At 42.4% G+C, this 57,671-nt stretch carries 49 protein-coding genes, 3 tRNA genes and 1 pseudogene (1 of these 53 running past the window's edge); 21 read left to right on the forward strand and 32 right to left on the reverse strand.

Features of this window, described 5'->3' with window-relative positions; all coding sequences use genetic code 11:
- Window positions 1-198: 198 nt before the first annotated feature.
- Window positions 199-1,089, forward strand: coding sequence for a TIGR01777 family oxidoreductase (locus tag IEY48_RS08130; RefSeq protein ID WP_188919132.1), 891 nt, complete (start codon window positions 199-201; stop codon window positions 1,087-1,089).
- A gap of 309 nt (window positions 1,090-1,398) precedes the next feature.
- On the opposite strand, the gene IEY48_RS08135 is transcribed toward IEY48_RS08130, so the two are convergent.
- The 3 genes from IEY48_RS08135 to IEY48_RS08145 form a co-directional block, all read right to left on the reverse strand.
- A complete protein-coding gene (locus IEY48_RS08135) occupies window positions 1,399-2,922 on the reverse strand; it encodes a hypothetical protein (RefSeq protein ID WP_188919134.1) in 1,524 nt (507 codons plus the stop codon).
- Between the two features lie 689 nt (window positions 2,923-3,611).
- Window positions 3,612-4,826, reverse strand: a complete 1,215-nt coding sequence (locus tag IEY48_RS08140; RefSeq protein WP_188919136.1) for a 4Fe-4S binding protein — start codon at window positions 4,824-4,826, stop codon at window positions 3,612-3,614.
- A gap of 164 nt (window positions 4,827-4,990) precedes the next feature.
- Window positions 4,991-5,662, reverse strand: a complete 672-nt coding sequence (locus IEY48_RS08145; RefSeq protein ID WP_188919138.1) for a Crp/Fnr family transcriptional regulator — start codon at window positions 5,660-5,662, stop codon at window positions 4,991-4,993.
- Window positions 5,663-6,467: 805 nt separating this feature from the next.
- On the opposite strand from IEY48_RS08145, the pseudogene IEY48_RS20660 reads away from it, so the two are divergent.
- Window positions 6,468-6,640: pseudogene (locus tag IEY48_RS20660) on the forward strand (IS91 family transposase); the annotation flags it as partial.
- A 270-nt stretch (window positions 6,641-6,910) separates the two neighbouring features.
- Here IEY48_RS20660 and IEY48_RS08150 read toward each other — a convergent pair.
- From IEY48_RS08150 to IEY48_RS08165, 4 genes are all read right to left on the reverse strand, one after another.
- Entirely contained in the window at window positions 6,911-7,348 is a 438-nt protein-coding gene (locus tag IEY48_RS08150) for a hypothetical protein (protein ID WP_188919140.1), read from the reverse strand.
- A 105-nt stretch (window positions 7,349-7,453) separates the two neighbouring features.
- On the reverse strand, window positions 7,454-7,786 hold the full coding sequence (locus tag IEY48_RS08155) for an immunity protein Imm33 domain-containing protein (protein WP_188919141.1): 333 nt from the start codon (window positions 7,784-7,786) through the stop codon (window positions 7,454-7,456).
- Window positions 7,787-8,386: 600 nt separating this feature from the next.
- Complete coding sequence (locus IEY48_RS08160) at window positions 8,387-9,283, reverse strand: LysR family transcriptional regulator (protein ID WP_188919143.1); 897 nt, start codon at window positions 9,281-9,283, stop codon at window positions 8,387-8,389.
- Between the two features lie 156 nt (window positions 9,284-9,439).
- Complete coding sequence (locus IEY48_RS08165) at window positions 9,440-10,159, reverse strand: pseudouridine synthase (protein WP_188919145.1); 720 nt, start codon at window positions 10,157-10,159, stop codon at window positions 9,440-9,442.
- Window positions 10,160-10,279: 120 nt separating this feature from the next.
- On the opposite strand from IEY48_RS08165, the gene IEY48_RS08170 reads away from it, so the two are divergent.
- A complete protein-coding gene (locus tag IEY48_RS08170; RefSeq protein WP_188919147.1) occupies window positions 10,280-10,534 on the forward strand; it encodes a TIGR03643 family protein in 255 nt (84 codons plus the stop codon).
- 91 nt (window positions 10,535-10,625) lie between these two features.
- On the opposite strand, the gene IEY48_RS08175 is transcribed toward IEY48_RS08170, so the two are convergent.
- Together IEY48_RS08175 and IEY48_RS08180 are read right to left on the reverse strand one after the other, a co-directional pair.
- The gene (locus tag IEY48_RS08175; protein ID WP_188919149.1) at window positions 10,626-13,109 is read right to left on the reverse strand and encodes an ABC transporter permease; all 2,484 of its coding nucleotides are present in this window, start codon (window positions 13,107-13,109) and stop codon (window positions 10,626-10,628) included.
- Entirely contained in the window at window positions 13,109-13,858 is a 750-nt protein-coding gene (locus tag IEY48_RS08180) for an ABC transporter ATP-binding protein (RefSeq protein ID WP_188919151.1), read from the reverse strand. Before IEY48_RS08180 ends, IEY48_RS08175 begins: the two co-directional genes overlap by 1 nt.
- 61 nt (window positions 13,859-13,919) lie before the next feature.
- Here IEY48_RS08180 and IEY48_RS08185 point away from each other — a divergent pair, with 61 nt between their 5' ends.
- A complete protein-coding gene (locus IEY48_RS08185; RefSeq protein WP_188919264.1) occupies window positions 13,920-14,477 on the forward strand; it encodes an arylesterase in 558 nt (185 codons plus the stop codon).
- 158 nt (window positions 14,478-14,635) lie between these two features.
- Window positions 14,636-15,706: a DUF3083 family protein gene (locus tag IEY48_RS08190; protein ID WP_188919153.1), complete on the forward strand. Its 1,071-nt coding sequence runs from the start codon at window positions 14,636-14,638 to the stop codon at window positions 15,704-15,706.
- A gap of 72 nt (window positions 15,707-15,778) precedes the next feature.
- On the opposite strand, the gene sohB is transcribed toward IEY48_RS08190, so the two are convergent.
- Window positions 15,779-16,789: a protease SohB gene (sohB, locus tag IEY48_RS08195; RefSeq protein WP_188919155.1), complete on the reverse strand. Its 1,011-nt coding sequence runs from the start codon at window positions 16,787-16,789 to the stop codon at window positions 15,779-15,781.
- A 121-nt stretch (window positions 16,790-16,910) separates the two neighbouring features.
- The gene (locus IEY48_RS08200) at window positions 16,911-19,400 is read right to left on the reverse strand and encodes a VolA/Pla-1 family phospholipase (protein ID WP_188919157.1); all 2,490 of its coding nucleotides are present in this window, start codon (window positions 19,398-19,400) and stop codon (window positions 16,911-16,913) included.
- 259 nt (window positions 19,401-19,659) lie between these two features.
- On the opposite strand from IEY48_RS08200, the gene IEY48_RS08205 reads away from it, so the two are divergent.
- The gene (locus IEY48_RS08205) at window positions 19,660-20,397 is read left to right on the forward strand and encodes a YciK family oxidoreductase (protein WP_188919159.1); all 738 of its coding nucleotides are present in this window, start codon (window positions 19,660-19,662) and stop codon (window positions 20,395-20,397) included.
- A 61-nt stretch (window positions 20,398-20,458) separates the two neighbouring features.
- Here the strand turns inward: IEY48_RS08205 and IEY48_RS08210 are convergent, their stop codons facing one another.
- From IEY48_RS08210 to pspA, 6 genes are all read right to left on the reverse strand, one after another.
- Window positions 20,459-20,803, reverse strand: coding sequence for a ComEA family DNA-binding protein (locus IEY48_RS08210; protein ID WP_188919161.1), 345 nt, complete (start codon window positions 20,801-20,803; stop codon window positions 20,459-20,461).
- A gap of 160 nt (window positions 20,804-20,963) precedes the next feature.
- Window positions 20,964-22,049 (reverse strand): TIGR01620 family protein, encoded by a 1,086-nt coding sequence (locus IEY48_RS08215; protein ID WP_188919163.1) that lies wholly within the window; start codon window positions 22,047-22,049, stop codon window positions 20,964-20,966.
- A gap of 23 nt (window positions 22,050-22,072) precedes the next feature.
- Window positions 22,073-23,515, reverse strand: coding sequence for a YcjX family GTP-binding protein (locus IEY48_RS08220; protein ID WP_188919165.1), 1,443 nt, complete (start codon window positions 23,513-23,515; stop codon window positions 22,073-22,075).
- A 68-nt stretch (window positions 23,516-23,583) separates the two neighbouring features.
- Window positions 23,584-23,979, reverse strand: coding sequence for an envelope stress response membrane protein PspC (gene pspC / locus IEY48_RS08225; RefSeq protein WP_188919167.1), 396 nt, complete (start codon window positions 23,977-23,979; stop codon window positions 23,584-23,586).
- On the reverse strand, window positions 23,966-24,205 hold the full coding sequence (pspB, locus tag IEY48_RS08230; RefSeq protein ID WP_188919169.1) for an envelope stress response membrane protein PspB: 240 nt from the start codon (window positions 24,203-24,205) through the stop codon (window positions 23,966-23,968). Before pspB ends, pspC begins: the two co-directional genes overlap by 14 nt.
- 20 nt (window positions 24,206-24,225) lie before the next feature.
- The gene (gene pspA / locus IEY48_RS08235; protein ID WP_188919171.1) at window positions 24,226-24,909 is read right to left on the reverse strand and encodes a phage shock protein PspA; all 684 of its coding nucleotides are present in this window, start codon (window positions 24,907-24,909) and stop codon (window positions 24,226-24,228) included.
- 192 nt (window positions 24,910-25,101) lie between these two features.
- On the opposite strand from pspA, the gene pspF reads away from it, so the two are divergent.
- From pspF to fabV, 7 genes are all read left to right on the forward strand, one after another.
- Window positions 25,102-26,172, forward strand: a complete 1,071-nt coding sequence (gene pspF, locus IEY48_RS08240; RefSeq protein WP_188919173.1) for a phage shock protein operon transcriptional activator — start codon at window positions 25,102-25,104, stop codon at window positions 26,170-26,172.
- Between the two features lie 83 nt (window positions 26,173-26,255).
- Window positions 26,256-27,881, forward strand: a complete 1,626-nt coding sequence (locus IEY48_RS08245) for an ABC transporter substrate-binding protein (protein WP_188919175.1) — start codon at window positions 26,256-26,258, stop codon at window positions 27,879-27,881.
- On the forward strand, window positions 27,882-28,913 hold the full coding sequence (locus IEY48_RS08250; protein WP_188919177.1) for an ABC transporter permease: 1,032 nt from the start codon (window positions 27,882-27,884) through the stop codon (window positions 28,911-28,913).
- Window positions 28,900-29,790 carry an ABC transporter permease subunit gene (locus IEY48_RS08255; RefSeq protein WP_188919179.1) on the forward strand — a complete coding sequence of 297 codons (891 nt, stop codon included), beginning with the start codon at window positions 28,900-28,902 and terminating at the stop codon, window positions 29,788-29,790. The genes IEY48_RS08250 and IEY48_RS08255 overlap by 14 nt, the downstream gene beginning before the upstream one ends.
- A gap of 2 nt (window positions 29,791-29,792) precedes the next feature.
- Window positions 29,793-30,800, forward strand: coding sequence for an oligopeptide/dipeptide ABC transporter ATP-binding protein (locus IEY48_RS08260; protein ID WP_188919181.1), 1,008 nt, complete (start codon window positions 29,793-29,795; stop codon window positions 30,798-30,800).
- A complete protein-coding gene (locus IEY48_RS08265) occupies window positions 30,781-31,566 on the forward strand; it encodes a peptide ABC transporter ATP-binding protein (protein ID WP_188919183.1) in 786 nt (261 codons plus the stop codon). Before IEY48_RS08260 ends, IEY48_RS08265 begins: the two co-directional genes overlap by 20 nt.
- Before the next feature lie 105 nt (window positions 31,567-31,671).
- Entirely contained in the window at window positions 31,672-32,874 is a 1,203-nt protein-coding gene (fabV, locus tag IEY48_RS08270) for an enoyl-ACP reductase FabV (RefSeq protein WP_188919185.1), read from the forward strand.
- Between the two features lie 256 nt (window positions 32,875-33,130).
- Here the strand turns inward: fabV and IEY48_RS08275 are convergent, their stop codons facing one another.
- Window positions 33,131-34,891, reverse strand: a complete 1,761-nt coding sequence (locus IEY48_RS08275) for a flavocytochrome c (protein ID WP_188919187.1) — start codon at window positions 34,889-34,891, stop codon at window positions 33,131-33,133.
- 309 nt (window positions 34,892-35,200) lie between these two features.
- On the opposite strand from IEY48_RS08275, the gene IEY48_RS08280 reads away from it, so the two are divergent.
- The 4 genes from IEY48_RS08280 (at window position 35,201) to IEY48_RS08290 (ending at window position 38,542) form a co-directional block, all read left to right on the forward strand.
- On the forward strand, window positions 35,201-35,923 hold the full coding sequence (locus tag IEY48_RS08280; RefSeq protein ID WP_308424893.1) for a porin: 723 nt from the start codon (window positions 35,201-35,203) through the stop codon (window positions 35,921-35,923).
- Window positions 35,920-36,216, forward strand: coding sequence for a porin family protein (locus IEY48_RS20580; protein WP_308424894.1), 297 nt, complete (start codon window positions 35,920-35,922; stop codon window positions 36,214-36,216). Before IEY48_RS08280 ends, IEY48_RS20580 begins: the two co-directional genes overlap by 4 nt.
- Before the next feature lie 273 nt (window positions 36,217-36,489).
- Window positions 36,490-37,284, forward strand: a complete 795-nt coding sequence (locus IEY48_RS08285) for a LysR substrate-binding domain-containing protein (protein ID WP_229786370.1) — start codon at window positions 36,490-36,492, stop codon at window positions 37,282-37,284.
- Window positions 37,285-37,297: 13 nt separating this feature from the next.
- Entirely contained in the window at window positions 37,298-38,542 is a 1,245-nt protein-coding gene (locus IEY48_RS08290; protein ID WP_188919189.1) for a DUF819 family protein, read from the forward strand.
- 58 nt (window positions 38,543-38,600) lie between these two features.
- Here the strand turns inward: IEY48_RS08290 and IEY48_RS08295 are convergent, their stop codons facing one another.
- From IEY48_RS08295 to IEY48_RS08340, 10 genes are all read right to left on the reverse strand, one after another.
- Window positions 38,601-39,506: an AraC family transcriptional regulator gene (locus tag IEY48_RS08295; protein ID WP_188919191.1), complete on the reverse strand. Its 906-nt coding sequence runs from the start codon at window positions 39,504-39,506 to the stop codon at window positions 38,601-38,603.
- A 125-nt stretch (window positions 39,507-39,631) separates the two neighbouring features.
- The gene (locus IEY48_RS08300; RefSeq protein WP_188919193.1) at window positions 39,632-41,509 is read right to left on the reverse strand and encodes a SurA N-terminal domain-containing protein; all 1,878 of its coding nucleotides are present in this window, start codon (window positions 41,507-41,509) and stop codon (window positions 39,632-39,634) included.
- A gap of 219 nt (window positions 41,510-41,728) precedes the next feature.
- A complete protein-coding gene (gene hupB, locus IEY48_RS08305) occupies window positions 41,729-42,001 on the reverse strand; it encodes a nucleoid-associated protein HU-beta (protein WP_160053351.1) in 273 nt (90 codons plus the stop codon).
- A 263-nt stretch (window positions 42,002-42,264) separates the two neighbouring features.
- Window positions 42,265-44,616 carry an endopeptidase La gene (lon, locus tag IEY48_RS08310; protein ID WP_188919195.1) on the reverse strand — a complete coding sequence of 784 codons (2,352 nt, stop codon included), beginning with the start codon at window positions 44,614-44,616 and terminating at the stop codon, window positions 42,265-42,267.
- A 130-nt stretch (window positions 44,617-44,746) separates the two neighbouring features.
- The gene (clpX, locus tag IEY48_RS08315; protein WP_188919198.1) at window positions 44,747-46,027 is read right to left on the reverse strand and encodes an ATP-dependent protease ATP-binding subunit ClpX; all 1,281 of its coding nucleotides are present in this window, start codon (window positions 46,025-46,027) and stop codon (window positions 44,747-44,749) included.
- Between the two features lie 132 nt (window positions 46,028-46,159).
- Window positions 46,160-46,771 (reverse strand): ATP-dependent Clp endopeptidase proteolytic subunit ClpP, encoded by a 612-nt coding sequence (gene clpP / locus IEY48_RS08320; protein ID WP_188919200.1) that lies wholly within the window; start codon window positions 46,769-46,771, stop codon window positions 46,160-46,162.
- 91 nt (window positions 46,772-46,862) lie between these two features.
- Complete coding sequence (gene tig / locus IEY48_RS08325) at window positions 46,863-48,167, reverse strand: trigger factor (RefSeq protein ID WP_188919202.1); 1,305 nt, start codon at window positions 48,165-48,167, stop codon at window positions 46,863-46,865.
- A 384-nt stretch (window positions 48,168-48,551) separates the two neighbouring features.
- Window positions 48,552-48,627: transfer RNA gene (locus IEY48_RS08330), tRNA-His, on the reverse strand.
- Between the two features lie 8 nt (window positions 48,628-48,635).
- A tRNA-Arg gene (locus IEY48_RS08335) sits at window positions 48,636-48,712 on the reverse strand.
- 94 nt (window positions 48,713-48,806) lie between these two features.
- Window positions 48,807-48,883: transfer RNA gene (locus tag IEY48_RS08340), tRNA-Pro, on the reverse strand.
- 282 nt (window positions 48,884-49,165) lie between these two features.
- On the opposite strand from IEY48_RS08340, the gene folD reads away from it, so the two are divergent.
- The gene (folD, locus tag IEY48_RS08345; protein WP_188919204.1) at window positions 49,166-50,020 is read left to right on the forward strand and encodes a bifunctional methylenetetrahydrofolate dehydrogenase/methenyltetrahydrofolate cyclohydrolase FolD; all 855 of its coding nucleotides are present in this window, start codon (window positions 49,166-49,168) and stop codon (window positions 50,018-50,020) included.
- Between the two features lie 83 nt (window positions 50,021-50,103).
- Here folD and cysS read toward each other — a convergent pair whose 3' ends face one another.
- Window positions 50,104-51,483, reverse strand: coding sequence for a cysteine--tRNA ligase (cysS, locus tag IEY48_RS08350; RefSeq protein ID WP_188919206.1), 1,380 nt, complete (start codon window positions 51,481-51,483; stop codon window positions 50,104-50,106).
- 143 nt (window positions 51,484-51,626) lie between these two features.
- On the opposite strand from cysS, the gene IEY48_RS08355 reads away from it, so the two are divergent.
- Together IEY48_RS08355 and IEY48_RS08360 are read left to right on the forward strand one after the other, a co-directional pair.
- The gene (locus IEY48_RS08355; RefSeq protein WP_188919208.1) at window positions 51,627-52,121 is read left to right on the forward strand and encodes a peptidylprolyl isomerase; all 495 of its coding nucleotides are present in this window, start codon (window positions 51,627-51,629) and stop codon (window positions 52,119-52,121) included.
- Window positions 52,122-52,123: 2 nt separating this feature from the next.
- Complete coding sequence (locus IEY48_RS08360) at window positions 52,124-52,849, forward strand: UDP-2,3-diacylglucosamine diphosphatase (RefSeq protein ID WP_188919210.1); 726 nt, start codon at window positions 52,124-52,126, stop codon at window positions 52,847-52,849.
- 33 nt (window positions 52,850-52,882) lie between these two features.
- On the opposite strand, the gene miaE is transcribed toward IEY48_RS08360, so the two are convergent.
- Entirely contained in the window at window positions 52,883-53,647 is a 765-nt protein-coding gene (miaE, locus tag IEY48_RS08365) for a tRNA isopentenyl-2-thiomethyl-A-37 hydroxylase MiaE (protein ID WP_188919212.1), read from the reverse strand.
- Window positions 53,648-54,034: 387 nt separating this feature from the next.
- Here miaE and IEY48_RS08370 point away from each other — a divergent pair, with 387 nt between their 5' ends.
- Window positions 54,035-54,631 carry a Yip1 family protein gene (locus IEY48_RS08370; RefSeq protein ID WP_188919214.1) on the forward strand — a complete coding sequence of 199 codons (597 nt, stop codon included), beginning with the start codon at window positions 54,035-54,037 and terminating at the stop codon, window positions 54,629-54,631.
- Between the two features lie 66 nt (window positions 54,632-54,697).
- On the opposite strand, the gene glnS is transcribed toward IEY48_RS08370, so the two are convergent.
- Together glnS and feoB are read right to left on the reverse strand one after the other, a co-directional pair.
- Window positions 54,698-56,368 (reverse strand): glutamine--tRNA ligase, encoded by a 1,671-nt coding sequence (gene glnS / locus IEY48_RS08375; RefSeq protein ID WP_188919216.1) that lies wholly within the window; start codon window positions 56,366-56,368, stop codon window positions 54,698-54,700.
- A gap of 217 nt (window positions 56,369-56,585) precedes the next feature.
- Window positions 56,586-57,671, reverse strand: the final stretch of a protein-coding gene (feoB, locus tag IEY48_RS08380) for a Fe(2+) transporter permease subunit FeoB (protein ID WP_188919217.1). Its footprint extends 1,227 nt past the window's final position; only the last 1,086 of its 2,313 coding nucleotides appear in the window; the start codon falls outside the window, past its right edge — the gene reads right to left on this strand; its stop codon occupies window positions 56,586-56,588.

A 57,671-nucleotide genomic window follows, 5' to 3' on the forward strand; every position in this document is an offset into this window, starting at 1 on the left:
TATAACGATATCGTGGAGCAGTGTTGTAAAGCCTGGAATATATTTATTCAGTGCAAGGATAGGGTAAAAAGTTTGTGTACACGAGACTGGGCTAATATGGGCAAAGTCTAATGCGGATTGGTATAAGCTAGCGGATGATCATTTTGATGTTGATGGCCGTATAATTGAGTTCTATCGGCATACTATATTGGGGGTGATATGAAAATATTAATCACTGGCGCCACCGGCTTTGTAGGCCAACAGTTAGTGGGCTCGCTCACACAGCATCAATTGGTGATATTAAGCCGCAATATTAGTGCCGCCAAAGCCAAATTGGGCGAGCAACATCAATACTGGTCAAGCCTGGCTGACAAAACCGACCTCAACGACATTGATGCGGTGATCAATTTAGCTGGCGAACCCATAGTTGCAAAACGTTGGTCTACTAAACAAAAGCAGCTTATTTGCAATAGCCGCTGGGATATTACCGCCGCCATTAGCCAGCTTATTCGCAACAGCAGTAACCCGCCTCATACCTTTATTAGCGGCTCAGCAATAGGTTATTACGGTGCTCAAAGTGCAACGCCTGTTGATGAAAAAAGCGGATTCCACGCCGAATTTGGCCACGATATTTGCCAAAAATGGGAAGACCTCGCCCTGCAAGCACAATCGCAACAAACCCGCGTGTGCATTACTCGCATAGGGATTGTATTGGGTAAAAATGGCGGCGCGTTAGCCAAAATGTTACCACCGTTTAAGCTCGGCGTTGGTGGTCCCATCGGTAAAGGCGATCAAGGCATGAGCTGGATCCACATCAGCGACTTGGTGGGCTTAATTAACTATTTACTCGAGCACCCACCCTTGCAAGGCGTGTTCAATGCCACGGCACCAAATCCGGTAAGTAATAAAGTATTTTCACAAACATTAGGCAAAGTGCTTAACCGCCCAGCGATTATCACCACGCCACCGTTAGCACTGAGACTGGCTATGGGTGAAATGTCACAGTTACTTATTGAAGGCCAATTTGTACTGCCCACCAATGCGATCAAAGCCGGTTATGAGTTCAACTATACCAATATTGAAGCGGCACTTACTGATGTGGTGAGTTAAAAGCGTGGTGAGTTGAATGCGTGGCGAATTAAATGGGATTGGTTTTTGGGTTGAGTTTTGCAGTGAGAGTGCAGTGAGTAAATAAATGCTGGACGGTGGTACAGCGGTAATTTAAGTTGTCACTTTTGTGCTTTGTCGTTATGGCTTAGGTCACTAATGCTTAACATCTCAAGGTTTCCCAGCGGGCATAACAAAACAATGTCCCATCTTTACAGCCATTCATCATATAGCCATGTCAATGATTGATAATTTTCAATAATAAAAACACTGACTGTTGCCACAATCAGTGTTTTTATATCTTTCAACTTATTAATTAGTGATAGAATTTTTTACCGTTAGTGTTGTGCTTTCAATCATTGCGATTTCAAGGTCGTTCCACTCATCACCATTAGCCACAAACCCATTAGCATCATTAAAATCATTGATGGTATCAGGGGTGTCACCTAGAGTAACTTTGTCTATATTTTGTCCCATTAAATATTGGACTGCATCATCAGAATCGGCACTTGAACTGATTAAGTTTATTTCTATTTTATCCACCGTACCTAATGTGAGCACATATTGAGAGTTATCGAGAAGTATGGGTGAAGTACTTACCGGCGCATAAATTGACTGATAAATAATATTGTTTGAATTATCAATCATGCGTACTTGGGTTCGTTGCAACTTATAACCTTCAGTATCGTAACTCTCATCGGTATCAACACGATAATAGGGCGTTGTACTGCCCTCTCTATAATAGCTCTCAAGCGTTGCTGAACTCATCTCACTTAATGAGGGTAATGTTAGATTTACATCTATATCAGAGTCGATTGACACAAATCCTTCGAAGTCCCAACCGGATTCATTTCCGCTAAAGTAGCCAGCCCAACGGTCATCTACAGTTTCAGTATCTGGCACTGTTAATACATTACTCGCGTATAGAGACTGCCAAAAATAAATCACATCGTTATGTTCTACAACAACGCTACTTTCATTAGGAGTAACTGAAGTTCCAGCATAGTTTTCAATACTCCAGTTCAAATAAACTAAATCATCATTAATTAAATCACCCGATGTCTCGTAATCATCGATATTATTTTCAACGTCGTATTCATAAATAAAACTAGAATCGAGAAAATTGTAATAACTTAATAGGTTCTTTTCCCCTGTCGCATCATCATAATCATCAAAAGCTGTCACTAATAAATCGCGAGTTGTGGAAAGAGGAGAAATGACAGGTATTCGTGAAGAAAAATCTTGCCCTGTCACAGAATCTATATCGTAACTCGTCTGATAATAGTTAACAGTACTGCTAGGTTGGTTTATGCTAATAGTTGCATAATCATTGGCAGCATCGTCTCTATAATCATCATTACCATCTACGCTATAGCAGCTATTACTTGTACTTTGTGTTTGACGAACATTAACAACTAAATCTGAAAGCAATGATTTACCCACACTAAACATATAAACATCAGCATAAGTACTTAATGAACCATCTACTTCCTCAAGAGAGACAAAACCATCATCAGGTACATCATTTGCGTTAATAACGACTTCACCATCACTAAACTCTGCGGACGAAAAGCTCTCAAAAATACTGCCGTCTGAGTTATGATAAAGAATATTATAGTCATCAGTGGCGACTACTGCAGTAATCACTTCATCATCATTAACAGTCGAATTAGCATAAATAGCGCAACCATCATCTACTGCTGTTTCTTCATCTATTGAAACGAGTTGTACAATTTGCCACGTATAATTTACCGGCGTACTTGAGCTGCTACTTGATGAGCCGCACCCTGAAAGTAAAACTGGAATGATCAGTGAAGCAACAATGGTTTTATTCATATCTGGAACCCTTAAATAATTAAATTATTGTTTAGTACAACATCCATATACAATCTAAAGCGGTATTTATTAGGTTATTATGTAAAATTTATGTTCAAAAAATTAACAAATAAACCATGAACACACTGTCAAAAAACTTATTATCTACATGAATATTCGAATAAATATCGAGCAAAAAAAACAGACTTATCATACTAGACTGCCATTTTTATGACATTTGTACTCAAATCATAGAAATGAAATGTATTTCAAACGTCTATAACACAAAACTTGAAGTGTTAATGACTAACAAAGCATTTTGTATGCCACATTTATTATCTGAATTCGGAGCTTAACAATTGTTAAAATATAAATAACATGCGATTTATAAGCCGCAGAGCAAAGATATATCAGGGCGAAATAACAAATATTTTTATAACTGCATTTGTTCAGTAACTTGTGGAAACGGCCAAAGTTAATGGACTAACAGTGAAGAGTAGACTTAATGAAACTGCGAGATAGGTTGCAACTCACCAAGACCGATACTATTCGATGTGCCGATAGCGCAGTCTTCTTCGCAGTATTAAATCCAATGAAAATAAAAAGAAGAAATGATGTTTAACAAAGCCCCTTAACGATTAAATAAGCCAGTTTGAGATTTCAACTGGTTTAATCAAACCGTTAAGGGATGGATAAAGTAGAAGTTAAAACTAATGACCGATACGATCCAGCTTTTGTATCAGCTCCATCTTTATATCTTGAGGAGTTTGGCTGTGCCAGTAACCACTTACATAGGCAAATAATGGCACCATAAACATCAGCGTAAACAGTAAGATCATCAATCCTCTTGCAGAAAGTTTAATGCCATTACGGGTGCTAAATTGCAGTGCCTCTTTTTTAGGGCAAGCTGACATACAACGCATACAGGCTTGGCATTCGTCTGAGTGGATATTTTTTTGAGTATGAACCGATATATTAGCAGGGCAAGCTCGGGTACATTTATCACAACTCATGCCTTTAGTTTCAATTAAGCAATGTTGTGTACTCCGGCGAATTTTAAACGGGCTAGCAAAGCTCACTATCCCTAACATCGCGCCGTAAGGGCAAATGTAGCGACAGAACCCTTGACGACGCCATGCTGCTAACGCAAATATGAAGCTGAAACCAATCAAGGCACCTATTGATGGCATCATAAAAAACACAGCCATTTTTAAGTCAGCGACTTTGTGGTAATTGCCTGTCAAGTAGTGAGGAAGCGTTGCGGTTGGCATTGAAATAACCAAATACATGAGTGCGGCTAATAATAAGTATTTAAGCATTCTCAGTGGCCAGTCTAACCATGCAGGAGGCAGAAGTTCAGCAGAGATAAAACGTTTTCTGAGTTTATAAAGGTATTCACCTGCTAAGCCTAATGGACAAGCCCAGCCACAAAAAGCGCGTTTGCAAATAAGCCCTGTTAATAACACCACACACAACATTACAACGGCCGCTGGATGATTTTGATCCCACAAACCTAACGTTAAAATGGCTTTAAGTTCAATACCGCCAGCAATGGGTAAAAAGGCATCACCTACATCTGGTCGCATTAACCAAGGTGTTTTTCCGGCATACAGCATTGCTGCATTAATGGCGTATTGCACGCCAACCAATAACATGGAAAGGGCAAAAAAATGTTGGCAAATCTCGCGTATTTTATTCGGCCTACCTTCAGCATTAGCAAAGGCAGGTTGGTATTGACCCAATGTGATAACAACGACGACGGCGCCAAACAAAATAAGTAATAACGGCCAGAAAAAACTGGCGATAGTCGCGCCGAGCAATAATGTCCCGCTGACCAATGCGCCCCATTTTTTCCCACCCCAGTACAATAAGCTGGTGCTATATACTAGGGCTAGCATTAAGGTGATTGATTCAATTGTACTCATAGAGGATCCCTATATTATTTTGTTTGCTGCCAATAATGGATAAAGGTTCTGCCTAAAGGCAATTGCAACCACAACACTCTGTTACAGTTGCCATTTTGTATCTTGTTGCCATGAGCCTGCAGTCAAGTCGATGATGATAAGAAATACGTTGCAGTTTACTTAGTTCAGTTAGTGTTATTATTCAACAACCCCTTAAGGTCATCTAATCTGTTGATAATAAAGTATTTCCTTCCGTCTCGACTTAAGTAGCCATTACGAATGAGGTTATTCATCAATGACGACGTGGTTTGGCGTGTCGTCCCAATCAGTAGTGAAATATCTTCCATGCTTAAATCGCATTCAAATCGGAGTCCTTCTGCCGTTTGTTCACCCGATGTTTGTCCCCATGACAGTACAAACTCGATTAATCGATACCTCGCATCATGAAATATTAGCCCCTCGATAAGATCTAACGTACTGCCTAATGCTTCACCTAAAATGCCTGTCATCACGATTGATAATTCAGGAAATTTAGCGATTTTATCGCGAAAAATATCAGCCCCAACAAGCATCAAGGTTGAATCCTTGCATGTCTCCAAAAATGCTCGAGTATGTGTGCTGAATATGTCGCCAGGCTCAAGAAAACAGAGGGTAAACTCACGCCCTTCATAAGAAAGATAAACGCGTACCCGGCCTGAATGCACAATAAACACTTCATTGTTTCCCATACTCGGGATGCTAAATAGTTGTCCTTTAGGAAAGCTTTTGCATCTGAATTCATCCAGAAACCCTTCGTATTGAGGTTCTCTAAGTTTCTCAATGATATTTATTCGTGACATTCTCATTTTCGATTGCATGTCGCGCTCTCCATAATATTTACGATAGAAATTGTTGTTAACGGTCTAATTAACGATTTTATGTTATTTATCAATAACTATTAAGCTGTTGATTCACAGGGCTAAACACCTTAAGTAACGCGAGCCTCATCGTGAATATTAACTTGATACCGACTCAGCGTTAAGCGCTTATTTTGAAATATTCATACCTGATATCAATAAGTTAGCGATTAAACATACAATTCTATTTTTTGTACAAAAATACATTGAACAATGCTATTAGCAATCAAAGATACACTTGACACCTTGCCCTTCATCATCACGAGTTATGCAATCCTAATTTTGATAATTTGGTACATACCATTTCATGCGTTCAGGTTAACCATCTCTATCGGCAATCATTTTAAGATAATCGTTTTTAAAACATTGAACATTCTTTAATGTCCAGATCTCGCCAAGTAGTGACAACAACACCTCAACCGACATTAAAATCGAATAATTAAGCATGTCATTAGCCGTTGTAATTGCTCGAGAGTGAATATGATTCGGGCCAAATTTAATTCAGATGGGAGGTTCGATCTGTCGCCTTGCTGACAGTAGAGCATCATTAAATTTCGTTGCATCGCTTTGCATTAACGATTCTCGCGATAAAAGAAGCCATTTCACACCGCTTTACTGTCAGCAAATTTTTTTGAGGTACAATTAACCAATTGAAAATAAAAGGTAAGATGATTTTGTCCTTGTTTTTTAAAAGAAGACCGTGTGTATATACGCAGTTTTAAAGTAATAAATATGAATTCGTATTTTTATGACGTAACGCACAGTTGCTAAAAAGCTCAGGTTACAAATACAACTTATGCAGGCTGTGGCAGGGGCATATTTCCAATCATTTCCGAGATACAGCGCAGATTAGTAACGAGCAGTTGCCCATGTTGTCAGCAACCAATGTGCTTTATGGGCGTAGGGGCACGACCGACGAACGTAATGACCTCAACCTAATGTTGAAAATGATAATAAGGATAATGGCTTAACGGAATACCGTGGAGGATTAATTTAACGCACTGAAATGAGTAGAGTTAAACAACTAGCAAAGGGGCTAAGGTCGCTTGCTGACTACAGAAAAGTTGCCAGATAACCATCACATCAAACAGCGCGTTTTCTCGAGCTGATATTTACATAATAAAGAGTCACTCTCAGCTGTTCGGGCTATTCTCCTACCAAAGTACACTTGGTATAAGGACGCGGCTTCGCGCGGCCTATCCTTATTAGTTATATGCTCTTAACACCAATAACCTCGCCCGACATTAAAACAGCAACGAAATTTTTTGAACCATACATTTTGTTGCCGTCTAGAAGAGGATCGTACTCAACAACGTAATACCAATACTCTTCTTTAGAAAAGCCAACGAGACAATGATACTTAACTAATTCTACACTTCTAATTTCGATGCCATCGAACTTAGGCAAATTATTTACAGCCCAATCTTGGACTATAGAATATGCTTTGTAGGTAGCTAAAGGTGGTGAAACCATTTCTTTAGGTGACCACGAACCAGCTTTTTTAACTTTGCTTCCAGGAACAATAAGACCATACTTTTCACCGCCATTAGTTGCAGTAGTTCTGGGAGTATGATCCTCACAAAATTCAGTATTCGCTTGCGCAAATAAAGGTAGTAAAATTAATAGAGAAACTATAAATTTAATCACAATTCTTCCTTGAGCATATAACGCCTGCATTTGCGGCGGTTTTGTAGCGAGGCACGAGCGGAAAAACCGTCCAAGCCACGCAGTGGCTGATGCAACATGCACTTGTTACATGTTGATGAGCGATGAGTCTTGCCATACATCCTCATAATCATCAGCGATTAAAAATCTATACCCTGTGGGCAATGCTAAATACTGCTCTATTTCAGGTAAGTATTCTTTTATATGGCTAACGTGTAACGGTTTAAAAAAATCGGGGTCTTGACTCAGTTCTTCACCGCACCAAATATACCAGCCACATGTTCCATTTTCTGCTTTATGACGCAGACCATTTATTGGAAGTTTACCTAGCGTCTCTACAGCAAGGCCAAGCTTCTCTATTTCAGAGCAAGGTATGAAGTCGGCCTTAAATTTTTCGCACACTTCCTTTTGACTAGACACGATATTCCTTAAGACATGTAACAGCTTATTGAAGGGCTTGCGCTGTAAAGCCAGTCCCTTAACTTATTGATTAATATCATCCTACATTTGCTATCTTATTGAAGTAAAGCAATTAATTGCCTCTAACAGACAAAAGCAAACCGTGCTTGCAGATAAAGTAGGCTTCGGTGTCACGGTAGCAAAAATTAAAGATAACAATATCAGATAATTACGATTTTTTATTTCTCAACAGTTACAACTAACGCACGATTTTCAATCATTTTTTATCATAAACTGATGGAAAATCATTATAACTGTACATAAAACCAGCACGTCCCATATAAAAATACTCAAGCTGATTGTATCGTTAACGCTTTTGATTTTTTCACATGTGCAACTGGTGGCTTGGGTTCAAATAAAGCTTGTTTGCAACGCTAAAGTACATTGTGTTTATGAGGGGCATTCGGGTCATGCTGCAACAACGGCCAAAGCTAATTACACCACGATGTTAGTGGTCGTAGGCAATAGACTAAATACCCAATAAGACAAAAATGAGCCAGCAATGCCCCCTCCAAACCCAATAGCCCTAAAAACACCTAAATAATAAAATCATAAACAGACTCAAACCAAATTATGAATAATATCGATGATGGGTTGGTAGCGTTTTGCCAACGGGCGGTGCTTCTTGTTGATTAAAAATAATGGCTCACTGACGCCCTGCTTTGGATCCTCTATACCATCGAGCTTGGCAATGCATATTTGGGCTTGCTGGGCAAAACTGTCTACGGCAAATTGTGGCAACACGGCAAAGGCTAAGCCTTTTGCTACTGGTACCAGTATCTGATTCAGCTGGTTAACATAACTTCTTATTGGCACTTGTTGTGCCATGGCTTGCTTGTCATTAAAGTAATGATTCACAATTTGTTGCCAATAATGCATACCATCGGGATGCGCTACCATGCCAAGTGCCATTAATTGTTCAAAGTTTAAGGTGGTTTCTTGATACTTTTTCGGCATCACAATACATAAAGCTTGCTGCCCAAGAGGTGTGAGTTCGAGCTCATCCATATGCACAGCTTGGGTGATAATGCCAAGCTCAACCTGGTTGGCTAACACATTGTCAATGATGCGCTTATTAGGCGCAGCTTCGAGTGAGATTTGTAATTGCTGGTGCGGCTGTTGGTAATCAATTAAATGCGGATAAAGTAATAACGCCAGCGAGCCAGAACATGCCACTCGGCACTCGCCAACATAAACATCATCAACAGCCAGTTGTGATAACAGTTGTTGCTGCTGTTGCTGCCAAAGTAAGGCTTGTTGATGTAGTTGAATGCCCGCTTCAGTCAGCTCAAAACGTTTTCCAACACGATATAACAATGCCACCCCCACTTGCTCTTCCAACTTTTTAATGTGTTGGCTCACCCCGGGTTGGGTCATAAACAGTTGTTCTGCGGTGTGGGTAAAGTGCCCGACTTCAACTAACTTAATAAAGGTGGTTAACCATTGCTGATTTAACATGCCAAACTCCAACGCTAAATGATGTCGATAGCATAACAGCTTTGATAATTTTAGATTATCGATAAGTCTATTTTTGATAAGTCTTTTATTGATACGTCTTTTATTGATAATTCTTGTATTGATAAGAAATGTTGAAAAACGAGTTTTATGTTGATGTTAGCTAAGAGCCGCTCCATCTTCGCTATTTACCGTGTAAAAAGAGCTGATCTCCTCTGCGGTTAAATAGCGCCACTGACCTTCAGGCACATCGAGTTCTACTGCACCAATACGTTGCCGATGCAGCGCTACCACTTTATTGCCCACGGCGGCAAACATGCGTTTAACCTGATGAAACTTACCTTCAGTGAGTGTAAGCAACACCTGTTGTGCTGAGATAATCTCTAACCTTGCAGGTAATGTTAAGCCCTTTTCGCCCTGTAATGCGATCCCATTGGCAAAGCGCTCGGCGACATCCTCTTTAATCGGTTTTGCCAAATTAACCCGATAAGTTTTATAACACGCGTATTTGGGCGAGGTGATATTAAATGTCCAACGGCCATCGTCGGTTATTAACACCAATCCTGTAGTATCAGCATCTAAGCGCCCGGCAATATGAAGCTCTGACGGCCGCTCAATATCCAGTAACGAGAATACCGATGGATGAACTCCATCGACGTTTGAACACAAGGTTTGCTGCGGCTTATGTAATAACAGATAACGAAAAGGACGCGGTACTAAGGTTTGCCCATTGAATTGCACCAGATTATTTTCATGCACTTGAGTGGCTTCATCGGTAACGGCAACGCCATTCACCGACACATTGGCTTGAGCGATACAGTCACTCACTTGCTGTTGCGTTAATTCGGTACTTTTACTGACAAAACGGTCAAGACGCATGTGATAGTGATACCCAGGATAATGATTTAAACCATCGTTAAACTATTTATAAACACGCTATAAACTAAGTCAGGCTGTTTAACGTATGTATTGGCAAACCCAATAACGACATCATACGCAATGCTTTCAGCGCAAGATACCTCAAGAATTATTGAAATGGCCTGGGAAGATCGTACGCCATTTGAAGCCATTGAACACTTATATAGCTTAAACGAATCTGCCGTCATCAAATTGATGCGCAGTACCATGAAACCAGGTAGCTTTAAACTGTGGCGAGCACGCGTTACAGGCCGAAAAACCAAACACCTTAAGTTACGACCTGAGGGAGTTGATCGTGGTTACTGCCCTACTCAATATAAGCCGCGATCTAAATAGCCTGAGTTCGGGATCTATGAAGTAAAAAACAAAAGGGAGATGACAATGCATCTCCCTTCGCTCATTTAGCGGTTATTGAGGTCAGTGTGTGCTAACCCGCTTTTAACATATCACTGCACGACTTATTCAATAATTGTCTGCAACGCCACACGCCGAGTATTGAAACAATGGCGGCGCCAGCCACAGGTGCGATTCCCCACCATGGCCAATGCATATACACAACCAACTCAAACACCTGAGTTTTAAGCATGTACAAGGCAAACTCAGCCACGATGACCGCTAACAAGCCAGCAATGGCACCCAGTAGGGCAAACTCAAAGCCGGTTGATGCCCGCAATAACCAACCCGATGCGCCAAAGGTGCGTAATACCGCTAACTCACGTTGACGAGTGGCCATACCGGCCTCCGTTTGGGCAATCAGCACTAGCGCACTGGCCAACAACACCAATGCTAAGACTAACGACAAAGACAAAGACACTTGCTCAATAATTTGCCTTAACTGCCCTACCATGGCGCCAACATCAATAATCGACACCGTCGGGAATTGCCTAATTAATTGCAACACCACCTGGTCTGCCGTTAATAGGCTGCCGTCTGCGGCCAATAGTTGATCATTAAGATGAAAACTGGCCATAGAGGTATACGCAAAAGGCTCAAGTGCTTTAGGGGTAAAAATCATATAAAAGTTTGGCTGTAAGGTTTCCCACTGTACCTGTCTAATACTGGCAACAGTGACCGACAAATCCTGGTTATCGATTCGATAAGTCAGTTTATCACCCAGTTTAAGTTCCAAACGCTCAGCCACACCAGATTCAACAGACACCTCATCGTCGGTTTGATTAAACTGACCCTCAAGCAATTTGTTATTGGGCGGCAAGGTATCACGATAAGTTAAGTTTAACTCACGAGAGATCCCCACTCGACCTTCTTCGCCATCTTCTGATTGGCGACGAGAAATTAACTCTTCATCATTAATGTGGGTTAAACGTCCACGCACAACCGGATATATATCGGTAGCTTTAATATGATTGAGGGTTAAAAAGTCATCGAGCGGTTTGCTGTCTTCAGGGGCAATGTTCACCAAAAAGTAATTAGGCGCATTTTCTGGTAACTGCTTTTGCCACTCGTTAAGCAAATCTTGTCTTAGTGCCAAGATAGTCAGCAACAACACCAAAGCACTGCTAAAACCGACTAATTGCACCGCATTTTGACGAGCGCGACGACGCAGCCCAGCCAAAGCAAGTTGCAATGGGTTGGTGGTTCTCATGCCAATGCCGTGACCGAGGCGGATCATCACAAACCCTAATAGGCTCAGTAACACGCCAAGTAACATGACCGCTAACACTACCGTCATGGTGAGTGCGAGGCTTTTAGAATACAAATAACCTAAAAGCGCCATCGCCGCTAAGCTGAGGAGCAAATGCAACCACATGCCGAGTTGTAAACCCTCAAGCTGACGTTGCAGCACCCGCAGTGGCGGGATCGCCAATAAACGCATTAACGGATAAGCCGAAAACATAAACGCACTGATTAACCCGGTACTGACACCGAGTAATACAGGGCGTAAGTAAGGCGGCGAATACGCAGCGATTTCGGGCGGTAAAAACGCCGTGATACCAAGATCGAGTAACAAGCCACCGATTAAACCAAGCGCAATACCCAATATGGTCACTAATGAAAGATGCAAACCAAATAACACGCGGATTTGTTTACCCGACGCGCCAAAGGTTTTTAGCATCGCGACCACATCATAATGGCGTTGACAATAACGCTGCGCCGCAATACCGATAGCCGCACACGCCAATGCAATACCCAATAAACTGGCCAGTAATAAAAAGCGCTCTGCACGCTGTACCGCTGAGGCAATAGGTGAATCGCCCGACTGCACATCAACCCAACGTTGGCTGTTATTGAGTAACGGTTTAGCTTGTTGCTCAAATGCGCTTAATTGCTCAGCATTACCGGTAAACTGGTACAGGTAAGTTACGCGGCTGCCCGGCTGAATAATCCCTGTTGCAGCAACATCATTTAGGTGAATAAGCAACACTGGTGATGAGGCAAACGGATTAAAACCGGCGTCGGGTAAGCGACTGATTTCTTCGGTTAGTGATAACTCACTGTTACCTAATTCAATGCTTTTAGGGTAATTAAGCAAGCCGCCTAAACGATTTTCATACCAGGCTTGGCCTGTTTGCGGTAACGCGCGCGTTGTGCCGGTGCTGAGCTCAATATCGCCTTTTAGTGGGTAACCATCACCCACTGCTTTTACGGTCACTAATTGAAATTTATCGCCAGAATACACCATAGAGTTAAATTGCATATTAGTGACATGGGCAAGGCCAATGTCGTCTGCAATGGTTAACACTTTAGGGTCTAACTCAACGGGTGAATCGATAATACGGTCGGCAGCAATAAAGTTAGCGGCTTCACCATTAATGGCCACTTGTAAACGCTCGCTAACCCGAGCAAGCCCAGTGACCGACAATACGGCTAGTGTTATCGCTAACACAATTAAAACTAATTGGCCTTGTGCAAGCTCACGCTTAAACAAACGCCAAGCAATGCGCCATTCCATTAGTTTGCCTCCACTAGTTGTGGATCAGATGCACTTTCGCGCTGGGTCGCTTCTGCTGCAGGCTCAGATAAATGACCGCTTTCCATCACTAACTGCCTTGCACAACGCTGGGCAAGGTGTAAGTCATGAGTAACCAGTACCAAAGTGGTGTCGCTTTCTTGGTTGAGGACAAATAACATGTCGGCAATTTTGTCGCCATTTACACTGTCTAAGTTACCGGTCGGCTCATCGGCAAACAGCACTTTAGGTTCACAAATAAATGCTCTGGCAATCGCAACACGTTGCTGCTCACCGCCCGATAATTGTTTCGGTAAGTGGTTTAAGCGATGCGACAAGCCAACACGTTCAAGCATCGCTTGCGCTTTTTGTTTCGCATCGGTAACGCCAGCAAGCTCAGCAGGCAACATCACGTTTTCTAACGCGGTTAAGGTGTCGACCAACATAAAGGATTGAAAAATAAAACTGACTTTTTGTTTACGCAGCGCTGCTTTTTGTTCTTCATTGAGTCCTGATAATGCCACCCCATCAAGGACAATTTCACCTGAAGTTGGTGTGTCTAATGCTGCTAATAATCCAAGCAAGGTTGATTTACCCGAACCCGACGGTCCAAGAATAGCAATACTGTCGCCCTGCTTGACTTCTATATTAATGCCGTTGAGGATAGACAACTCTCCCTCTTGGGTCACCACAGTTTTATTAAGGTTAGTTACCGTTATGGCACTGGTATTTAGAACGCTATTATTAGACATACAATCCTTCTTATTTTTGTCGCTTAAACGCATATTAGCAGCTGCATTTACGTTAATGTTGATGTGCGCGCCTACCTATGCTGCCACGGTTTTGATACTAGGCGATAGCCTAAGTGCAGGCTATGGCATGCCAGAAAACCAAGGCTGGGTGCAATTGCTGCGCGATGAACTGCCGCAACACACTATTGTTAACGGCTCTGTTAGTGGTGAAACAACCGCTGGAGGATTGCGCAGACTCCCGAATTTACTGGCCTCCAGCCAACCTGACCTAGTGGTTGTTGAGCTAGGTGGCAATGATGGCCTACGTGGTTTCCCACCAAACCAGCTGAAATCAAATCTTACAAAAATCATTACGCTAGCAGAAGATCAAGGCGCAAAAGTGTTATTAACTGAAATCATGGTGCCGCCTAATTATGGCCCTCGTTATAGCAAAATGTTCACTGAGGTCTATCATCAATTAGCTGGCGAATACGCTATCAACTTAGCGCCATTCTTTATGCAAGAGATTGCCGCCGATAAAAGCCTAATGCAACGCGATGGTATTCACCCTAATGAGCAGGCTCAAAGTAAAATTACGCAATGGATGCTCCCTTGGATCACTGAAGCGCTAGATAAGTAACTATTTAAATTTTATGACTTTCACAGCAAATGTTAAAAAGATTTTAATAAAATCAATAAAAGTCATATTAATTTCAGTTTCAATGTTTAAAATGGATGCCAGCAAGCAATTAAATAACGATAAACTTTAGACAACACTAGACAATTTAAGGAAATAATATGTCCGTCAGTCGTCAAAAAAAAGTATATTTACCTAGTGCGACCCGTAAAAACCAATACATCACGATCGGATTCCCATTAACCGACGAATACCTAAGCAAATACAGTAGTTTAGAAAATTGTTACGATGAATTCAGTAAATTAGTATACCAACTCGCTGAAAAACAAGAATTGTATAACGTTCATGTTGTGACTACCGATAAATTGCCTATGGTGCGCTTTCACAGTGAAGCTTACTCTTTAAGTTCAAACGAACAACTGCGTTTCTTTTATAACCCGGCCTATCATGAAGCAAACAGTTTGCACAGCACACCAGGTTTCAGGGCGCGTAAATTACGTATTGTCTTTTTAGCCACAGGTGCAGATTTACGCAGTAATGCGGCCGGTTTTCATAATAAAGTGAAGCAATTTATTGCTGAACTTGCGCCGCTGTTACCTGTTCAAGATGTACCAATTAAAATTCGTGACCATCAGCATATTTCTTATGACTTTTTTGCCAAAGCAAAGGGCTTAAAAGAAACATACGGTTATAAACTGCGCGCGGTAGACAGCCGTTATCAGCGTCGTCACTGCGAGCTACCAGAAAACGTCAGTACCTTAAACTACGTCACCATCAACATTCCTGTTGACCGCCGGATTAAAAAGCAATTACTGGCCAATGACAACGTCGATTTTGATTCGATTTATCAAAATGTGTATGACAAATTTGTCGACGCAACCAAAAGTAAGCAATTAAAACGTGTTGCAATGGTCGCCAATGGTAAGTTGCCGCTGGTGCGTAACAGTAAATACGAACAGCTCACCAGCACAGATGAGTTTCAGATGATTGGTTTTGACCCTCACGCTCAATCTCCAGATCCTATTGGCCACTGGGACAGCAGTAAATTAGTCGATGTGTTCCGTTTTGTGATTGTTGCGGGCAAGAGTGATGAAACAGATGAAGGTTACGGACGCTTTATGAACCAGGTAGAAGATGCACTGCGAGTTTTCACTCAAGCATTTGATATCGATAAAGAACATGTCGATGTGACTTTACGCTTCCACCAGCACATCAGTTATAAAGCTCAATAATAATGGCATCATTATGATGCTGACCTAAAACAAAAACGACAGCCTAGGCTGTCGTTTTTATGAGTACCAATATTACACCGATTGATTACGCTCAATGAGCTTGTTCATCACGGCATTAACAGATAACGATGCACCATGAGCTATTTTATCTGCCAGCTTCTTCTTCATTTGATATCTGATTTTGATCACTTGATGGCTGCTAGCTAGATTTAAAATCACATCATCGCTAGTCGAAATCTCATCAATCAACCCTAAATCAATGGCTTGTTGGCCATACCAATGTTCGCCTGTTGCCACTTTACTAATGTCCATTTCAGGACGGTAGCGGCCAACAAACTCTTTAAACAACACATGTGTCTCTTCAAGTTCTTGCTGAAACTTAGCACGGCCTTCATCGGTATTTTCACCAAAAATGGTTAATGTGCGCTTAAAGTCGCCCGCAGTATGTTGCTCATAATCAATATCGTGCTTTTTGAGCAAACGGTTAAAGTTTGGCACTTGCGCCACAACCCCAATAGAGCCAACAATAGCAAACGGCGCGGCATACACTTTATTTGCCACACAGGCCATCATATAGCCACCACTGGCAGCGACTTTATCAATACATATAGACAACGGAATATTCGCTTGGCGAAGACGGTCTAATTGGCTTGATGCTAAACCATAACCATGCACCATACCGCCACCACTTTCTACATTCACCAACACTTGGTCGTCTTTATCGGCGATAGTTAAAATAGCGGTGACTTCTTCACGCAGCGATGCCACTTCACTGGCATCAATGCTGCCTTTAAAGTCGATAACAAAGACTTTTCCTTTGGTGACATCTGATTTTTCAGCCGCTTTCTCATCTGCCTTAACTTGCTTTTCATAGGCTTTAAATTGCTTTTTAGAGAGCAATTCTTCTTTTAATTGATGCTTTAGCTGAATGAGTTCATCTGAAATATCAGTGAGTCGTAATTCACCTTTGTCAGCTTTATTTTTTATGTTACTGGCAAGTACCAATACCACGACGGCCAATATCGCGACTACGATTGTGACGGCTTTTGCTAAAAATAAGCCGTATTCATATAAAAATTCCAAATCTCGCTCCATATAGGGAAAACTAACTCATGCTATTTTATCAGTATTTATCGATTAATAGAGAATAAAAAACCCAGCATTTGCTGGGTTTTGAATGAATACTGTCACTAAATAGTAAGTATTAGTTACAGCCTTGGATTACATCGCTGTTTGATACTGCAATCGTTGCTTGTCCAGCACCGGCAGTCATTGCAAAACCAGCGACTTGAGATTGCATTTCTGCTGTTGCTGCTGCAGCCATACCGTCGGTAACGCCTTCAACTTCACTCGGGCTCACAATAGAACTGTGATGACCTTTAGAGAAGCGCACCGCACCAGAACCCGGCGTTGTTGCATCAACACAATCTAAACCTATGGCGGTAATTAATGGCTCAGTACCTGACAGTGGGAAACCGTCAACACTGTTCGGTAACGTTTGGTCAGGTAAGTTACCTGCGCCATCACCTGCAATTTCAATTAAATGCACTGGCACTTCTGTCGCAGCTAACATACTTGCATGGTTAAGTGGGTCGGCTGAATCAACCGCGGTTTGCACTGCCAGCGCAAACGATGGAATAAACCCAGCATAAACCGCTTGCACTAATGCTTCATATTCAGCGCTGCCAACTTCATAACCTGCAGTATTTGCCTCAGCAACTAACTCAGCAAATGTGTCAGATGCGGTTACGTTTGCAAACAGTTGTGGACCAAATGCCGCAGAACCGGCGAACGCACCCGCTAAACCACCCGCTGGAGCCACTAACGAGCTTGCGTTAATTGCATAGGCATTTGGTAAGCTTTCGCCTGATGTTGGGTCAACTAAGCCTGTGCTTGCATAAGTTGAGAACGTGGTACCCACAATCGCACCTAAGCTCAAACCTTGAGCGCTAATTTTTGACACATCAAACACTTGAGGTTGCTCTGCAGCCGCTAATTGCCCTGCCATACCCTGTAACAATAAGCGCAATGCTAAATGATCAAGTGTTGCTTGGCGGAAGTTATCACGTACCGTTAATGAACTGGCAATGTTTACAAACACAAGCGGATTACCGTTAGCGTAAGCTTCTGGTTGCCCCACTAAAGCACCATAGCTTGGCGCTGTTGCAGAAATCTCATAAGCACCGCCATTACCGATTTCAAATGAACGCTCACCATGCAGTGGCATATCCATTGAAATAGTGGCAACGCCTGCCGCTGCATAAGTGCCCGCGTAAGCCAGGTTCATTTCTTTACCGCCGCCAAGACCATGCATGGTAATGGTCGTTGGCCAACCATTGGTAGGAGGAACAAACGTGCCACCTTGAGCAGTCGTAAATGCTGCTAACTTGGCTGCATTAGGCAAGGTAATTTGTACTGGGATTGTTTCATAACTCTGAATCGCAGGAATTGGATTTAAGCGAGTTAAATGCTTAGAAATATCAGCCGATGTGCCATCGTCAAGCAACCATTGCTTACCCGCAAGTAATGTTGGATTGGTTAGCGCGGCTTGTGCGTCAACGCCTTGCTCAGTAGCCTGGGCAAAGAAGTTTTCCTGGCTTAATGTGCCAGCCTGTAGTGCTAATAGAACTGATACTGGGCTGTCACCTTGAGCAAACCAACGGCCGTTAGGTGCGGTTGCTGCACCGTCAACCACAGGAATCACACAACTACTTGATGAACAGTCACCATAAAATGGCAGTTTAATTTCGGCTGTATACACATCGGCCATATCAGCAAGGGTATAAGCTAAGCCGCTGTCAGAGGTTAATCCTAATGCTTGCGCTGCGGTATAACCTGCTGGCGTTGGCGTTTGTACAAATTCAGGCATATACGCTTCACTTGAGGCCATAAGTAATTTAGCGGTCTCATACACGTTTGCTACTGATTGCGTGGTAAATAGACCAGAAAAAATTATGCCTTCAGCGTCAACACCGTGCTCTGCAGCCACACCTTTCTCGTAACTATTCACTAGGCCTTGCAACTGTAATTGTGCTGCGGTTTCTAGTGGTTTAGTTTCAATATCTAACTTAAGTAAGTTATAGGTCGTCGATGCTGCAACGCTGCGGCCTAAAGAGTCTTGAATTAAGTCGGTAGCAACGTATAAATAAGATTGAATAGGTTTTAACGGTTTAAGCGGCACAATAACCACGTTATCACCCGATACTGTGGTGACAAAATCAACTCCAAAAGTTAACTCTTCGCCCACTTTACATGCCGATACAGATGCCATTGAAGTACATTCAGGATCGGTAGACAGTGATCCACCCACGGTGGCTTCAAATACGCGTATCGCACCTGGTTGGGAGACTGATGTGGCATCAAGTGTTAATACATTGCCTTGAAGGTCAGTTGCTAGCTCCATTGTTATTGAAATTGGTGAGCTAGTTGACCAACCATCTAAACCGCCAAGGGCGATTGAAGGATCGGTGTAATCGACGCCGGTTTCACCGGGCATCTCAAGGGTGCCATCAAGGGTACCACTAAACAGTAAATCGTTTGGTACAGGAAGCAATCCGTTTGCTGGATCAAATTGAACATGCGACACAGGCACCAAAGGTTCGGCTTTTTCTTTTGCTTCGTTAAAACTATCGCCACCACATGCCGTTAAACCGAGAGCAGATGTTATTGCAACACCCAAAATGAGTCTTTTCATCTTTTTTCCCCAAATCTTGTTTTAATAATTTTGTTTTCCCCAAGAATTGGTCACAATAGTCCTATCATGCGACCAAAAGGACTTATGTTAGTCCTTAACTATTCTCAAGTTAACGCAAAATTATAGAGTTAGCTACAAGTTTGTTACATACAAATGACGTATTCGCATACAATTATCAATCATTTGTTTCAAACGGTCGTTTAAATTATAGTCGATTCTAGATTTGACGGGCGATTGCGCTCAGAGGAAATAATCAATCATGTTGGAATATCAAGCGGTAAAAGATTCACTCAATAACAAAACTATCTTGGTTACAGGTGCAGGTGCCGGCATTGGTCGCACCGCCGCAATTGAATATGCTAAGCATGGCGCTACGGTCATTTTGTTAGGCAAAACGGTTAAAAAGCTTGAGACCGTATATGATGAAATCGTTAATGCCGGTTACCCAATGCCTGCCATTGTGCCGCTTGACCTAAAAGGCGCGACTGAACAAAACTATATTGATATGGCTGAAACCATTGCTGAACAGTTTGGCCACCTTGACGGTCTTTTGCATAATGCATCAGAACTTGGTGCGCTAGGGCCATTTGAGCACATTGATTTAGCTTCATTAGACGCCATCATGAAAGTCAACGTCACCGCTCAAGCTATTATGACTAAAGCCTTGTTGCCGATTATGCGCAAAGCTCCTAATGCCTCAATCATCTTTACCTCTAGTAGCGTTGGCCGTAAAGGACGTGCATATTGGGGGCCTTATGCATTTTCTAAATTTGCTACCGAAGGCATGATGCAAGTACTTGCCGATGAGTGTGATGGTACTTCTGTGAGAGTCAATACCATTAATCCAGGCGCAACCCGTACTGAAATGCGTGCAAAAGCTTACCCAGGTGAAGATCCACAGACATTAAAAACGGCACAAGAAATTATGCCAACGTACCTGTTTTTAATGACTAATGAATCCATTAATACCAATGGTCAGGCGCTTAACGCTCAATAATCTTTACGCTAATAAAAAACGGAAGCCAAGGCTTCCGTTTTTATTAGCCGATTAGCGCAGGCTAAAATTTGATGGTTTTGGCATTTTGACTCACCAGTTTTTCTCCCACACCTTTAACCATGGTCAATTGTTGTAAGTTTTTAAACTTACCATTTTTAGCACGGTAATCGACAATCGCTTGTGCTTTGGCTTTGCCAATCCCCTTGAGCGACTGCAACTCAGTCACGCTAGCCTTATTCACATTGATGTTTTGTACTTTGGTGGATTGTTTCTCAACGGCTTTGGTTGTTTTTTTGGATACTTCGGCAACCGATTTGGTTTTAGTTGAGTCTGCAGCAAAAGATGAGGTGCTAAAAAAACAACATAAGCACATGAATACTGCAGTTAATGTTAATGATGACTTCATTAGAGTCTCCTTGTTTCGTATTTTGCTGGTGTCGGTCCTATTTTTTACGACATAGTCCATAATCCAGCGCGAAGATTCAGAACGCTATTCCGTTTCCGAATCGGAGACTAACTCTAGTCAACAACCCTCAATTGTACATAAAAAACACAATTCGCTAATATTAACGCTTCACTTTGTCCTCAGACTTTGCTTTTTTACTGGCCATTATTGATGAGGTAAACTGAGTTAACTCACCCAATAAATGCTGATGCACCTGAGTTAATTTAGGTTTGTTGTTTGAGGTAAACGCAATGGGACGGCATAAATTCATGGCCTGATACCCTAGCCTAGCGGTTAATAAGCCGCCACCAAGACCTTGAGCGATGCGAGTTGATAGTTTGCCGGTCATTTCTACTGACAATAACTGGGTTCCCAAATCGGTAATTACTTCAGTGCTACCTGCATAGATGACATTAACAATGATACTGCGAATAAGTTTAATCCGGCTCCAATAACCTAACTCAATGCCATAAATAGCAGCCACTTCATTGATCATTTTTTGATTGCGCCACAAAATAATCGCCATATCCAGCGCTGCCAAAGGACTTGCAGCCAAGAGTAATGCCGATTCAGCAGCAAATCGATTGACCCTTTTTTTCGCTAATAAATCACGTTCACTCAAAACAATCTTGTCAAACAGCATCACCATTTCGGCATCATTGTGTTCTTTATTGCTGGCCTGAATATACTGTTGTTTTGCTTCTGAATTGGGATATTTCGCCAAAATTGGCGAAATAAACTTATTGGCTTCGCCCATTTGCATACTTTGCGACAATCGCTCTGCCCTTGCCTGATGATCAGCGACTTTTTTTAGATTGGCTAACTTGCGCCATTCTTTAATCACACCGACCCCAGCCCATAAGCTCACAATGCCTAACACTGTGGCATAAAAACCAAATAACCAGGGGCTTTGATTAAATGATTCCATTAACCCTAATGCTGTTTGTACCACAGCTAAAAGCCCTACACTGATTAGCGATAACACCGCTAGTTTTGACCAACGTTTAGGTTTGCTGGGCGCAATACTGTCGCTAATAGACTCGGGTAATTCCGCTAAGGTTTGCTCACACACAAACTCAACCTCACTGAAAGATTGAGTGGGTTTGATTGTCTCTGCTGATTGATTGGCTTGTGGCTCATCGATAAGATCGGTGTCATTAAAGACTTGCGATTTTTTTAGCCCTGAAGCGTTATTTGCCTGATTCATAAAAGATACTCACACTCATGCCACTAGGTTAATTTGTCGCCTAATAAAAACTCTAAAAGATGGTCAAGACGTATATGCTCAAACTTAGGATGAGCTTCATTTAAATGACTGATATTAGGTGGTAAAAATGAATTAAAATTAAATCCCTGTTGCTGCCAAAATGCGGTATCTGGCAAGGTTGTCGGCACATCTCCCGGATAAACGGTAATTTGCTTACCCTCTAAGCCCGTACCTTTAACCACCTCTTGCTGACCATTGTCGGTATTGACCATGCCGTGCTGCGTCGCCTTAATCGCACTGATGGCCATGGTTTCCACTTCACTGCCTTCAAAATTGGCGTAATGCTGACTTTGCTGCAGCATGGCCGTTAATAAACTCAACACATGGCTTTGCTGATCTCGTGTCACCCGGTCTACCTGGCTCGCGGCAAATAATACTTTGTCGATACGGGGTGAAAACAACCGCTTAATCAAGCTCGACTGACCAAACTGAAAGCTTTCCATAATGCTATTTAATGCACGCCCCATATCATTAAATTGTGCTTGGCCATGATTTAACGCATTTAAGCAATCCACCAGCACTAACTGACGGTCAAAACGTGAAAAATAATCGCGATAAAATGGCTTAACCACCTGAGAGACATACTGCTCATAACGGCGCTTTAATACGTGATAATTAGAGTCATTAGGGCTTGCTGCCAACTCTGAATGGTTTAATGGGCTCAGTGACAATAACGGAAAAAAAGCCAGTAATGGCGTGTTTTCATACTCGCCGGGTAACAGCATACGCCCTGGCTGAGCATGATAAAATCCTTGCTCTCGAACTAAATCAACCAGCAGAGCTTGGTACAAATCGGCTAGGTACTTTAGTTGTTGTTCGTCTGCAACTTGGGCTAAATCTAAGTTGTTAATCGCTTGAGTGAACGCCTCATAACAAGGTGATTGACTTAAGCTGGCAACATTTTGCTGCTGTGAAAGACACCAATGAGTAAAGTCATGTTTGAGCATCGGCAAATCGAGCAGCCACTCACCAGGATAATCAACAATATCGACATACAAAGTGGCGGTGTCTGTTAATTTGGCCAAGATGCCTTGTTGCGGCTGGTATTTGATGGCTAAACGTAATTCGGTGATCGTGCGAGTCGATGCAGGCCATTTAGGCGGTGATGAATTTAATGCATTCATTGAGCCTTGATAGTCAAAACTGGCAATGTCTAAGTCGGGTTGCATTGCCCGCTGCACGCCAATTAATCGGCCTTCTCTGGCAACTTGCCATAATGGTAATGGATTGTGCTTATTGCCTTTACCGGCATGTAATAATTGATTCACTAGACCACTGATGAATGCGGTTTTTCCTGCGCCAGATAAACCTGTAACCGCCAATCTAACGTGGCGATCGGTACTACGGTGTACAAGAGATTGTGCAGTTTGGCTGACTTTGAACAAGGAACGATCTAAAAATTTCATGGTGGCTGACAGCTCCTAAATCTAGGTTAATCATAAAACTAGGGCGGTAAACCGCCCATTTAGAATCATTAAAGACTATTGATTTCCCGTTTTAAGTCAAAGCTATCTGACGTAACGTGTTTCTCTAGTCGCTGTAATCGAGTTTCAAGTCCATTAAACTGGCGACTGACATCAAATAAGGCACGTTTTGCTGGCTCACCTGCTTGCCATACCTTCTTTTTAACTTCGATATCTTTGTGTTGTTCGTCATATTCTAATGCCTGTGGTTTAACATCGAGTATCATCCACAGCGCAATATAAATCACAAACACCACACCGGTACCACCAAGGAGAAATATCGATACCGCTAACACGCGCACTAACCAGGTTTCAAAGTTAAAATAGTCAGCAATACCCGAACATACTCCCGCTATTTTACCACTCTTAGGATTGCGGTATAGCGTACGACCGTTAGTTGTGCCCATGTTTCGCCCTCCACTCTGGTGAATCAGTATCTAAAATTGCTTCTAAGGTTTCTATGCGATGGCTCATTTTTTCAGCTTTCGCAATTAAATCATTAAGCTGGCCAAATTCTTCCTCTGTGAGTCCTTGGCTCACTTGTCGCTTACTGCGGTAGTGAAGAATCAACCAAATGGGCGCCACAATTACTAAAAATATGATAATTGGTGCAATAAGAAGATCCATGTCCATAACTCACCTCTGAAAAATTATTATGCTTTTGATTTAGGTTGTTTTTTTGCGTTTACTTTGGCTTTAAGTGCAGCTAACTCATCATTAACAGCATCTTCAGCTTCAAGGGCAGCAAATTCATCTGCAAGTGAATCTTTTTTACCTAAGTCATATGATTCTACTTGAGCTTCTAGGCCTTCTACACGGCGCTCGTATTGCTCAAACTTCATCATTGCATCATCAATTTTGCTTGAATCAAGCTGCTTTTTAACTTCTAAACGCGAAGTCGCAGTTTGCTTACGCATAATAATGGTCTTTTGACGAGCACGGGCATCATTCAATTTTTCTTGAAGTTGCGCGACTTCATCTTTTAAACGGGTGATATGTTCTTCAACGACTTGCAATTCCATTTCAAGTGTTTCAAGCAAACCAACGGTTTTTTGCTTTTCAATTAAGGCGGCTTTAGCTAAGTCTTCACGATCTTTCGATAATGCTAACTCTGCTTTGTCTTGCCAATCTTGCACTTGTTCTTGTACTCGACCGATACGACGAAGTAATTCTTTTTTCTCGGCCAACACTCGGGCTGAGGTTGAACGAACTTCGACTAGCGTGTCTTCCATTTCTTGAATGATCAGACGTACCATTTTTTCTGGATCTTCTGCTTTATCAAGTATTGCACTGATATTTGAATTAACGATATCTGCAAAGCGAGAGAAAATTCCCATAATATATTCCTCAAAAATTAACGTGGATGTCGCAATAGGTATTACACATTGCGTGCCAACTTTTAAAAACTAAACTATATTAGTGAGTTATACAAATATTTAACTTTTACTTTCATTTATTAACTAAGCCATCTATTATGATTTTCACCAATTATTAGTCTAATTCACTAACAATTTTGCGAGTAAGCCACTGTGAGCAAACAATACCAACAAGATAATCTCATCGGCCAGTCTAATGCATTACTCGAAGTATTAGAGCATGTGTCTAAAATTGCGCCCCTCTCAAAACCGGTACTTATCATTGGTGAGCGCGGCACAGGTAAAGAGTTAATTGCCGAGCGGCTACATTATTTGTCAGCGCGCTGGGATCAAAGCTTTATTAAGCTTAATTGCTCATCGTTAAGTGAAAACTTACTTGAAAGTGAACTGTTTGGCCATGAGTCTGGTGCATTTACCGGTGCAAAAGGTAAGCATGAAGGCCGCTTTGAGCGAGCCGATGGTGGCACATTGTTTTTAGATGAGCTGGCCAATACCTCAGGGCTTATTCAAGAGAAACTATTACGGGTCATTGAATACGGTGAGTTTGAGCGTGTCGGTGGCAGTAAAACAGTACAGTCTGATGTGCGACTCATTTGCGCAGCCAACGAAGACTTACCGTCATTAGCCGACAGCGGCGAATTTAGAGCCGATTTATTAGACCGCTTAGCGTTTGATGTAATTACCTTACCGCCGCTTCGCTGCCGTACTGAAGATATTATGCCTTTAGCACAACACTTTGCCGTGAGTATGGCCAGACAACTCGGGCTTGAATATTTTGGCGGATTTGGCGCCATCGCCATTGAGCAACTAATGATGCATAATTGGCCCGGTAATATCCGCGAATTAAAAAACGTGGTTGAACGCAGTGTGTACCGCGAAGGCTCTGAAGGCCAAGAAATTGACCAGATTATTTTAGACCCTTTTGCATCACCTTATCGCCCAACGGGTCGAGTTAAAACCCGCGAACGCCAAGTGCAACCAGTAGAATTGCCTGCAGCATCTGTCGATACAGACGAAGAAACTCTGCCAGTTCCTCTTACTCACAGCAATATTGAGTTTCCGATAAACTTTAAAGAATACACTGAAAATGCAGAAATAGACTTGCTGCAACGCGCTCTAGCTGAAGGGCAATACAACCAGAAAAAAACCGCAGATTTATTAGGATTAAGCTACCATCAGCTCAGGGGCATTTTGAAAAAGTACAACTTGCTAGACAAGTCGTAAATGAACTCATGCATCTGCGATTGCTCAGCTCGTATGAACACTGTTAAAATGAACCCTCAAAGTCGAAAAAAAATGATCACACCATGCCTGTTATAGTAAAACGCTGGTATCAGCTGATTTCCTTATGTATTTCTAGCACCTTGCTGGCAGCATGCGGACAAGCACAATTGCCTTCTGGGTTAGTATATTGCAGCGAAGGTAACCCTGAGACCTTTAATCCCCAGCTAGTCACCTCTGGCACCACTATCGATGCGACTTCACACCAAATCTATAGCCAGCTAGTGAATTACAGCCAGGCCAAAACGGAGATAATCCCAGGGCTGGCCACGCAATGGTCAATCTCAGAAGATGGTCTCAGTTACCAATTTACCTTACGTGAGCATGTGAGTTTTCATAAAACGAGTCGCTTTGCCCCATCAAGGGACTTTAATGCTGACGATGTGTTGTTTTCGTTTAATCGTATTATTGACCCATTACACCCTTACCATTTAGTCAGCAGAACCGGTTATCCGTTTTTTCAAAGCATTGGTTTTGATAACCTTATCGAGTCGATAGAGAAGGTAAATGATTATCAGGTAATCTTTCATTTAACACGTAAAGATGCGTCATTCTTAGCTAATTTGGCCACCGACTTTGCGGTCATTTTATCTGCCGAATACGGTTATCAATTACTGACCCAAGGCACACCAGAAGACATAGATTATTATGCGGTAGGCACTGGGCCGTTTCAGCTTACTCAATATGTCAAAAATGAATATATTCGCTTTAAGAAGCATCCTGTATATTGGGGCCCCACGGTCGAACTTGACCAGTTAGTGTTTGATATCACTCCAAGAAGCACGTCACGAATAGCTAAACTCATTACTGGAGATTGCAGCGTATCGGCGTTGCCTAAAGCGGCCGAATTAACGGTTGTGGCTGAACATCCCGATGTGGTGGTTGATGCGAAACCGGGCTTAAATGTGTCATTTTGGGCATTCAACACTCAAAAGCCACCATTAGATGATGTCCGTGTAAGACGTGCACTAGCCCATGCCATTGATAAGAAAAACATTCTCGAAGCGGTATACAACGACACTGCTGTTGAAGCCACAGGCGTATTACCTCCGGCGTCGTGGGCCTATTCTAAAAACTTATCACCGAATGAATATAACCCTCAAAAAGCCATTGAGCTGCTCAAACAAGCTGGGATTAATAAGTTATCCATTAATGTATGGGCAATGCCGGTTGCACGAATTTATAACCCAAGCGCGCTGAAAACTGCTGAACTTATCCAAGCTGATTTAGCTCGAATAGGCGTAAAGCTTAATATCATTAGCTATGATTGGAGTGTATTTGTTCAAAAGCTATCTGCTTCTAACTACGACTCTGTCCTAATTGGTTGGAATGCCGATAACAGTGACCCTGATAACTTTTTTACGCCATTATTAAGTTGTGCAGCACTGGCCTCGAACAATAACCGTTCTCGCTGGTGTCATAAAGACTTTGAACATTTACTCACCCAGGCGCAAAGTGTTACCTCACAGCCAGAACGCAAAGCATTTTATCAGTCTGCTGAAGCCATTATTAGCGATCAAGTTCCTATGGTGACGTTAGCCCATGCCAAAAAAGTAGTGTTGAAAAAGAACAATATTACTGCAATGCAAATTCGCCCTTATGGTGGAATTTCATTTGCCAAGGCAATACAAACAACAGAGGAAGGCGAATAAATGTGGCGTTATTTTTTTAGACGCATCACCCTGTTTTTGGCGACCTCTTTGGTGATGATAGCGGTATTGTTTATTGCTACAGGGTTATTTCCAGCCAATAAAGCCTATTCGTTGTCGGGAATTCAATATCCTACCGCTGAGCAGCAACGCCAAATTGAAGCCGACTATCAACTTAATGATAATCAACTATTGCAGTTTACCGCTTATCTTCGCCAACGATTGTCAGGTAATTTAGGCATTTCAAGCAATTCACAGCAAGCGGTAGCCGATGAATTAGCGTCGGTGTTACCCGCATCGCTTGAACTGTCACTTTTTTCAGGCTTCATTGCAGTGGTTTTTGGTGTGCCTTTAGGGGTAGTTGCAGCATTAAGCCGTAACAAAGCGCTACAGCACAGTATTTTAGCTTTTACTCTAACCGGTTATTCTATCCCGGTATTTTGGCTAGGACTCACGCTCGCCATGTGGTTTGGGGTAAATTTAGGCTGGCTACCCATTTCAGGCCAAATCAACTTATTATACGAAATAGAACCCGTAACAGGGTTTATGCTAATTGATACATTAATGTCAGAGTCAACGTATCGCATACCGGCTTTTCATGACGCGATATTACACTTAATTTTACCCGCGGTAACACTCGCGTTACTGCCATTTACACTCGTGGTTCGTATTACACGCCAAGCTGTCATTAATGTGATGAATCAAACTTACATTCGTGCGGCTGAAGCGCGCGGATTACACACATTTAAAATTTTAGTCCGCCATGCCATGCCCAATGCTTTAATTCCGGTACTAAAGAGCATTGGCTTAATGCTGGGCTCATTTGCCAGCTATGGCATCGTGGTTGAAGTGATATTTTCATGGCCTGGTGTCGGCAGCTGGTTAGTGTCAGGTATTTATCAGCGCGACTATACTGTGATTCAAGCAGGTATCTTATCTGTGTCGTTATTGATTATCTTTTTAAGTATTTTAATTGACTTAATGCACACTATAATCAATCCGATAAGTAGAAAGGACTTATATGCCGCGCATTAAAATCTACCACGAAGACCATATCGAATCGCCCATGTGGCGCTTATGGAACAGCTTCTCGGCAAATCCATTTGCGGTGATTGGCTTATGGGCCGTGATTTTTTTATTGGTTCTGACCATTTTTGCACCGCTTATTGCCCCTTACTCTGCAGAAGCACAAGACCAGCAAGTCTTGCTATTACCGCCGTCTTGGGATCCTGCTGGCAGTGTTGAACACTTTTTGGGTACCGATGATTTAGGCCGTGATATTTTTAGCCGTATTTTACATGGGGTACAACTGACTTTTGGCATGTCATTACTGATTGTGGCAGTGTCGTTATTTTTTGGATTTATCATTGGCTCTCTATCAGGCATGATGCGCGGCATCAAATCGAGTGTATTAAGCCACTTGCTTGATGCGCTACTTTCTATCCCTTCACTACTGATGGCCATTTTAGTGGTTGCGGTGATGGGGCCGGGACTGAACAATGTATTTTGGGGTGTCTGTATTGCAATGATCCCGCAATTTGTGCGCTCCATTCATCAAGCGGTTCACGAAGAGCTACAAAAAGAATACGTTACCGCAGCAAAATTAGACGGTGCCAATTCGTTCCAGGTTTTTTTGTATGTCATTATGCCTAACGTTTGGGATGTAGTGATTATTCAGGTCACAATGGCAATCTCTGCAGCCATACTCGACATCGCGGCACTGGGTTTTTTAAATTTAGGCGCCCAGGCGCCAAGCCCAGAATGGGGCGCCATGGTGGCACAAGGGCTGGATAATTTATTACTTGCGCCCTGGACAGTGACCATACCTGGAGTGACCATTTTATTTACGGTGTTGTCGGTAAATTTAGTCGGCGACGGTTTACGCTCAGCTCTTGCGCCAATAAGAAATTAACTATGCCATTACTCGACGTGCGTAACCTTACCATCGAACTTGATACCCCACAGGGTAGAGTCAAAGTACTCGAAAAAGTCAGTTTGACCATCAATCCCGGTGAAATTCATGGTTTGCTTGGTGAGTCAGGCTCGGGACGCAGCTTATTTGCAAAAGCGATTTTAGGGGTACTTGGCCCTAATTGGCACATCTTTGCAGATCGAATGATGTGGGACGGCCGCAACTTACTTGAAATGACAGCCAAAGAACGACGTTGTTTAATGGGCTGCGACATGGCAATGATATTTCAAGATCCTTCAGGCAGTTTAGACCCAGTTAAAACCATTGGCAGCCAACTTATTGAAGCCATGATGCCCAATAAGAACGTGCCCTTTTGGCGACGTAACCGCGATACTTATTTAAATGCACAAAAGTGGTTACATAAAGTAGGCATTAAAACCCCTAAAAAATTGATGACGTGTTATCCATGGGAGCTTTCTGAAGGCGAATGCCAAAAAGTCATGATTGCCATGGCGGTGGCTAACCATCCAAAATTGTTAATTGCCGACGAGCCAACCAACTCAATGGAGTTAAATACTCAAGCGCAGATTTTTAGGTTGTTATCACAGTTAAATCAATTGCAAAATGTGTCGATATTGCTGGTAAGCCACGAACTTGAAATTATGGTGAATTGGTGTGATAACCTAACCATTCTATACAGCGGTCAGGTAATGGAGTCGGGCCCTGCTGCGGCGATGGCCGAGCAGCCTTTTCATCCTTATACCCGGGCATTGTTGAAAAACTTACCCGACCATACCCAAAAAATGCGCCACAAAGCAGATTTACCCACATTGCAAGGGTCGTCGCCATCAATGCAGCACTTACCTGCTGGATGTCGTCTCGGTCCACGCTGCCCAGAAGCACAACGTAAGTGTGTAAAACAGCCACATCTTGAACACATAAAAGATCGCTATTTTGCCTGCCATTTCCCTTATCAAAGTGAGCAAGAAGATGACGACGCCATTGCTTAAAGTCACCGATTTAAGTAAACAATACTTAACCGGTTATAAACGTTTCAAACCACAATACTATCAAGCTTTATCACCAATATCATTTGAGCTTGGTCGCGGTGAAACGATGGCAATTGTCGGCTCAGTGGGCTCTGGTAAAAGCACCTTAGCTCGCATTCTAGTGGGTGCTGAACGACGCAGCGGTGGTGACATTTTCTTTGAAGGTGAAGCATTAGAAACTCGTAACCAGAAACAACGTTGTCGCTTAATTAGGATGATCTTCCAAGATCCAACCACCTCGTTAAATCCACGCTTATCGATTGGTAACTTATTAAAAGAACCTCTGCGCTTTAATACCCAACTGAGCTCAAATGAACGTAAAACGTTGGTTTTTGAAACACTGCGTAAAGTAGGACTGTTGCCAGAGCATGCCGATTTTTATCCGCATATGGTGTCTGAAGGTCAAAAACAACGTGTTGCGGTCGCGCGGGCATTAATGCTCAACCCTAAAATTATTATTGCTGACGAAGCATTAACAGCATTGGATATGTCGGTACGTTCTCAAATCATTAACCTACTGTTGAAGCTACAAAAAGAGTTGGGCTTATCGTATATTTTTGTTTCACACAATCTGAATATCATCCGCCATGTCAGTGATAAGATTATGGTGCTACAAAATGGTCAAATGGTGGAAAAAACCACCACTGAAGCACTGTTTAATTCCCCTCAGCATGAGTACACACAACGCCTGATCCAAGAGCAAAGTCAATTTATGCAACGACGCTAAACTGCTCCAACCACTGCGGTTTTGCCCTGTTTTTTGCAAAAATCAGTGCCATTTAGGCGTCGAACTAATTATCCTAGAGCCAATGTTAAAGGAAGAAACCAAAATATGATTATTAAACCTAAGATCCGTGGCTTTATTTGTACAACAACTCACCCTGTTGGCTGTGAAGCGAATGTCAAAGAGCAAATTGAACTCACTAAAGCCAAAGGCAAAATAGCCAATGGCCCTAAAAAAGTCCTCGTTGTAGGCTCTTCTAGTGGTTATGGCTTGTCATCACGTATTGCCTCAGCATTTGGTAGTGACGCTGCGACTATCGGGGTGTTTTTTGAAAAACCAAGCTCAGAAACCAAACCTGGAACGGCTGGTTGGTACAATACAGCGGCATTCGATAAATTTGCCAAAGCTGAAGGCTTATACTCTAAAAGCATTAACTGTGACGCCTTTAGTCATGAAGCTAAGCAACAAGTCATTGAGCTGATTAAGCAAGATTTAGGTCAAATCGACATGGTGGTGTATTCATTAGCTTCACCTGTACGTAAATTACCAGACACTGGCGAAGTCATTCGTTCATCACTAAAACCAATTGGTCAAACCTACTCTGCAACAGCAGTTGATACCAATAAAAATGCCATTATCGAAACCTCGGTAGAGCCAGCAACTGAGCAAGAGATTGCCGACACTGTAACCGTAATGGGTGGACAGGATTGGGAATTATGGATGAGCGCATTAAGTGATGCTGGCGTTTTAGCTGACGGTTGCAAAACCGTGGCTTACAGCTACATTGGTACTGAGTTAACCTGGCCAATTTACTGGCATGGTGCGTTAGGTCAAGCCAAGATGGATTTAGACCGTGCTGCTCATGCGTTAAATAACCAATTAGCTGCAAAAGGTGGTTCAGCTAACGTCGCGGTACTAAAAAGTGTCGTCACTCAAGCCAGCTCAGCCATTCCTGTGATGCCACTGTACATTGCCATGGTATTTAAAAAGATGCGTGAAGAAGGCCTTCACGAAGGCTGCATGGAGCAAATCTACCGTTTGTTTACCGAACGTTTATACCGTGAAGACGGCCAAGCCCCTGTGGTTGATAGCGAAAATCGCTTGCGTTTAGACGATTGGGAATTACGTGAAGATATTCAGCAACATTGCCGCGATTTGTGGCCACAAGTGACCACTGAAAACTTGAGCGAATTGACCGATTACAATGAATACAAAGAAGAGTTTTTAAAACTGTTCGGTTTTGGTATTGATGGTATCGATTACGAAGCTGATGTCGATCCTAACGTTAAATTTGATGTTATTGAGCTGTAATTATCAACTAGTCTCTCGTTAATTCAAGCCAGTTAACAAAAGCCGCAATGCACTGCATAGCGGCTTTTTTTATACTAGATACCACACGCCCGCCAATACTTATCTTCTTTGTATGCTCGCTTGCTACTTGCCGTAAAGCCATTTACTCGGACTCACAGCTTTTATGTTTGAGTTTAATCAAACATAAAAAAAGGGTTAAGCCAGATGGCTTAACCCAAAGTAACGCAAGGGATAAAAGATGGAGTGTTACGGTTTACTATTTTTTCTCTAAAGCATGCTTAGCAGCATTTTCACCTGCAATACGACCAAACACAACTGTGTCAGCAATCGCATTACCACCTAGGCGGTTAAAGCCATGTAAACCACCAGTCACTTCGCCTGCAGCAAATAGACCAGACATTTTCCAGCTTTGTAGGTTTAATACGTTCGCATCAGTATCTACTGCTACACCACCCATAGTGTGGTGAATACCAGGTGCGACTTTTACAGCGTAGAAAGGAGGCTTAGTTAAGTTAAGTGGCATATCGTCACGACCAAACGCGTCGTCTTTACCCGCTGCTTGATACTTATTGTAGTCACTTGCAGTTTTAGGTAATTTGCTCATACCAGTGATTTTAGCTAGCTCTTCGATAGTGTTACCTTTACTTAGCATGCCTAAGTGATCATAACCACGTACCATTTTCTTCTTAGCAACAAGCTGCTCGTCAAATACTAACCAAGCATATTGATCTTTTTGCTTTAAGATGGCATCAGATGCACGGTCACGAGTGGTTAATTCATCGATGAAACGCTCACCATCAGTGTTTACCATGATTGCGCCAACACCACGTACGGTTTCAGAGATTAAGATACGGCTGTCTTTACCGATGGTAGGATGCGCTTGAACCCAGTCAATATCAGTCATTGACGCACCAATTTCTTTAGCCAGTAATATACCGTCACCCGTTGCGGTTACGTTGTTAGAGCTGGTCATGTCTTTCATTGTTGGACGGTAGTAAGCAATCATTTCTTTGTTCATGCCATAACCACCGGTTGCTAGTACGACAGAATCTGCAGCAACCATATTGTAACCAGAGTGACGACCGTGAACCACAACACCGGCAACTGACTTATCGTCATTTAAGACAATTTTTTCAATTCTAGAGTTTACGCGAACATCAATGTCACGCTCTACTGCGGCTTTACGTAATGTGTCAATGATGTGTGGCCCTACTGACGCTCCACCTGATGGACGGTGAGTACGTTCAACACGAGCACCACCAGAACGTTTTAAGTCGTTCATGTTTGCGCCTAAAGACTCAAGCCATTTAACAGCACCTGCTGACTCTTCTGCTAAGATTTGAACTAATTTAGGGTCATTTTTGTAACGACCACCTTTCATCGCATCTTCGAAGTACCATTCAACTTTGTCTTCAATGCCTTTTTTCTTCTGCTGTGGTGTACCAACGGCGTTAATACCACCAGCAGCTAGCATTGAGTTACCACCTGTGTATGCTGCTTTTTCAAATAAAACCACTTTTGCACCGGCCATTTTGGCAGAGATAGCAGCGTTAAAACCAGCAGAACCTGCACCGACAACAATCACATCAACGGTTTCTACAGGGCCTTTATCAATGGCTTTTTGGATTTTGTCTTGATCCCAAGCACCGTCCCACTTCTTCTTCGCTTTGGTTTCTGCAAAAGGCATTTCCATTTCGAAGTTGTGGCAGTTGTTACAAGTTAACTGAGGCTTATCGTGACCAGAGTGGCAAGACGTACAGTTAATGTCACCAAGGTGAGATGTGTGTGGATCAAAATGTAATTTGTCATTTGCGAGTTCAGCATAATCACCATGGCATGATTTACACTGGGCATTTTCATGAGTTTCGCTGTCGCTCACTTTTAACGGTTTAGTGTGGCATGACTGACAGCTGTCCATTTCGGCATGAAATGACGCTAAGTTGTCAGACTTCGCCACTGCAGCACCAGAAGATAGCATCATCACCGCCATCGCTGAGACTAAGTATTTTAGTTTCATTGTTCGTTCCTTTTCTTATTTAGATTTTTACTTGCTGTTGTTGAGTGCAAGATTACCCACAAAGAGATATCAAAACTTAGACGCACATCAAACTTGGAATTTGGTTAAGTTATTGTGAAACCCTGTTCAGTGTTTCTTAAAATGCTGCTTAAAAATTCGGGCTGTGACCCACGTTCATGTTCCCCCTAAAGTTAATCTTTAGCATTAGCCCATGCTTTCAACACAACAAGAAAGCCCACTCATTCCAAAAACATTAAATTAATGAGAAGAGATGACCATGAACACAAAAAATCATTACTATCAGTAGCTTTGCTTTCAGTCCTATCAGTAACCTCAATCAGTGCGCTAGCTGATTCACCTACTGGGTATGGCCGTTTAGACATTACATTAACCAATTCAGAGCATGGTTTTACCACGCAGAACAGAAAAGAAGGCACCGTTTTAGAGAACAACTTTAGCCGTGTGGGTGTTAAAGGAAGTGAGAAAATCAATGATGATTACGAACTACTTTATCAGATGGAAGTGCAAGTCAACGGCGCTACAAATGAAGGTGATGATGAGGTATTTAAATCAAGAAGTACCTACTTCGGCATAGCATCAAAAACGATGGATACCGTATTGGTCGGTCGTAATGACACGGTAATGAAATCATCTAAAGGTAATGTTGAAGCATTCGATCTTACCAACGCGGCCTATAACCGTATGATTGCCAGCCAAGACAGAAAAGCAGACGGTATTACTTATTACTCACCAACTATTGCTGGCGCATTTACTATTAACGGAACTTATTTAGTCGATGACAACTACGAAGGCAGTGATGAAACCCAATATGCTATCAGTGTGATTTCGGGTGACAAAAAACTCAAAAAACAAAATTATTATGTAGCAGGTGCGTACAATACTATCGGTGGTGTTGACGCCTACCGTGCTGTTGGCCAAGTTAAAATGGGCGACTTTAAAGTGGCCTGTTCTAAAACACAGAAAGCCAAACCAACGCTGACAAAGAAGGTAATTCGTACTTTTTTACTGTGACATATGATTTAAATGGCGTTGATTTAAAAGTCGAGTACGGCCGTGACGAAGCTGGATTTGGTAAATTCATCAAATACAACTCAGAAGTAGCATCTACAGCTGATTATAATTCAGCAACTGATGTTGAAGTGACCTCATTGGTATTTGGTGCTGAATATAAATTATCAAAATCAACCATGCTACAAGTGCATTACGCTATGTATGACGGTGAGTACCAAATCGACAACTCAGGTACTGTTATCGACTTGCAAGACGATAACATTGCCACTGTTGGGGTAAGATTTAACTTCTAATCTCAAACATTATATACCGCTCCCCGCAAAGCCAGGTTAAACAATTGATTACTGTTTAAGCTGGCTTTTTATAACGCAAATACGTTGGGAACTTGCTCTTGCTAACGTTTCTAACATTTTCACTAACCTTTGTGTGCGAGTGCAAAATGTGCGAGGTATACTTTGTATATCAACCATTACCGATATGCTTATGCGAATTACTTTAAAACAACTAGCTATTTTTAAAGCCATCCATAATTGTGGCAAATTTCTAAAGCAGCGAAAGAACTACATATGTCAGTGCCAGCCGTCAGTATGGCGCTGCGTGATTTAGAAGACTCATTGGGCAGCCGCTTGTTTGAACGCTGCAGTACTGGACTCACCATTAATGACAATGGTGCGGTTATTTTACCTTACGCCAATGAAATGCTGTCTAAAGGCAAAGAATTAGAACATGTATTCGCGCAAGGTGCGGCCATTAGAGGCACGATTAAAGTCGGTTGCAGTAAAACCGCAGGGAATTACGTATTATCACGCAAGATCCCATTATTTAAACAGCAACATCCTTCTGTTGATGTAAAATTAGTCATCAATAACAGCTTAACCATTGAACAAATGGTCGCCGAAAAAGAACTCGATCTTGGCTTTGTTGACGCCAAACCTGTGCATAAAAATTTATCCCATGAGGCTTGGTTAAAAGACCGCTTGTGTATCGTCACGGGTGTTAACAATCCATTAGTGTCAGAACTCATCACCAGTGAATTACTGTCACAGCAATTGTGGGTCATGGATGAAACCATCTCGGTGTCACGACTCAGAAATACTCAATTACTCCAAAGTGCCAATATTACCATTAACCAAGAACTGTCAATGAACACCATGGGAGCGATAAAACGGGCAATCGGCACCGGGGTTGGCGTGAGTGTGTTACCACTTTTAGCCGTTGAAGAAGAAATCATTCGAGGCGACTTAGTCGAGCTGCCTCTAAACTGTTGGGACTATTCTCGCCATTATTGGTCAATTTTTCGCTCTGAAGCACCATTAGACCGCTTAACCCGAGAGTTTTTAGACTTTAGCCTACCTAAATGAATTTCTACGCCCAATGATTAATCAAGACCCTGTTATTTTAGGCCTACTTGCCATTACATTAGGGCTTATTTTCTACACCAGCGCCAGTACTCATCGTTACTGGCAAACCTTTTATCGTTATGTGCCTGTCATGGTGGCATGCTATGTGGTGCCATCACTGTTTAACACCTTCGGGCTAGTTGATACCTCAGCAAGTCAACTGAGCAGTATTGCCTCGCGCTATATCATGCCAGCGTGTCTCACCTTGCTTATTATTAGCGTCGATATTAAGTCGATGTTAATGCTTGGCCCCAAAATAATTGTACTGTTTATTGTCGGCAGTATTGGGATTATTCTAGGTGGGCCTTTTTCACTGTATGTGTTTTCAATACTGTCACCTGAGTTAGTAAACTGGCATGGCACGGAAGCAGCTTGGCGTGCGATGGCAACGCTAGCGGGTAACTGGGTGGGTGGTACAGCTAATCAACTGACCATGAAAGAAGTGTATACCGTTGATGACAATATGTTTGCCATCATGATTTCTGTGAACGTGGTGTTTTCAGCGCTTTGGATGTCATTTTTACTCTTTTGTACCAATCACGCTAATGCCATTGATAGCAAACTCAAGGCTGACAATAATGGCATAAACAAGCTGATCGAAAGTATTAACTTGCGCGATAAAGCATTGTCGAAGTTTAAGTTACCCATACCCACCCTATCGAGCTATATGGCTATTTTTGCGGTGGCATTTGGTGTTACCGGTTTGGCCCATTTGGGCGCAGATCTCTTGGTGCCATTTTTTAGTCATCACTACCCTCAATCGGAAAAACTCAGCTTCACATCGCACTTTTTTTGGATTGTCATCATTGTCACCAGCGTCAGTATTATATTGTCTTACACCAAAGTCAGGCGACTAGAGCGCCAGGGCGCATCGAAAATATCAACCGTATTACTGTACCTATTAATCGCCACCATGGGATTAAAAATGGACTTAACCATGATCAATGACTTCCCTATTTATTTTGCAATTGGCTTTGTCTGGCTTGGCTTTCACGCCTTACTGATTTTGATTGCAGGATTAATCATGAAAGCGCCATTAGCGTATATGGCCATTAGCAGCCAATGTTGTATTGGCGGCGCGGCATCATCGCCAATAGTGGCTATGGCGTTTAATCGCCACCTAGCACCAGTCGCGGTGATGTTCTCGGTGTTTGGCTATGCTTGGGCCAATTACATGGTGTGGATTTGTGCCGAGTTAATGCGCATGATCAATCAATAATTCAATCATAAATGACCGCCAATCATTAACGACGGCTCATTGACTAAAAACGCTAAAACTATTGTAAAGGTAAGTAGATATCGACTGCTTGTTGCAGTTCGGTGCCGGGCTCAGCAACTTGGCCAACGTTAAGGCGTTCAAACATCAATGGGCTATTGCGTAATGAATATAACTGCTCGTTTAACCAAATACGGTAAAGGTAATCAACGCCAGCATGCAACAGCGCATTGATATTGTTATTTTGCTTATCGGTTGTTACCGATAACTTTGCATAACGACCAGCAACAATAATGTTGGTCTCAATACCCTCTTGTGTTAAGCCCGTTGACGCTAATCTCGAATATGTTGCTTCATCAAGTGAGACGCCAATATCCATATGATATGGCTGCGCTTGTGGCAGACTGTGCACTAGATTAAACGTTCGACCAACGTTAGGCCCCACTGCGTATTTTTGCCGCCATTGAATAAAACGTTCGATCGTCTTAGGCATTGCCCTGGCAGGGCCATTGTGCGTAACGCTAGCCAGCGTTAAGGCATCCATTGACACTATCTCAACATCAGCGGTGAGCATTCCATCCTGAGGCGACTGGAACGATTTAAGCGGTTGTTGTTTGGCAAAGAAATTGTTCCAATCGGGCGCTTGCCTGAATGACTGTGGGCTTTGACCAATACTATGGGTGAACGAGTCAACAAAGTCTGCTTCATTGTTATAACCTAAATTTGTCGCGATAGCCTCAAGTGAAATTTGTTCGCCAAACCCCAATTGATGAGCTGCCTGCAAACTTTTAAGTAACTCGACGTATTCCTCAATCGACAAACGGTATAGCGAGTAAAACAAGTGTTGAAAATGACACGATGGCAGGTCTGCAATCGTTGCCAGGGTATCAATATTCAGTGGCGCTGCAATATTAGAATCGATATAGGCGAGTGCTTTTTCAAATGCTTGATCGAGTTTATGGCTCACTTGTTTTCCTTATGACCTAAAATAAAAAGACCTAGACAGTATGCCTAGGTCTTTACTATTTCACTAATTTAACTAACTAAAACGAATTGACGTTAATGAGATTAACGCAATTCATTGTCATTTAATTATTCAACTACTGGATACTCAATTTCAGCATCAGCTTTAAGTGTAGCAATCACAGCACGGTAATCTGCTTCGCTGTTTTGTGGTGCTAAGCGTTGCTTAAGGGTATTAATTAAATTGTCGTTAATGCCTTGAGCTTCATTCACTTTATCAACCACAATCACTGCGTAACCTGTTGCTAATGCAGCAGTATCAATTGATACACTGTTTTCAGCTGGCGCGGCAATCTTGAAAGCTTTGTTAGTGATGGCTTGGTCAATATCTTGATTAAAACGGCCAAGACCAGGTAACGATGTTAATGTTGCACCCGTTAATGTGTCGTTACCCGCTTTTAACTGAGCCATAAACTCTGCTGCATTTTCGCGTGCAGTTTCGTTTGCTTTATCTTGTTTTAAGCGATCTACGATAGCCGTTTTAACGTCAGCAAATGGTTGCGTTCCAGCCATGTTATGTTGTTTAACACGAATAACAACCACATGGTTAGGCGCTAACTCAATCACGTCACTGTTCATGCCACTGGCCAATACTTGGTCAGAGAATGCCGCTTTAATAAACTCAGGGTTATTGAATTTAGCTGGCACGTTATCACGCGAGAACAACGCTGTCGTTTGTACTTTAGCATCGACTGCTTCCGCAGTATCAATTAAGGTATCTGGGATCTCATAGCTGGTGTCAGCCAGTTTGCTTTGTAGACCATAAAACACGTCTAAAGCTTGCTTCTCTTGAAGCTGAGCAACTATTTTAGCTTTTACATCATCAAAAGCAGTCGCTTGGCTTGCTTGCACGTCAAGTAACTTGATGATGTGGTAACCAAACTCAGTTTTAACAACCGGTGAAACTTGGTCTAGCTGTAGCGCAAATAATGCTTCATCAAATGCAGGATCCATCACGCCTTGCTCAAACCAGTCTAATTGACCGCCTTGTTCAGCACTTAACTGGTCGTCAGAATCAGTTTTAGCCACCTCAGCGTAATCTTCGCCTTGATTTAATTTTGCAACAATCGCATCAGCCTTGGCTTTGTCAGCACTTTCATCGTCTGTTGCCGCAACAAAAATATGTGCCGCTAAACGTTTTTCAGGCGTTTGGTATTGTGATTGGTGTTCGTCATAATACGCTTGCACTTCTTCGTCTGTTATTTGGCTATTTTGAGCCATATCAGCAGCGTTAAGTTCAACATACTCTACGCTGACTTGTTCAGGGCTCATAAATTGAGCTAAGTTAGCATCATAATAAGTTTTAGCTTCTTCATCTGACACTGAAACACTTGATAAGTATGGTGTAGAATCAACCACTAAGTAACGAATGTCGCGGGTTTGACCTTGTACTTGGGCAAGCTGTTTAGCTTCGCCGTCTAATACAAACTCACTGCCTACAAGCGCATTTAATAACTGGCGACGTGTCATATCAACGCGCATCATGTTTCTAAAACTGGTGGTTTGATAACCTAATTGACGAAGTACCGCTAAGTAACGTTCGTTATCAAATTTACCATCAGTTTGAAATGCAGGTTCTTCAATAATGGCTTTTTTGATTTGCTCATCAGATACACGTAAACCTAATTTGGTTGCAGCTTGATCAATTAACTTGTCTGCCACTAAACGGTCTAAAACACCTTGTTTAATGCCATTCATGTAATTGTCATCAGCGGCTAATGCATTAAACATTTCACCTAACTGCTGCTCAATGCGAGAGCGTTCATTTTGGAAAGCATTTTCCAATTCGCTAGCGCTGACTTCTTCACCATTAACGATTGCAGCAGGAACACCAGTATTAGAGCCTAAATAGCTACTGACACCGGCAAAAGCAAAAGAAAGTATCACAAGGACAAGAATTGTTTTAGCAACAATTCCTTGTGAGCCTTCACGGATTTTTTCTAACATCTGAATTCTCGCTTGTTGCGATTAATAAAATAAAAAGGCGCATCACCTTGTGGATGCGCCTTAATGTAAATTATATGGAGTTATCAGACGCTACCACGGGTATGACCCAATACTCCCAATATTCATTATGCCTTACATAACAATATTGCTTTTCGTAAAAAGCACTGCATAAGCAGTGCTTGTATTACGAATGCCTTACAAAGGCTACGTTGCTAAGGTTTAGTTAACAGCGTCTTTTAGCGCTTTGCCAGCTTTGAACGCAGGAATGTTCGCAGCAGCAATTTTAATTTCTTTACCCGTTTGTGGGTTACGGCCAGTACGCTCAGCACGCTGACGTACTTCAAATGTACCAAAACCAACTAGAGAAATCTTATCGCCTTCTTTAAGACCTTCAGTAACAGCAGCGATAAAAGAATCTAGTGCGCGGCCAGCAGCAGCTTTAGAAATATCAGCACCAGATGCGATTTTCTCGATTAGTTCAGATTTGTTCATGTCATCCCCTTGAATGTTATTGTCGCGCCGCAACCAAATCCGTGTTTAGAGCGGTCTGCGGAGGCTTTATTGTAATAAGTTTGATAACACATCAAACTTAGTATGAAAACCAAAAAAATGAAATTGGATACAGCTCAAAGTCAGATGCCCCAAGGGCTTGGTGCGCCTGACTCTCCACAGACCTAGGCTACCACAGGTCAGCGTTTTGTTAAGCCCCTTTTTTCATTTTTTTTATGCTCTACAGCAATTTTTTAACTAATAAGCTATTTTTTAACCACTTCGAAGCCTTCAACGGGTCGTTCGAGCGCCAGTTTCAAGACTTCATCGACCCAGCGCACTGGATGAATGGTTAAATCTGCAATCACATTGGCTGGAATTTCTTCCAGATCGCGCTCATTCTCTTTAGGAATCAACACGTGTTTAATGCCACCGCGATGTGCTGCGAGTAATTTCTCTTTTAATCCACCAATTGGAAGTACTTCACCACGCAAGGTTATTTCACCTGTCATGGCAACATCACTGCGCACAGGATTACCGGTTAAACTCGATACTAACGCAGTACACATTGCCGCACCGGCTGAAGGACCATCTTTTGGTGTTGCCCCTTCTGGTACATGCACGTGAATATCACGTTTTTCATAAAAGTCGCCGTTGATGCCTAAGTTTTCAGCGCGAGCACGCACAACCGTCATCGCAGCTTGAATAGATTCTTTCATAACATCGCCAAGCGAACCGGTATAGGTTAGCTTACCTTTACCTGCTACCGAGGTAGCTTCGATTGTTAATAAATCACCGCCAACCTGTGTCCAAGCAAGCCCAGTTACCTGGCCGATTTGGTTGCTTGATTCTGCTTTACCAAAGTCAAAACGTTGCACGCCTAGGAATGACTTAAGGTTGTCTTGATTGACCTCAACCACTTTAACGGTTTTGTCTAACAAGATTTGCTTAACCACTTTGCGGCATATCTTCGAAAGTTCACGCTCTAATGAACGTACACCAGCTTCGCGGGTGTAATAACGAATAATGCCTAAAATAGCGCTGTCATCAACGTTGATTTCTTTAGCTTTAAGTCCATTACGTTCAACTTGCTTAGGCAATAAATGTTGCTTAGCAATGTTCAGCTTTTCGTCTTCGGTGTAGCCCGCTAAGCGGATCACTTCCATACGGTCAAGTAACGGACCTGGAATATCCATCGAGTTCGACGTTGCCACGAACATCACATCAGATAAATCGTAATCGACTTCTAAGTAATGGTCGTTAAAGGTCGCGTTTTGCTCTGGGTCGAGTACTTCTAATAATGCCGACGATGGGTCGCCGCGCATGTCAGAACTCATTTTATCGATTTCATCGAGTAAGAATAATGGGTTTTTAACCCCAACTTTAGCCATTTTTTGAATGACTTTACCCGGCATAGAACCGATATAAGTTCGGCGATGACCACGAATTTCAGCTTCATCACGCACGCCACCTAATGCTACGCGTACATACTTACGACCCGTCGCTTTTGCAATTGATTGGCCCAGCGAGGTTTTACCGACACCTGGAGGTCCCACTAAACACAAGATTGGGCCTTTAAGTTGTTTAACTCGGCTTTGTACTGCTAAATACTCAAGAATACGCTCTTTGACCTTTTCAAGACCATGATGGTCAGTGTCGAGTACTTCTTGCGCTTTAGCTAAGTCACGCTTAATTTTAGAGCGTTGTTTCCAAGGCACTGATGTCATCCAGTCTACATAGCTACGAACTACCGTGGCTTCTGCTGACATCGGTGACATCATTTTAAGTTTATTCAATTCAGCACTGGCTTTTTCTTTGGCGTCGCTTGGCATGCCCGCGTCTTCAATTTTACGCGCCAGTACTTCAAATTCATCGTGGCTTTCGTCAATGTCGCCTAATTCTTTTTGAATCGCTTTCATTTGCTCATTCAAATAGTATTCACGCTGACTTTTTTCCATCTGTTTTTTAACGCGGGTACGGATACGTTTTTCAACTTGCAGTAAGTCGATTTCCGATTCCATCATCGCCATTAAATATTCTAGACGTTCGCCGACATTGATCATTTCTAATACCGATTGCTTGTCTTCAAGCTTTAACGGCATATGCGCAGCCATGGTATCGGCTAAACGCGCGGCTTCATCAATACCCGACAATGAAGTAAGTACTTCAGGTGGGATTTTCTTATTGAGTTTGATGTAGCCTTCAAACTGACCGATAGCACTGCGAACCAGTACTTCTTCTTCTTTGTCGCTTAATGCTTGCGATTCAAGGTATTCGGCAGTTGCTGCAAAGAATTCTTCTTCTTGAGTGTAGCGAGTAATTTTTGCGCGCTGACCACCTTCAACGAGCACTTTAACTGTGCCGTCAGGAAGTTTTAGTAGCTGCAGAATAGACGCTACAGTACCGATATCAAAAATATCGTCTTTGCCTGGCTCGTCTAAATCAGCATCACGCTGAGCGACCAGTAAAATTTGTTTGTCTTGTTCCATTGCCGATTCTAGGCAACGAATGGATTTTTCCCGTCCTACGAATAGCGGAATTACCATATGCGGATAAACCACCACATCTCGCAGTGGTAATACGGGGAGTTCGATATGCGCTTCACGCTCTTGGGTCATGGCTCGATTCCGTTTAATGAAATAGACTAATACTGAGTATATTGGGGTGTTGTTGTCAGTTTCAATGGCCAATACGAAAAAAGGAGCCCAATGGACTCCTTATTTTTCAGTTTACTAGCTTTTAGAACAATTATTGTTCGCCTGAAGCAGCCTGAGTGTCGGTGTTTTCGTAAATTAAGATTGGTGCAGATTCGCCTTTAACTACAGACTCATCAATAACCGCTTTAATGACACCCTCTGTTGATGGAATGTCATACATGGTATCAAGCAAGATGCTTTCAACAATTGAACGCAATCCACGCGCACCGGTTTTACGTGACATGGCTTTATGAGCAATGGCTTGTAATGCATCTTCGCGGAACTCAAGTTCTACATTTTCCATTTCAAACAATGCACCATACTGTTTAGTCAACGCATTTTTAGGCTCAGATAAAATCTGTACTAGTGCTGCTTCGTCTAACTCTGTTAGTGTTGCAAGAACAGGTAAACGGCCAATAAATTCAGGAATTAAACCAAATTTAACTAAATCGCCTGGTTCTACTTTGCCCAAGATCTGTGAAATCGTTGCCTTGTCAGCTTCGCCTTTTACTTCAGCGCCAAAACCAATACCTGTGCCTGTGTGAGCACGTTGCTCAATCACTTTTTCAAGTCCTGCAAATGCACCACCACAAATGAACAGAATTTTAGAGGTATCAACCTGTAAAAACTCTTGTTGTGGGTGTTTACGGCCGCCTTGTGGTGGCACTGAAGCAACAGTGCCTTCAATAAGCTTAAGCAAGGCTTGCTGTACACCTTCACCAGACACGTCACGGGTGATCGATGGATTGTCTGATTTACGGCTAATTTTATCGATTTCATCGATATAAACAATGCCACGCTCAGCTTTTTCAACGTCGTAATCACATTTTTGCAGAAGCTTCTGAATGATGTTTTCTACATCTTCACCCACATAACCGGCTTCGGTTAATGTGGTTGCATCTGCCATGGTAAACGGCACGTTAAGTGACCGAGCTAAAGTTTCAGCCAGCAAGGTTTTACCACTACCGGTAGGACCAATAAGCAAAATGTTACTTTTACCAAGCTCTACACCATCTTTGACCGTGCCATTACGTAAGCGTTTGTAGTGATTGTATACCGCAACAGCCAATACTTTTTTAGCCTGGTCTTGGCCAATGACGTAGTCGTCTAAATGCTGGCGCAGCTCATGTGGTGTCGGTAATTTATCTTCATCACGCTTAGGCGAAATCTCTTTGATTTCCTCTCGGATGATGTCATTACATAAATCAACACATTCATCGCACACGTATACCGATGGGCCAGCAATCAGTTTTCTCACTTCATGCTGACTTTTTCCGCAAAAAGAGCAGTACAGCAATTTGCCGCTGTCACCGTTATTTTTGTTATCGCCCATTATTCTACCTCTGGTTGCAGCCTAGACCTTACATCTGAGCTCTGCTTGTCGATATGCATACTGGCTGTATATCTAAATTATTCGTTCATTAGAATGAAGAATAACCCAGTCACAGCAAAAAATCAGCCTGTATTAACTACGAGTCGTTAATACAGAGTCCACGAGACCATATTCTACCGCTTGTGACGCACTCATGAAGTTATCACGGTCTGTGTCACGCTCAACAATTTCAAGCGGTTGGCCTGTGTGTTCAGCTAACATTTGGTTTAACTTATTTTTAATGCCTAAAATTTCTTGGGCATGAATAGCGATGTCTGATGCTTGACCTTGGAAACCACCTAGTGGTTGGTGGATCATCACACGTGAGTTAGGTAAACAATGACGCTTTCCTTCTGCACCGCCAGCTAATAAGAATGCGCCCATACTTGCCGCTTGGCCAATACATACTGTACTGACGTTTGGCTTAATAAATTGCATGGTGTCATAAATAGCCATACCCGCTGTGACTGAGCCACCTGGCGAGTTGATATAAAGATAGATATCTTTGTCTGGGCTTTCAGACTCTAGGAATAATAACTGGGCCACAATGAGGTTAGCCATATGTTCTTCAACCTGGCCAACTAAAAAAATAACACGTTCTTTTAATAAACGAGAATAGATATCGTAAGAACGTTCACCTTTCGCTGTTTGTTCAACAACCATAGGTACAAGCGCATTGAGTACTGATTCTGGTGCTTTATGCATTATTCATTTCCCTAAAAATAAAAATGGCCCGCATGAGGAACCTCATACGAGCCATTATAAATGGCGAACGCCTTGTTAAGTCAAGCTAAGCTTACGCTTTGCCTGTAGCCTTGTTCATAAATTCTTCAAAAGCAACTTCTTTTGTCGTTACTTGAGCCGATTTTAGTAGGGCTTCAACAGCTTGCTCTTCAAGCGCTACATTGCGCATGTTTTGCATGAGTTCTTTGTTTGAGTTGTAGTAAGCGACAACTTCAGATGGATCTTCATACGCAGAAGCCATAGATTCGATCAATGCATTAACGCGATCGTCTTCAGCTTTAAGCTCGTTAGTTTTGATTACTTCGCCTAATAACAAACCAATCTTAACGCGGCGCTCTGCTTGCTCAGTGAACAATTCAGCTGGAAGCTCAGGCATGTTTTCAGTTTGGCCACCAAAGCGTTGCATAGCTTGCTGACGTAAAACGTCAACTTCGCCATCAACTAGCGCTTTAGGGATAGCAATTTCATTAGCGGCTAGTAAACCAGTAATCACTTGCTCTTTAACGTTAGCTTTAAGCGCTTGCTCTAGCTCGCGAGTCATGTTTTTACGGATTTCAGCTTTAAGCGCTTCTAAGCCGCCTTCAGCAATACCAAATAGTGAAGCAAATTCGTCATTCACTTCTGGTAAGCTTGCGCCTTGAACTTCAGTTAAGGTAATAGCGAATTTAGCCGCTTTGCCTTTCAAGTTTTCAGCGTGGTAATCTTCTGGGAATGACACTTCGATTTCGAATTCGTCACCCGCTTTATGACCCACAACACCTGTTTCAAAACCAGGGATCATACGGTTTGAACCGATTTGAAGTTCGAAATCGTTAGCTTTGCCGCCTTCAAACTCTTCACCGTCGATAGAGCCCACAAAGTTCATTTTCACTTTGTCGCTATCAGCAGCTTCACGTTCAACAACAGCATAAGTTGCATGTTGCTTACGTAATGTTTCAATCATTGTATCAACGTCTGCTTCGTTTACGTCAGCGTGTGGCTGTTCAACGGCAATCGTATCTAAACCCGTTAAGGCAACTTCTGGGTAGACTTCAAACGTAGCAACGAATTCAAACGTGTCACCTTCAGTAGCACCTGGTGTAAATACTGGCGCGCCTGCTGGGTTTAATTTTTCAGCTACGATTGCTTCAATAAAGTTACGTTGCATCACTTCACCAGTGATGTCTTGACGAATCGCTTTACCGTAACGCTTGTTGATTTCAGTGACTGGTACTTTGCCAGGACGGAAACCAGGAAGACGTGCACGCTTAGCTTCGCGTAATACGTTGTCTTTAACCAATTTCTCGATTTGCTCAGCAGGTACAGAAATAGTTAGGCGACGCTCTAGGCCTTGAGTTGTTTCAACAGAAACTTGCATTGTTTTACCTCGAAATATGTCTAACGTTCTTTGTAATAGTCGACAACTCAACTATTTGATATTCGTTTCTTGACCGTGTGTTTAGCTAAGGCCGCCAGCACAGCGATATTAATGATGCTGAAGACGCTGTTGGTTCAGGTAGCTTATTTTTGATATTTATCAAGACGCGACATTATAGCTACCGTTTTTCGCATAGTCGAGCCTGAAAAGGTCGATTTAAGCGATAAAAGGGCCGACTTTGAGCCATTTTGACGTGTTTGCACGTTTAATGTGCTAATTGCTTTATGAGGTAGCCGATGAATTATTTTGCACGAGGGTTTCTTTGATGATGGGTGTCACACTCTGGCGAATTACAGCCTAAAGATAGATTTAATCAAAGAAAAATGGGGTGACTGATGGGGCTCGAACCCACGACAACCGGAATCACAATCCGGGACTCTACCAACTGAGCTACAATCACCACTGAAATGGTACGCCCGGCAGGGCTCGAACCTGCGACCACCCGCTTAGAAGGCGGGTGCTCTATCCAACTGAGCTACGGGCGCATGGTACAGCAATTTGCTGTTTCCTGTCTGGCTAAACAAGCTTAACACTTGTTTGATTATTTGTTTAGTTAACACATAAACAAATAATTGAATTTGGTCGGTGATAGAGGATTCGAACCTCTGACCCTCTCGTCCCAAACGAGATGCGCTACCGGGCTGCGCTAATCACCGAGTTTATCTATTCTCAACATATCGCAGCAATACACTGTAACCATGTTGTCTCGAGAACGGAGCGCATCTTAACGAGTCACTTTGTTATCGTCAACGATTTTTTTGAGCTAATTGTCTATATGTTGAATTTAACAGCAAAAAGAGTGATTAGCATCAAAGCGCGAATAGTTTATTCACCGTATTTCCTTGTCTAGCAAATGACACTCTTTTAATCGCCTGTTAGAATACTCCCGATTTACACACCAGCCACAAGCCGCGCCATTCAAAGGAAACTCTACAGCCATGACTGCTCAACTTATTGACGGTAAAGCCATTGCACAATCTATTCGCAGTACCCTTAAACAAAAAGTCGCCGCGAGAAAAGAAGCTGGCCTTCGGGCACCAGGACTCGCAGTTATTTTAGTGGGTAGCGATGCTGCGTCACAGGTTTATGTAGGTAGTAAGCGCCGCGCTTGTGAAGAAGTCGGTTTTGAATCGCAATCGTTTGACCTTGATGCATCAACATCAGAAGCTGAGTTATTGGCAGTAATAGACCAGTGCAATGATAATCCTGCTATCGATGGCATATTGGTTCAGCTGCCGCTCCCTGGACATATTGATGACTCAAAAGTCATTGAGCATATTCGACCAGATAAAGACGTAGATGGTTTTCACCCTTACAACGTTGGGCGTTTAGCTCAACGTATCCCCGTGCTGCGCTCATGCACACCGATGGGTATCATGACATTAATCAAGTCGACTGGTGTAGATACATATGGATTAGACGCAACAGTTGTTGGGGCTTCTAACATTGTTGGCCGCCCAATGACATTAGAGCTTTTATTAGCAGGTTGCACCACAACAACATGTCATCGTTTTACTAAAAACCTCGAACAAAAAGTTCGCCAAGCTGATTTATTAGTGGTTGCGGTAGGCAAGCCAGGGTTTATACCGGGTGAATGGATTAAACCAGGTGCAATTGTGATTGATGTTGGTATTAACCGTACAGAAGATGGCCGTTTAGTCGGAGATGTTGAATATGATGTGGCGGCACAAAATGCGGCATTTATTACCCCCGTCCCTGGCGGCGTAGGTCCTATGACGATTGCAAGCTTATTAGAAAACACGTTATATGCTTGCGAGAAATACCATAGCTAATTGACTCCTTATCAGTTGAGCCATAGCTGATATACAAAAAAGCCTGCAATTTTTGCAGGCTTTTTGTTTATGACAATTTAGAACTATTTTTTACGCCACGTGGTGCCTGCTGGGCCGTCTTCTAAAATCACCCCAAGTTCATTTAAGCGATCACGTGCTACATCGGCTGCTGGCCAATCTTTTTCCGTACGGGCGCGGTTACGCTCAACGATTAATGCCTCGATTTCAGCCACTTCATCGTCTGTACCCTCACCTTTAAAGAATGCCTCAGGTGTTTGACTCACAAGGCCTAATACATCGGTTAATTGCTTAAGGCTAACGCCTAAGGCTGATGCTGCTGCCATATCAGTCAATTTAAGACGGTTGATTTCACGAACCATATCAAATAGCACTGAGTATGCTTCTGGCGTATTAAAATCATCGTCCATTGCTTGTGTAAACTTAGCCACATATTGCTCAGCATCCGCTGGAGCTACAGTTAAATCTAAATCTTTAAATGCGTTATATAAACGCTCTAGCGCTGCCCGTGCTTGCTTTAAATTGTCTTCAGAATAATTTAACTGGCTACGGTAATGGCCTGACAACAAAAAGTAACGCACTGTTTCTGGGTCGTAATGCTCAAGCACGTCACGAATGGTAAAGAAATTACCTAATGATTTAGACATTTTCTCGCGATCAACCATCACCATGCCTGAATGCATCCAATAGTTAACGTATGGCGTATCATGGGCACAGCAAGACTGCGCAATTTCGTTTTCATGATGCGGGAACTGCAAATCACTGCCACCACCATGAATATCAAAATGCACACCTAAATGTTTGCTGTTCATTGCTGAACATTCAATGTGCCACCCTGGGCGACCTGGTCCCCATGGCGAATCCCAAGTAGGTTCACCCGGCTTAGACATTTTCCACAAGACAAAATCCATTGGGTTTTGTTTGCTTTGGTCAACTTCAACTCGGGCGCCGGCTTGCAACTGATCAAGATTCTGGCCAGATAAGCGGCCATAATCTTTGTATGACGCCACGCTGAACAACACATCACCATCAGGAGCAACATAGGCATGACCGCGGTCAAGAAGGAGTTGCACCATGTCGATAATTTCGGGCATGTGCAAGGTTGCGCGAGGCTCAAAATCGGGGCGTAACATGTTTAACGAATCAAAGTCGCGGTGCATTTCAGCGGTCAAACGCTCTGTTAGCGCTTCACATGACTCGTTGTTTTCAGCGGCACGCTTGATAATTTTGTCATCAACATCGGTAATGTTACGTTGAAAATTAACCTCGTAACCACTGTAGCGTAAGTAACGGACTATCATGTCAAACGATACAAAAGTACGTCCGTGACCAATATGACATAAATCGTAAATTGTCACGCCACATACGTACATGCCAATTTTGCCAGGATTTATTGGTTTAAATTCTTGTTTTTCACGACTAATACTATTGTAAATCTTTAACATCGAAAGTTCTCTTTTACACTAATTTATTATGGTAAATGCTAGCCGTGAGTCTACCATGTTGTCACCTGTTTTGAACACTGCACTTTATGCCGCAACTAAGATAAGTTAGAATCGCGCAAATTATTTTTTCTAGGTGAATACGAATGGTTACTTTACACACAAATTTTGGCGACATTACTTTACAACTTGATGCAGAAAAAGCTCCTTTGACTGTGGCTAACTTCATGAAATATGTTGAAGACGGCTTTTATGACAGCACCATTTTTCACCGTGTTATCGATGGTTTCATGATCCAAGGTGGTGGTTTTACCGAAGATATGGGGCAAAAGCGTAATAACGAAGCTGTGAAAAACGAAGCAAACAACGGTTTATCAAACCGTAAAGGCACTGTTGCGATGGCACGTACTTCAGATCCGCACTCTGCTACAGCGCAATTTTTCATTAACATCAACGACAACACTTTCCTTGATTTTAAATCAGAAACAAGCCAAGGCTGGGGTTACTGTGTGTTTGGTGAAGTTGTTGAAGGCTTAGATGTGGTTGAAAAAATTAAAGCCGTTGCGACTGGTAACCGTGGCATGCACCAAGATGTGCCATTAGAAGCCGTTATTATCAACAATGTTAGTGTAAAAGCATAATTTTGCGCCGCACTGTCTTTGTGGGCGATTTGCACTTAAGTGCAGATCGTCCAGATATTACCCATGCTTTTGTAGACTTTCTCGCGAACGGTTTAGACGATGCCGAGGCGCTGTATATTATTGGTGATTTATTTGAAGTGTGGATGGGCGATGATATTGCTGAACCATTTACCAATGATATTGCTAAAGCAATAAAAGTCGTTTCCGCTAAAATGCCAGTGTATTTCATTCATGGCAATCGTGATTTTATGATCGGTCGCGCTTTCTGCAAACGAGCGGGCATGCAAATTTTACCTGAAGTGCACTGTATCGATTTATATGGCACGCGCACAGTGATTTTACACGGCGACAGTTTATGTACGCTTGATGAAGCTTATCAGCGCTTTAGACGTTTTCGTAGCATTGCGATGGTGAGGTGGATCTACGCACATATACTGCCTAAACAAACCCGATTAAACATTGCTGCAAAAATTAGACAAAAAAGTGTCCAGGGTAATCAGCAAAAGCACTATGAAATCATGGACGTTGAACCTACAGCCGTCGATGAACTCCTGACTAAAACTAACTGCCAACGTATGATCCATGGTCATACCCATCGCCCCGATATTCATCAACTTAGCAGCAATAAACAACGTGTCGTTGTCGGAGATTGGTACACTCAGGGCAGTGTGTTATCGGTGACACCACAAGGTTGTGAGCTTGAACAAAGGCCTTTTTTAGAAGCCTAGCGTTGTAAATACTAGTCTATCCGCATTTGGACTCTACACTGGAGTCCCGCTGTGAAAGCGAAACTCATTATCTTCAGACAATATCAATGCCGCTTCTTGTTGCCTGAAATAAGCAATTCTGTCGCTAATATCTTTACCTGCTACATCTTGTGCTAAAGCAAGGTAATCTTGATAATGGCGAGCTTCAGAGCGAAGTAGAGACACATAAAACTTATTAAGTTCATCATCTAAGTGCGGAGCTAATTTGGCAAAGCGTTCACAAGAACGCGCTTCAATAAATGCACCAATAATCAATTTATCGATAATCGTTAATGGCTCATGAGTTCGAACATGAGTGATTAATTGTTTGGCATAGTGCCCTGCTCTCATATTATTGTATTCAATCCCACGCGCGGTCATGATTTGCAGGACTTGCTCAAAGTGATGAAACTCTTCTTTAATCAAACGGATCATTTTAGTCATTAAGTCCGCACTAATTGATAATGACTGACTAGCAACAAGCTCACTTGTTATGTCATTTTTCTTAACGTCTCGATTCAAAAAAGCATTAGCATCGCGATCTTTGCTATATACAAATGTTTCGTAAGGTTTAGCCCAAGCTAATAATATAGCTGCACTCGATTTATCGATTGCATACTTGCGGATCATCATCATCGCAGTTTGAGCCGCTTTAAGCTCACAATTACAGTGATCAATTAATAATGCATTCAGTTGCTCGGGCTGCTTGGCGAAATTGACCCAGGCATCTGGTGTTTCACAACCTAAAAATTGATTAATTGGTTCAAGTAATTGCTGCATGTTGCTATAGACCCTTTATAAAACATCTATCGCTATTTTACCGTTTGGCTGATCTTTTCTAAAGCTCAAACGTAATACAACTTGACGAATTAAGATTTATGTACAATAAATGTGCAATATTCAGGTTGTGAATTTCAATATCTAAATATTGTGTGTCATCAAACGAAATTCCAGGTTTGTGCTAAACTGAAAAAGTAAGGTCAATCTCCTTTAAACACCTCCTGTTGGGATGAGGTGAGCACTGAGCAATAACGGGTTAGCAAGGAGTCTGCTAACCGTTAATTGTAAAGTACTGTGAACTGATGAAGGCGATTGATTAAAAGCTGTAGTCAGTTCGTCTGTTGTTTGGCGAGCTAGGTTGAGAAATGCTAAACAAGGATAATTATAATGGTACTGAATCACTTAATGGGGCTATACACTCATCCGAAACAAGAGTGGCAAACAATTGAAAAAAACCATGAAGCGCTGAAAAGCAGCTTAAGTCATGTATTACTTATCGCGCTCATTCCTGCTATTTGCTCTTATTTTGCCACCGCACACATTGGTTGGCATCCAGGGGCTGGCGAATTGCTATTTTTAACACCTAAAAGCGCCATGTTTATGTCGATTGGCATGTACTTTGGCTTAATATTTGGGGTGTTAGCATTGGCTTACTTAGCCTATTGGATGGGTAAAACCTTTGATGCAGACCCAACCTACACTCAAGCATTAGAACTAGCCGCTTATACTGCAACCCCTTTATTTATGGTGGGATTAGCCGCGTTATACCCTGTATTGTGGTTTATTATGGTCGTAGGATTAATAGGCTTAACCTATTCGGTCTATCTTCTATACGCGGGCGTGCCAATCATCATGAACATACCTGAAGAAAAAGGCTTCATTTATGCTAGTTCAGTTGTCACGGCAGGTTTAGTGTTGCTAGTTGCACTGATGGCAAGTAGTGTTATTTTATGGAGCGTAGGCTTTGGCCCTATGTTGCAATAGCTGGTTTCAATACAATAAAAAAGGCGCTTTGAGCGCCTTTTTTATTGGGTTATTTAACGGTAAACACTAAGAGAAAGTATCACGTAGTGGTACGGTTAAATTAAAGACTAAATGTTCAGCAGAAGAATCTTTACTGTCGGCACAGAAGTAACCTTCACGCTCAAACTGATACGCTTTTTCAGCAGGCGCATTGACCAAACTAGGCTCAACTAAACCGTGAACAACCACTAACGATTGTGGATTAATCACTTCATCTACGGTTTCAAATGCTGCAGGGTTTACATCTGTAAATAAACGGTCATATAGACGGAACTCAGCAGGTTTTGCCGTGCTTGCTTCCACCCAATGGATAACGCCTTTTACTTTGCGTCCATCAGCAGGATTTTTGCCTAACGTATCTGCATCATAAGTACAGTAGACTGTCGTCACATTACCCTCAGCATCTTTGTCACAGCGTTCTGCTTTAATGATGTAGGCATTACGTAAACGAACTTCTTTACCTAATACAAGACGTTTAAAGTGTTTATTGGCTTCTTCTTTGAAGTCTTCAACATCAATAAATAATTCACGACCAAAAGACAGCTCACGGGTACCCATAGCTTGATTATTTGGGTGCGCTGGTGCGGTGATGGCTTCTGGCTGTGCATTAGGGTAGTTTTCAATAACCACTTTAATGGGTCTTAACACTGCCATTGCACGAGGTGCATGTTCGTTTAACTCTTCACGAATACACGCATCTAACATGCCGACTTCAACTAAGTTTTCTTGCTTAGTGACACCAATACGTAAACAAAACTCGCGAATAGAAGCAGGTGTATAACCGCGACGACGTAAACCTGCAATAGTTGGCATACGTGGGTCATCCCAACCGTCAACTAATTTGCGGGTCACTAAATCATTTAGCTTACGTTTAGACATCAATGTGTATTCAAGATTTAAACGAGAAAACTCATATTGACGAGTGCGGTTTGGCGCTTGAAAATCATCTAAATGATCTAACACCCAATCGTACAAACGGCGGTTATCTTGAAACTCTAACGTACAAATTGAGTGAGTAATGTTTTCAATCGCATCAGAGATACAATGAGTAAAATCGTACATTGGGTAAATACACCACTTGTCACCGGTTTGGTGATGATGTGCAAAACGGATACGGTATATCACCGGATCACGCATACACATAAAGGGTGATGCCATATCGATTTTTGCGCGCAGTGCACATTCACCCTCTTTGAATTCACCTTTACGCATTTTTTCAAACAGTGCGAGGTTTTCTTCAGGGGTGGTGTCACGGTAAGGGCTATTTTTACCAGGCTCTTTTAAAGTGCCACGGTACTCACGAGTTTGTTCGCTATTTAAAAAGCAAACATAAGCAAGCCCTTTGCTAATAAGTTCAACAGCATATTGATGCAATTGATCAAAGTAATTCGATGAATAACGTATATCGCCAGCCCATTCGAAGCCCAACCAATGCACATCTTCCTGAATAGACTTCACATAGTTGATGTCTTCTTTTTCAGGATTAGTATCATCAAAACGTAAGTTACATTGACCTTGGTAATCTTTCGCAATACCAAAATTTAAGCATATAGACTTAGCGTGTCCAATATGCAAAAAACCGTTAGGTTCTGGCGGGAAACGAGTATGAACATGGTTGTGCTTACCGCTACTTAGGTCTTCGTCTATGATATTACGAATGAAGTTACTAGGACGTACTTCGGTGTCCACATGACTCATGGAATTCCTCTTGGCACACAATGGCAATATGAATAAAAAACAGATGATCCTACAGATCTTCAGTAGTTACAACTACTAGTATCGAAAAAGTTAGTCAGATAAACAAAAAATGCCAAATAGCGTAAAACAAACTCGCGCTGTGAGTGTATTTACTACGAATATAAACAAAAAACCCAGCAATGCTGGGTTTTAGAAGAATCATTCAGATCAACAAGGACTATTCAGTGACAATACGAATGCCAGGAATAATTTGCTGTGCTTGTCTGCCTTTTTTACTCAACCACATGTAAAAACCGACCAAGGCTACCGCAAAAAAGCCGATCCAACAGGCCGATTGTAGCGGGTGCGCTGAGAACGTCGCACCTTGATAAATCACCGTTGCTGAACCGTATGCTAAAGAGAAAGTCCAAACTGCGGCAAATCGCGCCCATTTAGCACCAAACTCATTCACTAATGCGCCCATAGCAGCCACACAAGGGGTGTACAATAAAATGAACAGTAGATAAGAGAATGCAGCTAACTGACTCTTAAAGCCTGTCTGTAGAGCACTGAATGTTGATGAGTCAACCGACAACTCAACAGCAGCCTCATCTAAGTCAGTAATACTGGCAATGGCAATCGACAATGGGTCATCAGGCTCAATACCTAACAAGTTAGTGGGTATGGTGGCTAAGCCGACTTTCACACTATCCCATATTGATAGCATTTCTTCTTCATCACCTTCGCTGCTGCTGTACAAACTATTTAATGTACCCACGACGGCTTCTTTCGCGAAAATACCGGTAATAATCCCTACCGTCGCAGCCCAGTTGTCTTGCTCAATACCCATTGGCGCAAATAACGGTGTAACTTGCTGACTTGCCACACTCAATAGCGATTCTTTACTGTCTTCGTGACCAAAAGAGCCATCGGTACCAATTGCATTAACAAAGTTAAGCAAGGTAACAACGATAATAATGGTTTTACCGGCACCTTTAATAAAACTTTTGGTACGTTTAGTGGTGCGAGAGAATACCGCTTTAGCTTTAGGCATTTCATAACTAGGCAGCTCCATAACGACTGCACTGCTTGTGCCAGGCAATACCGTTTTACGTAATAACAAACCGGTCCCAATCGCCGCAAAAATACCGATAATATAAAGTAAAAAGACTAAGTTTTGTCCTGACTGTGGGAAAAACGCTGCAGCGAATAACGCGTATACAGGTAAGCGTGCACTGCATGACATAAAGGGTGCCATCATGCCAGTCACAATACGCTCACGTTCACTGCCTAGGGTTCTGGTAGCCATAATCGCGGGTACAGA

This window comes from Shewanella saliphila, from assembly GCF_014648295.1.
GTDB lineage: Bacteria > Pseudomonadota > Gammaproteobacteria > Enterobacterales > Shewanellaceae > Shewanella > Shewanella saliphila.

Bases quoted from the DNA above. Each gene is read 5' to 3' on its own strand.
- IEY48_RS08130 (WP_188919132.1), top strand. From the start codon at position 199: ATGAAAATATTAATCACTGGCGCCACCGGCTTTGTAGGCCAACAGTTA.
- IEY48_RS08135 (WP_188919134.1), bottom strand. From the start codon at position 2,922: ATGAATAAAACCATTGTTGCTTCACTGATCATTCCAGTTTTACTTTCA.
- IEY48_RS08140 (WP_188919136.1), bottom strand. From the start codon at position 4,826: ATGAGTACAATTGAATCAATCACCTTAATGCTAGCCCTAGTATATAGC.
- IEY48_RS08145 (WP_188919138.1), bottom strand. From the start codon at position 5,662: ATGCAATCGAAAATGAGAATGTCACGAATAAATATCATTGAGAAACTT.
- IEY48_RS08160 (WP_188919143.1), bottom strand. From the start codon at position 9,283: ATGTTAAATCAGCAATGGTTAACCACCTTTATTAAGTTAGTTGAAGTC.
- IEY48_RS08165 (WP_188919145.1), bottom strand. From the start codon at position 10,159: ATGCGTCTTGACCGTTTTGTCAGTAAAAGTACCGAATTAACGCAACAG.
- IEY48_RS08170 (WP_188919147.1), top strand. From the start codon at position 10,280: ATGCTTTCAGCGCAAGATACCTCAAGAATTATTGAAATGGCCTGGGAA.
- IEY48_RS08175 (WP_188919149.1), bottom strand. From the start codon at position 13,109: ATGGAATGGCGCATTGCTTGGCGTTTGTTTAAGCGTGAGCTTGCACAA.
- IEY48_RS08180 (WP_188919151.1), bottom strand. From the start codon at position 13,858: ATGTCTAATAATAGCGTTCTAAATACCAGTGCCATAACGGTAACTAAC.
- IEY48_RS08185 (WP_188919264.1), top strand. From the start codon at position 13,920: ATGTGCGCGCCTACCTATGCTGCCACGGTTTTGATACTAGGCGATAGC.
- IEY48_RS08190 (WP_188919153.1), top strand. From the start codon at position 14,636: ATGTCCGTCAGTCGTCAAAAAAAAGTATATTTACCTAGTGCGACCCGT.
- IEY48_RS08200 (WP_188919157.1), bottom strand. From the start codon at position 19,400: ATGAAAAGACTCATTTTGGGTGTTGCAATAACATCTGCTCTCGGTTTA.
- IEY48_RS08205 (WP_188919159.1), top strand. From the start codon at position 19,660: ATGTTGGAATATCAAGCGGTAAAAGATTCACTCAATAACAAAACTATC.
- IEY48_RS08210 (WP_188919161.1), bottom strand. From the start codon at position 20,803: ATGAAGTCATCATTAACATTAACTGCAGTATTCATGTGCTTATGTTGT.
- IEY48_RS08215 (WP_188919163.1), bottom strand. From the start codon at position 22,049: ATGAATCAGGCAAATAACGCTTCAGGGCTAAAAAAATCGCAAGTCTTT.
- IEY48_RS08220 (WP_188919165.1), bottom strand. From the start codon at position 23,515: ATGAAATTTTTAGATCGTTCCTTGTTCAAAGTCAGCCAAACTGCACAA.
- pspC (WP_188919167.1), bottom strand. From the start codon at position 23,979: ATGGGCACAACTAACGGTCGTACGCTATACCGCAATCCTAAGAGTGGT.
- pspB (WP_188919169.1), bottom strand. From the start codon at position 24,205: ATGGACATGGATCTTCTTATTGCACCAATTATCATATTTTTAGTAATT.
- pspA (WP_188919171.1), bottom strand. From the start codon at position 24,909: ATGGGAATTTTCTCTCGCTTTGCAGATATCGTTAATTCAAATATCAGT.
- IEY48_RS08245 (WP_188919175.1), top strand. From the start codon at position 26,256: ATGCCTGTTATAGTAAAACGCTGGTATCAGCTGATTTCCTTATGTATT.
- IEY48_RS08250 (WP_188919177.1), top strand. From the start codon at position 27,882: ATGTGGCGTTATTTTTTTAGACGCATCACCCTGTTTTTGGCGACCTCT.
- IEY48_RS08255 (WP_188919179.1), top strand. From the start codon at position 28,900: ATGCCGCGCATTAAAATCTACCACGAAGACCATATCGAATCGCCCATG.
- IEY48_RS08260 (WP_188919181.1), top strand. From the start codon at position 29,793: ATGCCATTACTCGACGTGCGTAACCTTACCATCGAACTTGATACCCCA.
- IEY48_RS08265 (WP_188919183.1), top strand. From the start codon at position 30,781: ATGACGACGCCATTGCTTAAAGTCACCGATTTAAGTAAACAATACTTA.
- fabV (WP_188919185.1), top strand. From the start codon at position 31,672: ATGATTATTAAACCTAAGATCCGTGGCTTTATTTGTACAACAACTCAC.
- IEY48_RS08275 (WP_188919187.1), bottom strand. From the start codon at position 34,891: ATGAAACTAAAATACTTAGTCTCAGCGATGGCGGTGATGATGCTATCT.
- IEY48_RS08285 (WP_229786370.1), top strand. From the start codon at position 36,490: ATGTCAGTGCCAGCCGTCAGTATGGCGCTGCGTGATTTAGAAGACTCA.
- IEY48_RS08290 (WP_188919189.1), top strand. From the start codon at position 37,298: ATGATTAATCAAGACCCTGTTATTTTAGGCCTACTTGCCATTACATTA.
- IEY48_RS08300 (WP_188919193.1), bottom strand. From the start codon at position 41,509: ATGTTAGAAAAAATCCGTGAAGGCTCACAAGGAATTGTTGCTAAAACA.
- hupB (WP_160053351.1), bottom strand. From the start codon at position 42,001: ATGAACAAATCTGAACTAATCGAGAAAATCGCATCTGGTGCTGATATT.
- lon (WP_188919195.1), bottom strand. From the start codon at position 44,616: ATGACCCAAGAGCGTGAAGCGCATATCGAACTCCCCGTATTACCACTG.
- clpX (WP_188919198.1), bottom strand. From the start codon at position 46,027: ATGGGCGATAACAAAAATAACGGTGACAGCGGCAAATTGCTGTACTGC.
- clpP (WP_188919200.1), bottom strand. From the start codon at position 46,771: ATGCATAAAGCACCAGAATCAGTACTCAATGCGCTTGTACCTATGGTT.
- tig (WP_188919202.1), bottom strand. From the start codon at position 48,167: ATGCAAGTTTCTGTTGAAACAACTCAAGGCCTAGAGCGTCGCCTAACT.
- folD (WP_188919204.1), top strand. From the start codon at position 49,166: ATGACTGCTCAACTTATTGACGGTAAAGCCATTGCACAATCTATTCGC.
- cysS (WP_188919206.1), bottom strand. From the start codon at position 51,483: ATGTTAAAGATTTACAATAGTATTAGTCGTGAAAAACAAGAATTTAAA.
- IEY48_RS08355 (WP_188919208.1), top strand. From the start codon at position 51,627: ATGGTTACTTTACACACAAATTTTGGCGACATTACTTTACAACTTGAT.
- miaE (WP_188919212.1), bottom strand. From the start codon at position 53,647: ATGCAGCAATTACTTGAACCAATTAATCAATTTTTAGGTTGTGAAACA.
- IEY48_RS08370 (WP_188919214.1), top strand. From the start codon at position 54,035: ATGGTACTGAATCACTTAATGGGGCTATACACTCATCCGAAACAAGAG.
- glnS (WP_188919216.1), bottom strand. From the start codon at position 56,368: ATGAGTCATGTGGACACCGAAGTACGTCCTAGTAACTTCATTCGTAAT.